48 protein-coding genes and 1 pseudogene (1 of these 49 cut by a window edge) are annotated in these 55,880 nt (G+C 57.0%); 35 read left to right on the top strand and 14 right to left on the bottom strand.

Translation table 11 applies throughout. The features are described from left to right. Positions 1-28: 28 nt before the first annotated feature. The 7 genes from F8N44_RS18755 (at position 29) to F8N44_RS18720 (ending at position 7,877) form a co-directional block, all read left to right on the top strand. Positions 29-922, top strand: a complete 894-nt coding sequence (locus F8N44_RS18755; RefSeq protein ID WP_150651346.1) for a carbohydrate ABC transporter permease — start codon at positions 29-31, stop codon at positions 920-922. An 8-nt stretch (positions 923-930) separates the two neighbouring features. Continuing rightward, entirely contained in the window at positions 931-1,761 is an 831-nt protein-coding gene (locus tag F8N44_RS18750; RefSeq protein WP_095120887.1) for a carbohydrate ABC transporter permease, read from the top strand. A 165-nt stretch (positions 1,762-1,926) separates the two neighbouring features. Beyond that, positions 1,927-3,030, top strand: a complete 1,104-nt coding sequence (locus F8N44_RS18740) for an ABC transporter ATP-binding protein (RefSeq protein ID WP_150651336.1) — start codon at positions 1,927-1,929, stop codon at positions 3,028-3,030. A gap of 15 nt (positions 3,031-3,045) precedes the next feature. Continuing rightward, positions 3,046-4,518: a mannitol dehydrogenase family protein gene (locus F8N44_RS18735; protein ID WP_150651335.1), complete on the top strand. Its 1,473-nt coding sequence runs from the start codon at positions 3,046-3,048 to the stop codon at positions 4,516-4,518. Positions 4,519-4,764: 246 nt separating this feature from the next. Then, positions 4,765-6,261, top strand: coding sequence for a xylulokinase (gene xylB / locus F8N44_RS18730; RefSeq protein ID WP_150651334.1), 1,497 nt, complete (start codon positions 4,765-4,767; stop codon positions 6,259-6,261). A gap of 13 nt (positions 6,262-6,274) precedes the next feature. Beyond that, a complete protein-coding gene (locus F8N44_RS18725) occupies positions 6,275-7,213 on the top strand; it encodes a carbohydrate kinase family protein (protein ID WP_150651333.1) in 939 nt (312 codons plus the stop codon). Positions 7,214-7,256: 43 nt separating this feature from the next. Continuing rightward, positions 7,257-7,877, top strand: a complete 621-nt coding sequence (locus tag F8N44_RS18720; RefSeq protein WP_007912129.1) for a hypothetical protein — start codon at positions 7,257-7,259, stop codon at positions 7,875-7,877. Positions 7,878-7,988: 111 nt separating this feature from the next. On the opposite strand, the gene F8N44_RS18710 is transcribed toward F8N44_RS18720, so the two are convergent. Next, on the bottom strand, positions 7,989-9,290 hold the full coding sequence (locus F8N44_RS18710) for an OprD family porin (RefSeq protein WP_150651332.1): 1,302 nt from the start codon (positions 9,288-9,290) through the stop codon (positions 7,989-7,991). Positions 9,291-9,664: 374 nt separating this feature from the next. On the opposite strand from F8N44_RS18710, the gene F8N44_RS18705 reads away from it, so the two are divergent. From F8N44_RS18705 to F8N44_RS18665, 9 genes are all read left to right on the top strand, one after another. Beyond that, positions 9,665-11,713 carry a type VI secretion system tip protein VgrG gene (locus F8N44_RS18705; protein WP_150651331.1) on the top strand — a complete coding sequence of 683 codons (2,049 nt, stop codon included), beginning with the start codon at positions 9,665-9,667 and terminating at the stop codon, positions 11,711-11,713. Then, positions 11,704-12,561, top strand: coding sequence for a DUF4123 domain-containing protein (locus F8N44_RS18700; protein WP_150651330.1), 858 nt, complete (start codon positions 11,704-11,706; stop codon positions 12,559-12,561). The genes F8N44_RS18705 and F8N44_RS18700 overlap by 10 nt, the downstream gene beginning before the upstream one ends. Before the next feature lie 28 nt (positions 12,562-12,589). Further along, positions 12,590-16,144 (top strand): LysM peptidoglycan-binding domain-containing protein, encoded by a 3,555-nt coding sequence (locus tag F8N44_RS18695; protein WP_150651329.1) that lies wholly within the window; start codon positions 12,590-12,592, stop codon positions 16,142-16,144. A 16-nt stretch (positions 16,145-16,160) separates the two neighbouring features. Continuing rightward, positions 16,161-17,141, top strand: a complete 981-nt coding sequence (locus F8N44_RS18690; RefSeq protein WP_150651328.1) for a tetratricopeptide repeat protein — start codon at positions 16,161-16,163, stop codon at positions 17,139-17,141. 2 nt (positions 17,142-17,143) lie between these two features. Further along, positions 17,144-18,115, top strand: coding sequence for a tetratricopeptide repeat protein (locus tag F8N44_RS18685; protein WP_224794633.1), 972 nt, complete (start codon positions 17,144-17,146; stop codon positions 18,113-18,115). 114 nt (positions 18,116-18,229) lie between these two features. Then, complete coding sequence (locus F8N44_RS18680; protein ID WP_224794791.1) at positions 18,230-19,201, top strand: tetratricopeptide repeat protein; 972 nt, start codon at positions 18,230-18,232, stop codon at positions 19,199-19,201. A 5-nt stretch (positions 19,202-19,206) separates the two neighbouring features. Continuing rightward, entirely contained in the window at positions 19,207-20,175 is a 969-nt protein-coding gene (locus F8N44_RS18675) for a tetratricopeptide repeat protein (RefSeq protein ID WP_150651327.1), read from the top strand. Between the two features lie 99 nt (positions 20,176-20,274). Next, the gene (locus F8N44_RS18670; protein ID WP_224794790.1) at positions 20,275-21,267 is read left to right on the top strand and encodes a tetratricopeptide repeat protein; all 993 of its coding nucleotides are present in this window, start codon (positions 20,275-20,277) and stop codon (positions 21,265-21,267) included. 5 nt (positions 21,268-21,272) lie between these two features. After that, positions 21,273-22,241, top strand: coding sequence for a tetratricopeptide repeat protein (locus tag F8N44_RS18665; protein ID WP_224794789.1), 969 nt, complete (start codon positions 21,273-21,275; stop codon positions 22,239-22,241). Positions 22,242-22,349: 108 nt separating this feature from the next. Here the strand turns inward: F8N44_RS18665 and F8N44_RS18660 are convergent, their stop codons facing one another. After that, positions 22,350-22,646, bottom strand: coding sequence for a hypothetical protein (locus F8N44_RS18660; RefSeq protein ID WP_007912147.1), 297 nt, complete (start codon positions 22,644-22,646; stop codon positions 22,350-22,352). A 496-nt stretch (positions 22,647-23,142) separates the two neighbouring features. Here F8N44_RS18660 and F8N44_RS18650 point away from each other — a divergent pair, with 496 nt between their 5' ends. Both F8N44_RS18650 and F8N44_RS18645 read left to right on the top strand, forming a co-directional pair. Continuing rightward, positions 23,143-23,412 (top strand): DUF2790 domain-containing protein, encoded by a 270-nt coding sequence (locus F8N44_RS18650; RefSeq protein ID WP_150651326.1) that lies wholly within the window; start codon positions 23,143-23,145, stop codon positions 23,410-23,412. 89 nt (positions 23,413-23,501) lie between these two features. Next, positions 23,502-23,900: a hypothetical protein gene (locus F8N44_RS18645; RefSeq protein ID WP_026000451.1), complete on the top strand. Its 399-nt coding sequence runs from the start codon at positions 23,502-23,504 to the stop codon at positions 23,898-23,900. Here F8N44_RS18645 and F8N44_RS18640 read toward each other — a convergent pair. Continuing rightward, the gene (locus tag F8N44_RS18640; RefSeq protein WP_007912157.1) at positions 23,897-24,166 is read right to left on the bottom strand and encodes a DUF1652 domain-containing protein; all 270 of its coding nucleotides are present in this window, start codon (positions 24,164-24,166) and stop codon (positions 23,897-23,899) included. The two genes, F8N44_RS18645 and F8N44_RS18640, sit on opposite strands and share 4 nt — an antisense overlap. 367 nt (positions 24,167-24,533) lie before the next feature. Between F8N44_RS18640 and eco the strand changes: the two genes are divergently transcribed. Further along, complete coding sequence (gene eco, locus F8N44_RS18635; protein ID WP_150651325.1) at positions 24,534-25,019, top strand: serine protease inhibitor ecotin; 486 nt, start codon at positions 24,534-24,536, stop codon at positions 25,017-25,019. 21 nt (positions 25,020-25,040) lie between these two features. Then, positions 25,041-25,346, top strand: a complete 306-nt coding sequence (locus F8N44_RS18630) for an NIPSNAP family protein (RefSeq protein ID WP_102901851.1) — start codon at positions 25,041-25,043, stop codon at positions 25,344-25,346. A gap of 30 nt (positions 25,347-25,376) precedes the next feature. Here the strand turns inward: F8N44_RS18630 and ilvA are convergent. After that, a pseudogene (ilvA, locus tag F8N44_RS18625) lies at positions 25,377-26,372 on the bottom strand (threonine ammonia-lyase, biosynthetic); the annotation flags it as partial. A 360-nt stretch (positions 26,373-26,732) separates the two neighbouring features. On the opposite strand from ilvA, the gene F8N44_RS18615 reads away from it, so the two are divergent. Then, positions 26,733-27,071, top strand: a complete 339-nt coding sequence (locus F8N44_RS18615; RefSeq protein ID WP_150651322.1) for a DUF2834 domain-containing protein — start codon at positions 26,733-26,735, stop codon at positions 27,069-27,071. 56 nt (positions 27,072-27,127) lie between these two features. On the opposite strand, the gene F8N44_RS18610 is transcribed toward F8N44_RS18615, so the two are convergent. Continuing rightward, positions 27,128-27,901 carry a class I SAM-dependent methyltransferase gene (locus F8N44_RS18610; RefSeq protein WP_150651321.1) on the bottom strand — a complete coding sequence of 258 codons (774 nt, stop codon included), beginning with the start codon at positions 27,899-27,901 and terminating at the stop codon, positions 27,128-27,130. Between the two features lie 159 nt (positions 27,902-28,060). On the opposite strand from F8N44_RS18610, the gene F8N44_RS18605 reads away from it, so the two are divergent. From F8N44_RS18605 to pncA, 4 genes are all read left to right on the top strand, one after another. Further along, complete coding sequence (locus tag F8N44_RS18605) at positions 28,061-28,591, top strand: tetratricopeptide repeat protein (protein ID WP_150651320.1); 531 nt, start codon at positions 28,061-28,063, stop codon at positions 28,589-28,591. Between the two features lie 63 nt (positions 28,592-28,654). Continuing rightward, the gene (locus tag F8N44_RS18600) at positions 28,655-29,140 is read left to right on the top strand and encodes a sigma-70 family RNA polymerase sigma factor (RefSeq protein WP_160042518.1); all 486 of its coding nucleotides are present in this window, start codon (positions 28,655-28,657) and stop codon (positions 29,138-29,140) included. Beyond that, the gene (locus tag F8N44_RS18595) at positions 29,137-29,898 is read left to right on the top strand and encodes a transcriptional regulator (protein ID WP_150651318.1); all 762 of its coding nucleotides are present in this window, start codon (positions 29,137-29,139) and stop codon (positions 29,896-29,898) included. Before F8N44_RS18600 ends, F8N44_RS18595 begins: the two co-directional genes overlap by 4 nt. Positions 29,899-29,944: 46 nt before the next feature. Further along, positions 29,945-30,571, top strand: coding sequence for a bifunctional nicotinamidase/pyrazinamidase (gene pncA / locus F8N44_RS18590; RefSeq protein ID WP_150651342.1), 627 nt, complete (start codon positions 29,945-29,947; stop codon positions 30,569-30,571). 120 nt (positions 30,572-30,691) lie between these two features. Here the strand turns inward: pncA and F8N44_RS18585 are convergent, their stop codons facing one another. Then, complete coding sequence (locus tag F8N44_RS18585; protein WP_150651317.1) at positions 30,692-31,993, bottom strand: ATP-binding protein; 1,302 nt, start codon at positions 31,991-31,993, stop codon at positions 30,692-30,694. A 4-nt stretch (positions 31,994-31,997) separates the two neighbouring features. Further along, complete coding sequence (locus F8N44_RS18580) at positions 31,998-32,699, bottom strand: response regulator transcription factor (protein WP_007912171.1); 702 nt, start codon at positions 32,697-32,699, stop codon at positions 31,998-32,000. A 266-nt stretch (positions 32,700-32,965) separates the two neighbouring features. Here F8N44_RS18580 and F8N44_RS18575 point away from each other — a divergent pair, with 266 nt between their 5' ends. From F8N44_RS18575 to F8N44_RS18560, 4 genes are all read left to right on the top strand, one after another. Next, positions 32,966-34,123 carry an efflux RND transporter periplasmic adaptor subunit gene (locus F8N44_RS18575; protein ID WP_150651316.1) on the top strand — a complete coding sequence of 386 codons (1,158 nt, stop codon included), beginning with the start codon at positions 32,966-32,968 and terminating at the stop codon, positions 34,121-34,123. A 15-nt stretch (positions 34,124-34,138) separates the two neighbouring features. Then, positions 34,139-37,237 carry an efflux RND transporter permease subunit gene (locus F8N44_RS18570; protein WP_150651315.1) on the top strand — a complete coding sequence of 1,033 codons (3,099 nt, stop codon included), beginning with the start codon at positions 34,139-34,141 and terminating at the stop codon, positions 37,235-37,237. Positions 37,238-37,418: 181 nt separating this feature from the next. Further along, entirely contained in the window at positions 37,419-38,060 is a 642-nt protein-coding gene (locus tag F8N44_RS18565; RefSeq protein ID WP_150651314.1) for a DUF1345 domain-containing protein, read from the top strand. Between the two features lie 262 nt (positions 38,061-38,322). Beyond that, positions 38,323-38,811 (top strand): hypothetical protein, encoded by a 489-nt coding sequence (locus F8N44_RS18560; RefSeq protein ID WP_150651313.1) that lies wholly within the window; start codon positions 38,323-38,325, stop codon positions 38,809-38,811. Between the two features lie 57 nt (positions 38,812-38,868). Here the strand turns inward: F8N44_RS18560 and F8N44_RS18555 are convergent, their stop codons facing one another. The 3 genes from F8N44_RS18555 to F8N44_RS18545 form a co-directional block, all read right to left on the bottom strand. Next, complete coding sequence (locus F8N44_RS18555) at positions 38,869-41,118, bottom strand: autotransporter outer membrane beta-barrel domain-containing protein (RefSeq protein WP_150651312.1); 2,250 nt, start codon at positions 41,116-41,118, stop codon at positions 38,869-38,871. A gap of 208 nt (positions 41,119-41,326) precedes the next feature. Next, positions 41,327-43,372, bottom strand: a complete 2,046-nt coding sequence (locus tag F8N44_RS18550; RefSeq protein WP_150651311.1) for a hypothetical protein — start codon at positions 43,370-43,372, stop codon at positions 41,327-41,329. 87 nt (positions 43,373-43,459) lie between these two features. After that, positions 43,460-44,263 carry a hypothetical protein gene (locus F8N44_RS18545; RefSeq protein WP_150651310.1) on the bottom strand — a complete coding sequence of 268 codons (804 nt, stop codon included), beginning with the start codon at positions 44,261-44,263 and terminating at the stop codon, positions 43,460-43,462. Between the two features lie 216 nt (positions 44,264-44,479). Between F8N44_RS18545 and F8N44_RS18540 the strand changes: the two genes are divergently transcribed. The 5 genes from F8N44_RS18540 (at position 44,480) to F8N44_RS18520 (ending at position 49,811) form a co-directional block, all read left to right on the top strand. Beyond that, positions 44,480-45,508, top strand: coding sequence for a LacI family DNA-binding transcriptional regulator (locus F8N44_RS18540; protein WP_150651309.1), 1,029 nt, complete (start codon positions 44,480-44,482; stop codon positions 45,506-45,508). A gap of 151 nt (positions 45,509-45,659) precedes the next feature. Beyond that, entirely contained in the window at positions 45,660-46,442 is a 783-nt protein-coding gene (locus F8N44_RS18535; RefSeq protein ID WP_150651308.1) for a sugar phosphate isomerase/epimerase family protein, read from the top strand. After that, positions 46,435-47,412, top strand: coding sequence for a sugar kinase (locus tag F8N44_RS18530; RefSeq protein ID WP_150651307.1), 978 nt, complete (start codon positions 46,435-46,437; stop codon positions 47,410-47,412). The genes F8N44_RS18535 and F8N44_RS18530 overlap by 8 nt, the downstream gene beginning before the upstream one ends. Positions 47,413-47,521: 109 nt before the next feature. Beyond that, on the top strand, positions 47,522-48,820 hold the full coding sequence (locus tag F8N44_RS18525; RefSeq protein WP_150651306.1) for an MFS transporter: 1,299 nt from the start codon (positions 47,522-47,524) through the stop codon (positions 48,818-48,820). Between the two features lie 13 nt (positions 48,821-48,833). Further along, positions 48,834-49,811 (top strand): 2-hydroxyacid dehydrogenase, encoded by a 978-nt coding sequence (locus F8N44_RS18520; RefSeq protein WP_150651305.1) that lies wholly within the window; start codon positions 48,834-48,836, stop codon positions 49,809-49,811. Positions 49,812-49,928: 117 nt separating this feature from the next. Here the strand turns inward: F8N44_RS18520 and F8N44_RS18515 are convergent, their stop codons facing one another. The 4 genes from F8N44_RS18515 to F8N44_RS18500 all read right to left on the bottom strand — a co-directional run bounded on the left by F8N44_RS18515 (position 49,929) and on the right by F8N44_RS18500 (position 55,460). Further along, a complete protein-coding gene (locus tag F8N44_RS18515; RefSeq protein ID WP_150651304.1) occupies positions 49,929-51,116 on the bottom strand; it encodes a pyridoxal phosphate-dependent aminotransferase in 1,188 nt (395 codons plus the stop codon). Positions 51,117-51,157: 41 nt separating this feature from the next. Then, positions 51,158-52,783 carry a methyl-accepting chemotaxis protein gene (locus tag F8N44_RS18510; protein WP_150651303.1) on the bottom strand — a complete coding sequence of 542 codons (1,626 nt, stop codon included), beginning with the start codon at positions 52,781-52,783 and terminating at the stop codon, positions 51,158-51,160. Between the two features lie 200 nt (positions 52,784-52,983). Further along, a complete protein-coding gene (locus tag F8N44_RS18505; RefSeq protein WP_150651302.1) occupies positions 52,984-54,126 on the bottom strand; it encodes a glycerate kinase in 1,143 nt (380 codons plus the stop codon). A 215-nt stretch (positions 54,127-54,341) separates the two neighbouring features. After that, positions 54,342-55,460: a sugar diacid recognition domain-containing protein gene (locus F8N44_RS18500; RefSeq protein ID WP_150651301.1), complete on the bottom strand. Its 1,119-nt coding sequence runs from the start codon at positions 55,458-55,460 to the stop codon at positions 54,342-54,344. A 171-nt stretch (positions 55,461-55,631) separates the two neighbouring features. Here F8N44_RS18500 and F8N44_RS18495 point away from each other — a divergent pair, with 171 nt between their 5' ends. Next, positions 55,632-55,880, top strand: partial view of an MFS transporter gene (locus tag F8N44_RS18495; protein WP_150651300.1) — the 5' end (the start) only. Its footprint extends 1,062 nt past the window's final position; 249 of the gene's 1,311 nt are visible here — the first part of the coding sequence; the start codon lies at positions 55,632-55,634; its stop codon lies off the right edge, out of view.

Raw genomic sequence — 55,880 nt, 5'->3', positions numbered from 1 at the left:
TACTTCAACTGCCAAAGCCCACCTCGACCTGTCGCCACCTGCGCGCAAGGTCCGCGTACGCAATCCCGGCTGGTTTCTGGTCAGCCCTTCGGTTGCCCTGTTGCTGCTGTGGATGATCGTGCCGCTGGGCATGACCATCTACTTCTCGATGATCCGCTACAACCTGCTCTACCCCGGTGAAAACGAATTCGTCGGGCTGGAGAACTTCACCTATTTCCTGACCGACTCGGGCTTTATGCCGGGCGCCACCAACACGCTGTTGCTGGTCGGTAGCGTGTTGCTGATCAGTGTGGTGTTGGGCGTGTTGATCAGCGCATTGCTGGAGGCCAGTGAATTCCTTGGTCGCGGCATTGTGCGAGTCATGCTGATTTCGCCGTTCTTCATCATGCCCACGGTCGGTGCGTTGATCTGGAAGAACCTGATTTTCCATCCGGTTTCGGGGATCCTCGCCTACATCTGGAAGCTGTTCGGCGCGCAACCGGTGGACTGGCTTGCCCACTACCCGTTGCTGTCGATCATCATCATTGTTTCGTGGCAGTGGCTGCCCTTCGCGATCCTGATTCTGATGACCGCGATGCAGTCCCTCGACCAGGAACAGAAAGAAGCCGCGCGCCTCGACGGTGCCGGGCCGATCGCGATTTTCTGGCACCTGACCCTGCCGCATCTGGCCCGGCCGATTGCCGTGGTGGTGATGATTGAAACGATCTTCCTGCTGTCGGTGTTCGCCGAGATCTTCACCACCACCAACGGCGGCCCCGGCTACGCCTCGACCAACCTCGCCTACCTGATCTACAACCAGGCGTTGGTGCAGTTCGACGTCGGCATGGCCTCGGCGGGCGGCTTGATTGCCGTGGTCATCGCCAACATCGCCGCGATCATTCTGGTGCGGATGATCGGCAAAAACCTGACTGACAAAGCCTGAGGCCTGCCATGACTCTCCAACAATCCCGCCGGCTGCAAAGCCTGCTGCTCGGCACCCTGGCCTGGGCCATCGCGATCGTGATTTTCTTCCCGATCTTGTGGATGGTGATGACCAGTTTCAAAACCGAAATCGATGCGTTCGCCACGCCGCCGCAGTTCATCTTCACGCCGACACTGGAGAACTACCTGCACATCAATGAGCGCAGCGATTACTTCAGTTTCGCCTGGAACTCGGTGGTGATTTCCTTCAGTGCCACGGCCCTGTGCCTGTTGATCGCGGTACCGGCGGCGTACTCGATGGCGTTCTACGAAACCCAGCGCACCAAAGGCACGCTGCTGTGGATGCTCTCGACGAAGATGCTGCCGCCAGTGGGCGTGCTGATGCCGATCTATCTGCTGGCGAAGAGTTTCGGCCTGCTCGATACGCGCATCGCACTGATCGTGATCTACACGCTGATCAACCTGCCGATCGTGGTCTGGATGGTTTACACCTACTTCAAGGACATCCCCAAAGACATCCTCGAAGCCGCCCGCCTCGACGGCGCCACGCTGTGGCAGGAAATGGTTCGCGTGCTGCTGCCGATCGCCAAGGGTGGCCTCGCTTCGACCGTGCTGCTGTCGCTGATCCTGTGCTGGAACGAGGCGTTCTGGTCGCTGAACCTGACCTCGTCGAAAGCCGCGCCACTGACGGCGTTGATCGCCTCGTATTCGAGTCCGGAAGGCTTGTTCTGGGCCAAGTTGTCGGCGGTCTCGACCCTGGCGTGTGCGCCGATTCTGATCTTCGGCTGGATCAGCCAGAAACAACTGGTACGCGGCCTCTCGTTTGGCGCCGTGAAATGAACATCCCGAATCCAACCCTATTCCCTGTGGGAGCGAGCCTGCTCGCGAAAGCGGAGTGTCATTCAACCCTGATGTCGACTGACACGGCCCCTTCGCGAGCAGGCTCGCTCCCACAGAAAAGCCGATCTGGTTTAACCCAATAATAAATTGCGGAGGCCCATCCTCATGGCCAACCTGAAAATCAAGAATCTGCAAAAAGGCTTCGAAGGTTTCTCCATCATCAAAGGCATCGATCTAGAAGTGAACGACAAGGAATTCGTGGTCTTCGTCGGCCCGTCGGGCTGCGGCAAATCCACCCTGTTGCGCCTGATCGCGGGCCTGGAAGAGGTCAGCGACGGCACCATCGAACTCGATGGCCGCGACATCACCGAAGTCAGCCCGGCCAAGCGCGATCTGGCGATGGTGTTCCAGACCTATGCGCTGTACCCACACATGACCGTGAAGAAAAACATGTCGTTTGCCCTCGATCTGGCCGGCGTACCGAAAGCCGAAGTCGAGAAGAAGGTCGGCGAAGCGGCGCGCATTCTCGAACTCGGGCCGATGCTTGAGCGCAAGCCGAAACAACTCTCCGGTGGCCAGCGCCAGCGGGTGGCGATCGGTCGCGCCATCGTGCGCAATCCGAAAATCTTCCTCTTCGACGAACCTCTCTCCAACCTCGACGCCGCGCTGCGCGTGCAGATGCGTCTGGAGCTGCTGCGCCTGCACAAAGACCTGCAAGCGACGATGATCTACGTGACCCACGATCAGGTCGAAGCGATGACCATGGCCGACAAAGTCGTGGTGCTCAATGGCGGCAAGATCGAACAGGTCGGTTCGCCACTGGACCTGTATCACAACCCCGCCAACCTCTTCGTCGCCGGGTTCCTCGGCACGCCGAAAATGGGCTTCCTCAAAGGCAAGATTGCCCGCGTCGACGGCCAGAGCTGTGAAGTCTCGCTGGACGCCGGCACACGCATCACCCTGCCCTTCAATGCTGCCAACCTCAGTGTCGGCAGCGCCGTAACCCTGGGGATTCGCCCGGAGCATCTGGAACTGGCGCAACCTGGTGATTGCAGCCTGCAAGTCACCGCCGACGTCAGCGAACGTCTGGGTAGCGACACTTTCTGCCACGTCACCACCAATGCCGGCGAAGCCCTGACCATGCGCGTTCGCGGTGATCTGGCCAGCCGTTACGGCGAGCAACTGAGCCTGCACCTCGATGCTGCTCACTGCCATTTATTCGATGCCGAAGGTATCGCGCTGACCCGTCCGCTGCGCGCTGCGGCCTGATTTCGAGAACTCCCGATGAAACTCAATCAACAAAATCTCAATCGTCTGGCCGCCGAAGTGCAACTACCGGCGTACAGCCTCAGCGACACGCGCCAAGGCATCGCCCACATCGGCGTCGGCGGCTTTCATCGCGCGCATCAGGCGTATTACACCGACGCCTTGATGAGCACCGGCGAAGCCCTTGACTGGGCGATTTGCGGGGTTGGCCTGCGCGCCGAAGACCGCCGTGCCCGCGACGATCTCAAGGAACAGGACTACCTGTTCACCCTGTTCGAACTGGGTGACAGCGACGACACCGAAGTGCGCGTGATCGGCGCGATTCGCGACATGCTGCTGGCCGAGGACGGCGCTCAGGCGTTGATCGATAAACTCGCCGATCCTCAGATCCGCATCGTCTCGCTGACCATCACCGAGGGCGGTTACTGCATCGACGACAGCAACGGCGAGTTCATGGCGCACCTGCCGCAGATTCAGCATGATCTGGCCCACCCAGATGCGCCGAAAACCGTGTTCGGTTTCTTGTGTGCGGCCCTGGAAAAACGTCGGGCGGCGGGCATTCCGGCGTTTACCGTGATGTCCTGCGATAACCTGCCGCATAACGGCGCCGTGACGCGCAAGGCGCTGCTGGCGTTTGCCACGCTGCGTAACAGCAATCTGTGCAGCTGGATCGACGCCAACGTCAGTTTCCCCAACGCCATGGTCGATCGCATCACGCCCATGACCAGCACCGCGCACCGTTTGCAACTGGCCGACAAACACGGCGTCGACGATGCCTGGCCGGTGGTCTGCGAACCGTTTGTGCAATGGGTGCTGGAGGACAAATTCGTCAACGGTCGCCCGGCTTGGGAGAAGGTCGGCGTGCAGTTCACCGACGATGTTTCGCCCTATGAAGAAATGAAGATCAAACTGCTCAACGGCAGCCATCTGGCGCTGACGTATCTGGGCTTTTTGAAGGGCTATCGCTTTGTGCACGAGACCATGAACGACCCGCTGTTCGTGCGTTACATGCGCGCCTACATGGATCTGGACGTGACCCCGCAACTGGCGCCGGTGCCGGGGATTGATCTGCGGGATTACAAGGACACGCTGGTTGCGCGCTTCTCCAATCAGGCAATTGCCGATCAGCTGGAGCGGGTGTGCTCGGACGGCTCGTCGAAGTTTCCCAAGTTCACCATCCCGACGATCAACCGGTTGATTGCCGATGGACAGGAGACCAAGCGTGCGGCGTTGGTGGTGGCGGCGTGGGCGTTGTATTTGAAGGGGGTGGATGAGAATGGTGATACCTATTCGATCCCGGATCCACGGGCGACGTTTTGTCAGGCGTTGGTGGCGGACGATGCTTTAATTACCCAGCGGTTGTTGGCGGTTGAGGAGATTTTTGGCACGGCGATACCGCGTTCGGCGGAGTTTGTGGCGGCGTTTGAGTGGTGCTGCAACAACTTGCGTGAAGAGGGTGTGACGCGGACTTTGCAGCGGATTCTGGATTGAAAAGCCCCTCACCCTAGCCCTCTCCCCGAGGGAGAGGGGACTGACCGAGTGGTTCTTTCGGAATACATCGACCTGACAGTCCGGAGTCGAACTCAGGATTTGAACAACCTCTGATTTAGAGAACCGGAGTCGAACTCAGGTTTTGAACAGCCCCCGATCGGCTCCCTTCCCCCTCGCCCCCTTGGGGGAGAGGGCTGGGGTGAGGGGGTAGCTCTTGATCTTCACCGCAACCCAACGGGTTCACACATGACAACACAACAACTGTTCCTCGGCATCGACTGCGGCACCCAAGGCACCAAAGCCATCATCCTCGACGCCATCAGCGGTCAAGTCCTCGGCCAAGGCGCCGCCGCCCACACGATGATCAGCGGCGCCAACGGCCGCCGCGAACAAGACACCCAACAATGGCTGGAAGCCTTCACCCTAGCCACCCGCCAGGCGTTGCTGGCGGCGAATGTCGATGGCCAGTCGATCCTCGGCATCGGCGTCTCCGGCCAGCAACACGGTCTGGTCCTGCTCGATGACCAGGGCGAAGTCCTGCGCCCGGCCAAGCTCTGGTGCGACACCGAAACCAGCGCCGAGAACGACCGTCTGCTGACTCATCTGGGCGGCGAAAAAGGCTCGCTGGAACGCTTGGGCGTGGTCATCGCGCCGGGCTACACGGTGTCGAAACTGCTCTGGACCAAAGAACAACACCCCGTGGTGTTCTCACGCATCGCGCGCATTCTGCTGCCCCACGACTATCTGAACTTCTGGCTCACCGGCCGCGCCTGCAGCGAATACGGCGACGCCTCCGGCACCGGGTATTTCAACGTGCGCACCCGCCAATGGGACTTGCAATTGCTGCGCGACATCGACGCCAGCGGACGCCTGCAAGCGGCACTGCCTGAGTTGATCGATGCGCATCAATCTGTCGGCACCCTCCTCCCGGCGATTGCCGAACACCTCGGCATCAATCCCAACGCGCTGGTCTCCAGCGGCGGCGGCGACAACATGATGGGCGCCATCGGCACCGGCAATATTCAACCCGGCGCGATCACCATGAGCCTCGGCTCCTCCGGCACGGTGTACGCCTATTCCGAGGTGCCGAAAGTCAGCCCGGACGCCTCGGTCGCGACGTTCTGCTCATCTAGCGGTGGATGGTTGCCGCTGATCTGCACCATGAACCTGACCAACGCCACCGGTGCGATTCGCGAGCTGTTCGACCTCGATCTGCAGCAGTTCAACGACCTCGTCGCCCAGGCTCCCATCGGCGCCGACGGCGTGAGCATGCTGCCATTCCTCAACGGTGAACGGGTGCCCGCCCTGCCCCATGCCACCGGCAGCCTGCACGGTTTGACGCTGGATAACCTGACCCAGGCCAACCTGTGCCGCGCTGCCGTCGAAGGCACCACATTCGGTTTGCGTTACGGGCTGGATTTGCTCCGCCACAATGGTTTACAAAGCCGCAGCATTTGCCTGATCGGCGGCGGTTCGAAAAGCGCGGTGTGGCGGCAGATCGTCGCCGACATCATGAACACCCCGGTGATCTGCACCGAACAAAGCGAAGCCGCCGCCCTCGGCGCAGCGATTCAAGCGGCGTGGTGCAAATCCTGGTCGAACGGCCACGAAGACAGCCTCGCCGACCTGTGCCAGCGCTGCGTGAAACTCGATTCCAGCAGTGAAACCCTGCCGATTGCCGCCAACGTCGCGGCGTTTCAGCAGGCCTATGAACGCTATCAACAGCATGTCGCAACCCTATAAAGAGCAAACAATTATGTATTTGGTGTGTGGCGAAGCCCTGTTTGATTTCTTCAGCGAAGACGACGCCAGCGGACTGGCCTCGAAAGTGAATTTCAAGGCGATTGCCGGCGGCTCGCCGTTCAACGTCGCCGTCGGTTTGCGCCGTTTGGGTGTGGACTCGGCCCTGTTTGGCGGACTGTCCACCGACTACCTTGGCCGCCGCTTGCAGCAAGTGCTGCAGGATGAAGGGGTGCGCCCGGACTATCTGGTGGACTTCGCCGCGCCGACCACGCTGGCCATGGTTGCCGTTGGTGCCAATGGCTCGCCGCATTACAGCTTTCGCGGTGAAGGCTGCGCGGACCGGCAGTTGAGTCTGGCGCATCTGCCGGCGCTGGGGCCGGATGTTCGCGGCTTGCATATCGGCTCGTTCTCGCTGGTGGTGCAGCCGATTGGCGATACCTTGCTGACGCTGGTGCAGCGCGAGAGCGGCAAGCGCCTGATCACCCTCGACCCGAACGTACGCCTCAATCCCGAGCCGAACATCGATCTGTGGCGCGAACGCATCGCGACGCTGGTGCCACTGGCCGATCTGATCAAGGTCAGTGACGAAGACTTGAGCCTGCTCTACCCCGAACAGGACCCGCAATGGGTGATCGAAGGCTGGCTCGAACATCGCTGCCAGGTCGTCTTCCTCACCCGAGGCGGCGATGGCGCTACAGTGTTCAGCCGCCAACACGGCACATGGTCAGTGCCGGCAGCTTCGGTGAAAATCGCCGACACCGTTGGCGCCGGTGACACCTTCCAGGCCGCACTGATCACCTGGTTGACCGAACAGGGTCTGGATTCGGTCGAAGGCGTGCAGCAACTCGCGCGCGAGCAGATCGACGCCATGCTCAGGTTCGCCGTGCAAGCCGCCGCGCTGACCTGCAGCAAGACCGGCCCGGATCTGCCCTATCGTCATCAATTGAGCTGAGCGTAGACTGTCGGCCTTTTTGCGCACGACGGGATAACGGCTTTTGAATTACAGGCAGACGCTTGGACTACTGACACTGGCAACGCTACTGAGCGGGTGCGGCACCTCGCCGCCCCGTTCGCCGGAAGACATCTGCGAAATCTTCCGCGAGAAAAGCGACTGGTACGACGCTGCGCAAGTCACGCAAAAACGCTGGGGCGTGCCGATTCAGGTGCCCTTCGCGATCATGTATCAGGAATCCGGCTACCGCTACGACGCCAAGACCCCGCGCAAATACCTGCTGTGGGTGATCCCGTGGGGCCGCGTATCAACCGCCTCGGGTTACGCGCAAGCCAAGGATGAAGTCTGGGCCGACTACCAGAAAAGCACCGGCCGCAGCGGAGCCGACCGCGAAGACTTCGACGACGCCATCGACTTTGTCGGCTGGTACATGGACAAGACCTATTCGATCAACGGCGTGTACAAGTACGACGCCTATAACCAGTACCTCAACTACCACGAAGGCTGGGGCGGCTTCCGCAACAAGACCTACGCGAGCAAAGCCTGGCTGATGCCGACGGCGCGCAAAGTGCAGAACCGCTCGGACGTGTATGCGCGGCAATATGCCGGGTGCAAGGAGGATTTGAATCGGGGGTTCTGGAGCCGGTTCTGGCATTGGTTGTAACAGTTTCGGGATCCCGTGTAGGAGCTGCCGAAGGCTGCGATCTTTTGATCTTGTTTTTAACAATCAACGTCAAAAGATCGCAGCCTGCGGCAGCTCCTACAATGGAGGTCTTTACAGGACGGAGAAGCTATAACTCACAATCAACCGTGTCTCATCCACATCCCGCGCAAACTTCTCGTAGTTGGTGCGATACGTAGCATTCCTCAAACGCAGACTCACATCCTTGAACGTGCCCGTCTGAATCACATACTTCAACTCGCTGTCACGTTCCCACTCCTTGCCTTCCTGATCACTGCCCAACACCTTGATGTGATCACCGTTCACATAACGAGTCAGGAAGCTCAAGCCATTAATGCCAATCGCCTTGAAGTCATAGTCATAACGCAACTGCCACGAGCGCTCCTGCGCAGCGGCGAAGTCATTGACCTGCACATAGTTGACCAGATACGGATTGCTGCCATCGAGGTACGGCATCGAGTTGTCGCCGTTCATGCGCTGCCAACCGGCACTGAACGTGTGGCCGCTGTGCGCATAGGACAACATACCGCTCAACGCCCGGTTATCAATGGAACCGGCCTTGGCATCACCGCTGTCGGCACTTTTCAGCACGCGCAGATCCGCTTTAAGTACACCCCCAGCTAACGGCTGATTTCCCAACAGCCCGACGAAGTGCTGACGATAGATGTCTTCCAGTTCGGCGTAGTGATACTGCGCGGTCAGGCGATCGTTGATCTTGTAGTCGAAGCCGTACATGTCGAAATGGTCGGCGGTGGTGTTGCACGCGTAGCGCTTGTTCTTGCAGTGCACGCGGATGTCTTGCGAATCGGTGGAATCGCGCGCGGTGTACTTGTCCAGGCGCGCGACCATGAAGGTCAGGTCTTTCACCTCTTTAGAGGTGAGCATGGCGCCATTGAACATGGTCGGCAGCAAACGTCCGTCGTTGTATTTCAGCAACGGCAGATCCGGCAGCAGCGCGCCGTACTTCAGCACCGTGTCCGAGACCTTGACCTTAGCGGTCAGGCCCATTTTCGCGTACTGGCCTTTCGAGCCGCGCGGGTCGTTGCCGCTGGAGGGCAGCAAGCCGCTGTTGCTGCGGTCCGGACTGGAATCGAGTTGAAAGCCGAGCATGCCCAGCGCATCGAGACCAAACCCCACCGTGCCCTCGGTGTAGCCAGATTGCAGGTTGAGAATAAAGCCCTGTGCCGACTCTTCACGCTTGGACGCGCCCTGATCGTTCGAGGTGCTCCCATCACGGAAATCGCGGTTGAAGTACACCGTGCGCGATTCGATTTTCGCCGTGGTGTCTTCAAAGAATCCGCTGGCCTGAACCTGTGCGGTAAAACCTGCGCACAGCACAAAGGCTCCGAAGCCAAACGACTGGCGCGGGGTGATGAGGGGAAATGGGGGACGCATGAAAAACTCCAACAATGCAGCGTTTGCGCAAGTGCGCAACAAGCCAGAAAAATAGCTCCCGTCCCGGGTCAGATTGAACCAGGAGAAAGTGAACACGCAGGGGTGAGCGGCAATGATGGCAGATGGCTTTGATGGGCTACAGGCGACTTTAGTCTGAATCTGACTGAGGATTCTTCAACGCAGGGTCGTGGGAAAAGTTGCCAGCAGTGAGTGCCAATTCGCAGAAAACGCCCGGTTTCATTGGGCCAAACACCTCATCTAAGGGTTTTCCCTATACCGCAAACCTGCCAGACCTACGGCTTTTGTGCCTTGAACGAGGCCGCTGAATCCTCCATCATCCGTCACCTGCTTTTTCAACGGACGGAATTCAAGGCATGCTGGACGCCAACGCAACCCACATCACCCTCACGCTTGAAGGCGCCAACGCCGACCTGCAAGTCCTCAGCTTCACCGGTCGCGAAGCCCTCAACCAACCGTTCCGTTTCGACCTCGAACTCGTCAGCGCCCGCCCGGACCTCAAGCTCGAAGAGCTGTTGCACAAGCCCGGCGTCCTGACTTTCGGCCCAACCGGCGAAGGCAAGATCCACGGTCTGGTCTATCGCATCGAGCAAGGCGACTCCGGCAAGACCCTGACCCGTTACAGCCTCAGCCTGGTGCCACAACTGGCCTACCTGCGGCACAACCACGATCAGCAGATTTTCCAGCAACTGACCGTGCCGAAGATCATCGCCCAGGTGCTGGAGGATCGCGGCATTCTTGCCGACGCCTACAGCTTCCAGCTCAACGCTGAATACCCGGAACGCGACTACTGCGTGCAGTACGACGAATCCGACCTGCATTTCATCCAGCGCCTGTGCGAAGAAGAAGGCATTCACTTCCACTTCCAGCACAGCAGCAGCGGCCACAAACTGGTGTTCGGCGACGACCAGACCGTGTTCCGCAAGCTGAAACCGGTGAGCTACCAGCAAGACTCCGGCATGGCCGCCGACAAACCGGTGATCAAACGCTTCAACCTGCGCCTGGAAACCCGCACCACCCGCGTCAGCCGCCGCGACTACGACTTCGAAAAACCGCAGATCCTCCCCGAAGGCACGGCGAAAAGCACCTTTGCTCCGGACCTCGAAGACTACGACTACCCCGGCCGCTTCACCACCCGCGAGCGCGGCAAGTTCCTTTCCACCCGCGCCCTCGAACGCCATCGCAGCGACTACAAACTCGCCGAAGGCAAAGGTGACGAACCGACCCTCACCAGCGGCCATTTCCTCACGCTCGCTGAACACCCGCGCGCCGAGTGGAATGAACTGTGGCTGCTGCTGGAAGTTTTCCACGAAGGCAAACAACCGCAAGTCCTCGGCGAAAACGTCACCAGCGACGTCACCGACCACAAAAGCGATTTCCACCAGGGCTACCGCAACAGCTTCCTCGCCACCCCGTGGGACGCGCACTACCGCCCTGCCCTTGAACACCCGAAACCAAAAGTCCTCGGCAGCCAGACCGCCGTCGTCACCGGCCCCGCAGGCGAAGAAATCCACTGCGACCAGTACGGCCGCATCAAGGTGCAATTCCACTGGGACCGCGACGGTCAGTCCAATGACAAAACCACCTGCTGGATGCGCGTCGCCAGCGGCTGGGCCGGCGCCGCGTACGGCGGCATCGCCATCCCGCGCATCGGCATGGAAGTCCTCGTCACCTTCCTCGAAGGCGATCCCGACCAGCCGCTGGTCACCGGTTGCCTGTACCACAAGGAAAACGTCGTCCCCTACGACCTGCCGGCCAACAAGACCCGCAGCACCTTCAAGACCCTGAGTTCACCGGGCGGCAAGGGCTACAACGAATTCCGCATCGAAGACAAGAAAGGCGCCGAGCAGATCTACATCCACGCCCAGCGCGATTGGGACGAGAACATCGAGCACGACCAGAAAATCCGCGTCGGCAATGAACGGCATGACACCGTTGAAGCCAATACGCTGAGCGAGTTCAAGGTTGAAGAGCACCGGATTACGCATCTGGATCGGATTAGCGAGATGCGTGCGGATGATCACCTGACGGTGGGTGTGACGCAGCATCTGAAGGTGGGGACTGCGCAGTTCGTCGAGGCTGGGTCAGAAATCCATTACTACGCCGGCCAGAAGGTTGTGGTCGAAGGCGCAATGGAGCTCACGGCCAAGGCTGGCGGGAGTTTCGTCAAGGTCGATGCGGGTGGCGTGACCATCAGCGGTGCGGAGGTGAAGATCAATACCGGCGGCTCGCCTGGGGTTGGGACGCCTGCGGCACCATTGCTGCCGGGACCGATGAAGGTAGCGGATGCGGATAAGGCTGGTAAAGCACCACTCCCCGCCCGCCTGAATGAATCAGGCATCACACCGTTGTGCGGAAAACAGAGTAACGGCGCTTGCAGCCGTAAGGATTGCACATGCATGTAAAAGCGCTGAGCGCTCTGCTGGCAGAGCCTCGCTACAACTTCTCGGACCTGCCGACTGCGAGCGAATCGCTTTGCTTCATCATTGACCAGGGACTCCAGCCAGAAGCCTTGAGTCAACTCTACCGAGTAGGCGGACCGGTGGTTTCCCAAGGGCTGTTTTTCGGCACTGACTTCGCAGAGATTCCTGATGGCCCCCTGTGGCTAGTGGCCCCCAAGGGCAGCAAAGTGGCAAACGTAGCGGCAAAACTTTGTGAGGAACGCTTTTCGGGAATTGCGATCTCAACACCTGATCCTGAACAAGCATTGGCTCATGCGCGCTGGTTGCTCCGAGCCAATGACGGTTCCGGCGGGCAGAGCTTGTTGAGCTTTCACAAACCGAGTCTGTGGGCAGCGCTGACTTATACAGCTGGGAAAACCTTCGACCAGTTGCTGGGTTGCTGGAGCGCCGTCTACTGCCCTGCGCCGATACATTTCGGTCAGCAGCGCGGTCCATGGTTGGCCTGGAAAGCCAACGAGGAATCGACTTGGCTTGGTGACAAAGCGGCGTTCAACCTTCCCGAGGCAGCCGCGCAAGTTCAAGCGCGCCTGGGATGGGTTTATTGGATTGATGAGGAATACGCAGCGTTTGAAGAACCAGACGATGAACGCCTGAACGATATCGCTGACAACCTCGACCTGCTGCTCAAAAGCAATATTTATGATGGTGATCACCTGCTCAAGCTTGGCCACGCCGTGAACGGTCCGCTATTTGAGACACAGCCTGAGATCATGGCGATCCTGCAATCTAAGGACGAGTCGTTTATCAAAGTAGATCGGCTCCTGGAATCAGCCGCCGTCGCCCAACGTTAGGGCGACGCGACAACAGAACGGAATCACCATGGAAATCACGAATCACGCCGTTATGCCCGGCGAAACCCTGGGCCAGATCGCTTCGCGCTACAACAGCACCGTGGCGCAACTTCGCCAGCTCAATCCCTTCATCACCAATGCGGATAACGTCAAAGTCGGCTGGAATCTGAGCGTGCCAAAAAGCGCTCAAGCGACCGCCGCGCCTGCCGCTCAATCGCCCGCAGCGCCTCAAGCGCCTGCGCAGGCAACCACGGAAGCGCCCACTCAGTGTTCCGCTGAGGATCTGGTTGAACTGGATCCGGTCAAGGACGCTCCTGATCAGAGTTCAAAGACCTTCAAACCCCACGCACCTCCGTGTTCTAAAAAGTTTGCCAGCGCGATTTATGCCACTGAGGAGCAAGAGTTCTGGCTGCTCCCTGAGCGGGCAAAGTCTGCCATCAAAGAATCGATGTTCGCGCTGGATAAAATGATTGCCCCCAGCAAACCACGTGATGCACGCCTGAACGGGCTGCAGGAATCAGGTTTGCTGGAATACTTCCTTGAGCCCAAGTTGAGCAACTTCCTCACGGGCGAGAAGCGTACGCGAATGGAAGAGTTTGAAGCGATGGGGGATGAGATCGAAATCGATCCCGCCACCGCCAAAAAGAGGCAAAACGAAGCTAACGGAAACAAACCGGCAGCGGCTCCTGCACAGTCTCCTCAAGAGGACACCGCGCAATCGCGCATTGACCGTCTAACGGCAGACCTGGCTACTGACCAGGACGTCCACCAAGCCTATGCCGATTTTTACAAGCGGAGGGCTGAGTGGCATGCGCTGAAAAAAGAAGCGGTAGCGGCTGCGAAGCTGGAAGGCTACACCTACGAAAGCGGCTCGCTCTACTCCAAAGAGGCGATTGAAGCGCGCGCACGTGTGCAGGCTTATCTGGAGGCTCGTAAAAAACTCCTCGGCAACAAAGACTTCAAGCAGGTCCCGCTGGAAGACGTTGCGAAAGCCCTGGCGGAAAAGAAAAAAAGCTACGAAAACATCTGCAGCGGCATGAATGACTGCACCGCCGATCTGGTCGGGTATGTCTTGACGCTCTACAAAAACGCCGATGCGCTTGATTATCATGCTTACACTGAATCCATTATCAAAGCGTCTGAGTACGGCATCGCACTTCCAGAATTCGCTTTGATCAGTGACGGCCTTCCTTCCGGCATCGAGCAGTTCAAACTGTATCTGGATACCGAGAAAGAGCAGGCGGAAGTTACAGCGCAGCTTCAAGAGAAATACAAACGCTGGATCGAGGCAACAGGCCAGAATGCGCAAGCACCAGCGGGCCTGGTTGATGTGGAACGGACCAAATGGGATAGCCTGCAAAAGACCAAAGACGACCTTCAAGCAAAAGCCCAAAGCAATGTCAGCAACAGCAAGCCTGCGCGTTATCTGATTTGGGACCCGGAAGAGTTCCAGCCAAAACCGGTCGACCGCATGGTGAAACCGGGCTTTCCGCTGCGTGAAGTCAGTCTTTCGGATGCCAAAGGCACGCCTTTGGGCTGGTTCAGCATGGCGAACCTGAAAGACGCAAAAAAGATCATGAAAGAGGATTTCGAAAAAGCAGCCGGCGCGATAAAAAAGGTAGGTAAAAGTTTGCCTGCGGACGCTACCGAAGGCTCCGATAAAAACAGTGAAATCAACTCGTTCCGCCAATGGCTTCTAGATCAGGGCGCCATCAAGTTCAGCGATCAGGTCGGCGACTGTTTCGATGAAAAAGGCTGGTTCAAAGCCAAAGACTTTTATGCTTACTTGAAAAAGCAAGGCTATGAGGTCACTGAACTGGAAGACGACGCGACCCTGACCAACTGGGGCGAACACCTTCAGCAACTGGTGTTCAAGAAAAGTGTGCGCGGCAAAGTAAGACTTTTTGATGCCAGCCCTCAGGCGCAATTGGTCCGTTGCCTGACACCTCCACAGCCAAACATTCACGGTGAAGTAAAGCTCGAAGGCCCGAAAATGTCCGCCGCCGAGGGTTTCCAGATATCTGGCGAGATGGGCTTAAGCCTGGACCTGGCCCGTGGCGAAGTTCAGTTGATGAAAGTCGACATGCCTGCCAAAGCCAGCGCTCAAGAAATCACGCTTGATTACTTCCTGGACGGCAGCCCGCAAAAAATGAATTTCGGCCGCTTCTCCTTCCACTTTGGTGTGAAGGCATGGGGTTACGCCGGCGCATCGTTGCTGTTAGCCGGCAGCGTCGAGCTGAGCCCGATCTTCGGCAACGTCAAGTACGGAGCGTCACTGAGCCCGGTAAAACGCGCACAGCGTGAAGATGCTTCGGCAAAAGAAGAACGCTCCGATCACGCCGCCGCCAAGCAAGCCAAGGCCGACAGCGGTGACGACAGCCCTACTCCCGATCTTGAACACAAATCGAAATCCGGCACCTACGCCGATTCCAAGAGCACAGACCAACTGCGAGGCGGCCGCTTCGCCAAAGTGCAAGTCGAAAACGGCGCAAAAGCCAGCTTCAATGTGTTTGGAGGCTTGCAAGCCGCCATCGAACTCACCGGAGCGCTGAACTGGGCACCGCCAAAGGAACTCGTCGCCCTGCGCACCGCGCCAACGATGGGCGTTGGCAGCGCTAAAGACGCGAAAAGCGCAAATCCATGGCTGACGTTGGCCAAGCTAAGCGGCTCCGTTGGCGTGGCCTTAGGTGCGGGCTTTCAGGGAACAGCGCAGGTGTCTCTGGATAAGGGGCGGTTTATTCTGAACCTGAAGGCTGCGGTAGTGCTGGGTCCGGGTGCTAACGGTAGCTTTAAATTCGAAGTTGGCTATGAGGCAGTCGTTGACCTCATCAACCTGTATCGCAAAGAGTTGCATAAGGCGCAAGGCAGAAAAATCGAATGGATGGAGCAGGACGCAAGTGAGTATGCCGCGGCGCTCAATACACTTGGCGCTGCTGGTCTGAACGTGTCCATGGCATACATGATGCGTTTAGACGTAGTAATGAGTTTGTATGAAGCATTAACTAGTGGGGGCAAGGGAGGTCCGATTGCGGATGCGATTATCGAATACGCAGATCAGAGAGAGTTAGAAGAGTGGTGCGTAAATGCTATTCCAGAGGCACTTGGCCCCTTACTACTGACCCTTACAAGCTCGCCACAATCATTTACAGTCGCTCTAAACAACGGCGATAACGAAACACTAAAAAGCAAAAAACGCGAATACAATGACTCGGAGTCACATCTGATACAACAGCGAGCAATAGAGCGATTACTTAACTGGATTACAAAAAATGCTCAGCAGCAAAACACCGTTAGTCAAGCGCAAAAGCAGTTTGAACGAGCCTGCATCCGCATGAACGGTTTCGGAGTAGAAATTAAAGACTCCAATCAAAATTACTGCAGTAATCGATTAATTTTAGATAGATTCATGAGCACCCCCGTACTTAGCTTAATGAGCCCAGCAAACGACAGGATGCGTGAAAATTACAAAAAACACGTGAAGCTACTTGGTGCAAATCTAGATGGAACTTGCCAGCGTAGTAATTTTCAAGGCAGAACCTATACCTCTTCGCCCCGAGCCACATACGTCGAGCCGTCTCGCTAATACAGGCTAATAACAAATGAGCTTATTGAGAAGTTTTTTCTTTACATTTATCGCTTTAGTGCCAGCAATTGCAATAGCGAGCGACAATCAAGTGCAACCTTCTCCAGCAGAAAAGGGAGTGGTTCTTTACAACCAACTTAAAATTTCATCAGCGATTCCTTATCTAAAATCCGCATCTGAAGCCGGAAATGATGAAGCACAATACTATTTAGCAGAAGCTTTACGAAAGAGAAATCGCTACATGACCTCTGAAGCGCAAAAATGGTATGAAGCTGCTGCAAAGCAAGGGAACTACTACGCAATGATTCAGTTAGGGCGTAGTGGTGATGATCTATGTAAAAGTATGAACAATTGCCCAAACTCTATTAAAGCTCCAGTCGATTGGCTTCGTAATGCACGTGATCTAGCGCAGCCTAGGGCTGAACACGGTGACGCTGAGGCGATGTATGTTATGTATGAAATAACGTTAGATCGTAGCTGGTTGGAAAAATCAGCGCTTGCTGGAAATGCAACAGCGCAATATTGGATGGCTATTGGCGATAGACAAGGCGAAGGTTTCTTCCTTCCGGGCAGGCGCAACGCATCCGTAGGTAATTGGTTGAAAGCATCGGCCGAAGGTGGAAATCCCCGCGCGATGATGGAGTATGCGGCTTATCTACATGAAAATAGTGGTGATCTTGAAACCGCTCGCCATTGGATTAGAACCGCCGCCGAACGCGGATATGAGAGCGGCGTCACCAGTTACGGCGCGTACTTAGCACATGCTCCTGAAAGGTTCGGATTCGAATTTGATGTGGTAAAAGGATATGCGATAACCTCACTTCTGAAGGAACTAGATGAAGGTGGAGGGATGCAATCTTATGTAGATGAAGTACTTCCAGAGATTGCAGAGAAAATGACTCCAGCACAACTTGTGAGCGCCGAGAAATTCGCTTCAGAATGGAAAGCGGCACATCCTCCACTCTCCTTTTTCCCGGAAAAACTAGGCAGGCAATAGTAGTGTCTAAATTTTCTATGCGGCCTTTATTAATTGTTATATTTTTTTGGGTAGATCTAAGCCTAGCGACAGACAGCGAACCCGAAAAAATTTCAGGGCTGGTCTTATACAATCAACTTAGAATAAACGCAGCGACTCAACAACTGCAAATTGAAAGCAACGATGGGAATTCCGATTCTCAATATTACTTAGCAGAAATCATTCGAAAAAAAAGTCGCTACATGGCACCCGAAGCGCAACATTGGTATGAAAAGGCAGCAGAAAAAGACAATATATACGCAATGATTCAACTGGGCCGACACAAAAATGACTTTTGTCAGAAGATTGGCAACTGCCCTCCATTCAAGAAAACCCAAGCAGAATGGTTTGCACAAGCTAAAGGATTAGCGCTACCAAAGGCGCAGGAAGGCGATCCCGAATCCTTGTATCTAATGTATGAAATCACTCTGAATCGTGATTGGTTAGAGAAATCCGCAACCGCAGGATACCCGCTTGCGCAGTACTGGATGGCGATCAGCGAACGACAGGGCGAAGGCTTCTTCTTGATTCCAGGAAAACGCGATGCGTCTGTAAAAAAATGGCTTTTGCTTTCGTCGGAAGGCGGATATCCAAAAGCCATGATGGATTACCTGGAAATTTTACATAGAGAAGGCGACACCGAGAATATTCACCATTGGCTTGAATTAGCCGTTGACACCGGTTACCAAGCAGCAGTAAGCAGTTATGGCGCTTATATTTCGCATACACCAGATAAGCTGGGTTATCCCCTGGATCTAGTTAAAGGTTATGCGCTTTTCTCGCTGCTGAAAGATCTTGATGGAGGCGGAGGAATAAAAAGATTCGTCGAAAAAAAATCAGACAGCATTGCTGAAAAAATGACAACGGAACAAATTGAACAATCAAAAGTTGTCGCGCAGGAGTGGCAAGCCACTCACCCGCCGCTTTCGTTCTTCCCCGACAAACTGAGTAACTGATTCGATTTTCTCGTATTTTCAGGGTGGCGCACTCCGGATTTCATGGTGGTGGGCTACCACCCTTTAACATCCCGGACGAAGCAACCAGCTTCCATAGACTCGGCAGAAACACCAATGAAACTGATGGCCACTGCGATCATGTTGTTAGCCCTAGCGTCAACTCAGTCATTCGCGCTTACGCATGAACAATCTCAGGCAAAAATAAAGGGCATCGAGCTATACAATCAATACAAAGCCATTTCTGCGATTGAGTTTTTGAAGATCGCTGCTGATGGTGGCGATGATGAGGCACTCTATTACCTAGGTGAATCAATAAGAAAAAACAACAGATACTTGACTCAGGAAGCACAAAAAGCTTACGAGGAGTCAGCAAAAAAAGGCAATATTTATTCTATGATCCGGCTCGGAGGAGCGGAACAAGACTTGTGCGTAACCATGAAGAATTGTTCCCCCTCTGAGCAATCGCCTGAAGGCTGGATGAATGAAGCTAAGAAGCTTGCAACTGATCAGGCATCTCATGGAAATGCTGAGTCTATGTACTTGTTATGGGAAATAACAGGGAACGATGAATGGTTAGAAAAATCTGCAGAAAAAGGTTTCGCATTGGCGCAATTTCGTTTAGCGACTAAATATCAAGAAGGTGGCGGAGTATTCCTACTGCCCTCCAGAAGATCAGATGAAATCGAAAAGTGGATGAAAGCGTCTGCAGAGAATGGCTATCCTCCAGCTATGATGGGATTTGCCGCTGCCAGGCTCGAAAAAGCCGACTTTTCATCGTTTAGAACTTGGAATGAAAAAGCTGCAGATTCAGGCTACGTATCAGCGGTTTTTGGTTATGCTTCTTATATAGGCGAAGTTGAACCAAAATACGGATTCACCTCAGACCCAGTGACGTCATATGCGCTACTATCAAATTTACTAGAGCTTGATGGTGGTGGAAACGTAATAAACAATGTTAACGATGTTTTGCCAGAAGTGGAAAAAAACCTGTCAAAAGAGCAGATAGGGAAAGCAAAAGATCTCGCAAAAACGTGGAAGGCCAACCATCCGCCTCTCTCGTTCTTCCCTGACAAGCTAGGATATTAACGCCAGTGAGGCTATTCAGGTATTTCTTTGTCGCAACATTTTTAATCAGTACCACGCCTGCTTTTGCGTCAAAATCAGCGAGCGAAGTTTCTGCAGGCATTGCGTTATATAATCAGTTAAAATTTGACGCAGCCTTTCCCTCATTAGAAAAAGAAGCGCAATCTGGAAATGTGGAGTCGCAATACTACTTAGGCGAAGCGCTAAGAAAGCGCAACCGATATATGACGCCAGAAGCACAGCACTGGTATGAAACGGCGGCGTTGAATGGCTCCATATACGCTATGATTCAGTTGGGCAGAGCAAAAAACGATCTTTTCGCAATAATGGAAAACTGCCCACCGTCTAAAAAAACTCAAGCCGAGTGGTTCGTGGAAGCCAAGAAAATCACTTTACCGAAGGCAAATGATGGCGATCCAGAATCTCTGTATTTAATGTATGAAATCACCTTGGATCATAAATGGTTAGAGAAATCTGCAAACGCAGGATATCCACTCGCGCAATATTGGATGGCTGTAAGTGAAAGACCAGGTGAAGGTTACTTCTTCATTCCTGGAGGACGTGATGCGTCAGTAAGAAGATGGCTACTACTCTCTTCCGAGGGTGGCAACCCAAAAGCAATGATGGAATATCTAGAAACACTGTATGTAAAAGGAGAAATGGAGAGCACTCGGCACTGGCTTGAAGTGGCCGCAGCAACCGGCGAGCAAGCAGCTCTTAGCAAATATGGAGCGTACATTTCACATACTCCCGACAAAGTTGGCTACCCACTCGACCTAGTTAAAGGCCACGCTATTTTTTCTTTGTTAAAGGAACTCGGCGACAGCGGTGGAGTGCAAGATTATGTTGACCGTAAAATTGAAAAGATTGCTGAAAAAATGACACCAGAACAAATTGAACAGTCAAAAATCGTTGCGCAAGAGTGGAAAGCCACCCATCCACCGATTTCTTTTTTCCCCGAAAAACTTAGCGACTGACTCCGATTTTTTGGTATTTCTTTAGGGAGGCGCGGACCGCCGAATTTTAATCGAAGACTAACCGCCCCCCTTACTTCCGCAGAGAAGAAACAACCACCCATGAGTTCAGCAAAGATACCAATAAAACTAATGACTGCGGCGTTAACGTTGTTAACTATAATAGCAACCGAATCATCTGCTCTTACGCACGAGCAGTTTCAGGCAAAAATCCAGGGCATTGAACTCTTCAATCAATACAAAACCATGTCTGCGATCGATTTTTTGAAAACCGCCGCTGACGGCGGAGATGATGAGGCGCTCTACTATCTGGGCGAAGCGTTAAGAAAAAATAACCGCTTCATGACTCCGGAAGCTAAAAAAGCATACGAAAGCTCCGCAAAAAAGGGGAACATCTACTCTATGATTCGCCTTGGGAGAATTGAAGACGACTTGTGTTCAACCATGAAAAACTGTCCACCAGGTGAAGACTCTCCTAGCAGCTGGGTAATTAAAGCTAAAAGCCTTGCAATTCAACGCGCAACGCAGGGAGATAGCGAATCAATGTACCTGTTATATGAAATGACAGGCAACGATGACTGGTTAGAGAAATCAGCAGAGAACGGATTCGCATTAGCGCAGTTCCGTCTGGCGACGAAGTACCAAGAAGGGAGTGGTTCATTTTTACTACCCTCGAGACGCAACCAAGCTATCGAACGATGGATGAAGGCGTCCGCTGAAAATGGTTATCCACTTGCAATGATGGGGTTAGCCGCAATCATGATCGAAAAAAATGATTTAGCCTCGTTCAGAAGCTGGAACGAAAAAGCAGCTGACTCGAGCTACGTAGAAGGTGTATTTGGATATGCATCCTACATAGGCGAAGAAAACTCAAAATACGGTTTCGCATTCGACCCAATAAAATCATATGCTTTACTTTCAAACCTGCTGGAACTTAATGGTGGAGGCAATGTAGTACGAGACGTCAATGACACACTACCCAGCATAGAAAAAAACATGTCAAAAGAGCAGATAGGGAAAGCAAAAGAACTCGCAAAAACGTGGAAGGCCAACCACCCGCCTCTCTCGTTTTTCCCTGACAAGTTAGGATATTAACGCCAGTGAGGCTATTTAGATACTTTATTATCGCGACACTATTAACAAGTGCCACACCTACTTTTGCGTCGCAGCCAGCGCACAAAGTATCTGCAGGCATTACTTTATATAATCAGCTAAAGCTTGATGCAGCCTTTCCTGTATTAGAAAAAGAAGCGCAAGCTGGAAACGTGGAATCGCAATACTACCTAGGCGAAGCGCTAAGAAAGCGAAACCGATACATGACGCCCGAAGCACAGCACTGGTATGAAACGGCTGCGATGAATGGTTCCATATACGCGATGATTCAGCTAGGCCGTAAAAATTCGGATTTGTGCAAGATAATGGATAACTGCCCTGCCAGTTCCAAAAGTCCTGCTCAGTGGTTTGCGTATGCTAAAGAACTAGCGTTGGCAAAAGCGAACAGCGGTGACGCTGAGTCTCTATTCTTGATGTATGAAATAACTTTGAATGACGAATGGCTTGAAAAGTCAGCAAACGCTGGTTACCCACTTGCGCAGTATTGGATGGCGGTGAGTGAGCGGCAGGGGAAGGGATTCTTTTTTATCCCTGGGAAACGCGACGAATCGGTCCGAAATTGGTTAAGGCTTTCGTCAGAGGGTGGATACCCTAAAGCGATGAATAACTATTTGGAAATTCTTTACAGGGACGGCGACATGCAGGCTGTCCATCATTGGCTAAAAATTGCAGCTGAAACTGGCGAGCAAGATGCCATGAGCAACTATGGTGCTTACATTTCGCATACGCCAGATAAAATTGGCTACCCACTGAATCTAGTCGAAGGCTATGCGATGTTCTATCTAATGAAAGACTTGAATGATGCCGGAGGCATTCAAGATTATGTTGATCGGAAGATAGAAAAAATCGCTGAGAAGATGACACCCGAGCAAATCGAGCAATCAAAAGTTTTCGCAAAACAGTGGAAAGACACTCACCCACCCGTCTCATTTTTTCCTGACAAACTAGGAGATTGACCGCAGCCCCAGCGGTTAGTCGCACAACACACCGCCTTCATTTACCGGCAGCAAGTGAATCAGCCCGCGTAAATTCAGCTGTTCACCCCTGCCGTTTTCACTAGCCCATCAAACCGGCGCCTTCCAACTCAACATCTGCTGCTGCGCCACCTGCAGCAAGTCATTGCCATCCTGCGTCAGCAGGTAAAGCGCATGGGTAATGTGTGGGATGTCCTGCACGTCGGCGTGCTTGAAGCACAAGCAATGCAAGGTTTCGAGCAGGTCGGCGGCGGCGCGGATGCGCTGGACGGCGGCTTCGAGGATGTCTTTCGGGTTGGCTTGGGTGTCGATGAGCAGTGTCGGGGTTTCGGTGACGTTGCTGCTGAGGGGGAGATAGCGGTTTTGTAGCAGTTTAATTATTGGCATTTTGATTACTCAACTGTATTAGAAGGTAACCGCCATAGCCGTGACCAAACGGTGGGAGGCGGCCGTGTACAGGCTTGGTCAACCGAGAACAGTTCAAAACTCAGCTCGCCCGAAGGCGTCCTGCACGCAGCCGCCATAGCAATGCACTCCACGGATCAAGAAATCCGAGCGGTGCAAATGATGGCACATATGCAATGAACTTTTCTCAGGTGACCAAACCCGAACCACTGATTTTGCAGCGGCAACCGACAATAACCGCCCCGCTCCAGCCGCCGAAAGCAGACAAGGCACCAGCCTTTGTAGGAATTCGCCAAACCTTCCAAAGAAAACCGCCGCACTCCCTGACAGCCGGCGTTCAGCTCGGTTAACCATCCCTTAACGCCGTGGTCAAAAACTCTACTGAACCGCACGCCCTCAGCCATTCTGGCTGTTGCCCAGTGCGGCAGGTTCGGGTGCATCACGCCGAACTATAGAACCGCCACTCGGGAGTCCTTTCATGAATATTCGTCCTTTATTGCTCACTGCTGCCCTCGCCTGCACCGCGTTTACCGGGCTGGCCCAGGCCAATGACACTTCCGGCACTTCCAAAGCCGTGCCGTATGAGTACGGCATGCCGCTGCAGGTGGCCAAAGTAGTGTCGTTGACCGAGCCACCAACGCAACTGTGCAAAGTGGTCACGGCCGATATGAAGTACATCGACAATGCCGGTAAGCCTGAGGAAATCAGCTATCGGAAATTGTCTGACGCGTGCAATTTCCAGAACTGACAGAAACGTCTGATTTGCGGGTTTGCGGTAGGCGTGGGGAGTTTCGGCGGTTATGCTCGGAGCCCTCCTCACTGCCGCAAGGATTCGCCATGCAGTTGTCGTTTCGCACGTTGTCGGGCTTCACGTGTTCGTTGTGTTTTTTGTTGGCGTTGGCCTGGGGCGTTTTCCCGGAGAGGCTGCTGGCGATCTGGAGCATCGAGTATTCCGACGCTGCCGGGTTTGTCGCGCGGCGTAGTGCGGTGCTGTTTGCGGCGTTGGGGGTGATGTTTTATCTGGTGCGCAATGCACCGCCGTCGCTGGGGCGCAATGCGCTGAGCAACGGGTTTATCGTCGGTTGTTTTGGTTTGGCGGTGCTGGGTTTTGCGGAATGGCTGAACGGTCATGCCGGCCCCGGGATTTTGCTCGCGGTGCTGGTCGAGTTCGCGCTGGGCCTTGGCTTTGTGCAGGCCCGGCGCGTGACGGTCGAACTGGGTGAAACGGTGCGTTAAACGACTCTGGAGCGTGGGCTGTAGTGATGTTGCACAGTTTGCTGGTTCAGATCCGAGCGCAGCCCGGCGATCAGTTCGTTGATTTCACGACAGCCATTGAGGTGGCTGGCGTCGATGCCACTGACCAGCAGATCGACCTGATCGGTCTGGTGATCGCCGAAGACCTTGACGGTCATCGACAAGTCCGGCGACAACGTGCACTGGCAGCGTTTCGGCAGAAAACTGCTTTCAATGATATTGCGTAGTTCCAAGGCAGACAGAAACATGGCGAAACCCTCTCCTTACTGTGAGATGCCAATCAAGTATTCACGCTGACCGTTGCTGCCCCTGCACGGGTGTGTCCCCGCTGTTTCCCTGGTGCGACAAGCGGTGGTACTGCGAAATGCCCATTGGAGTGTAGGCGCCCAAGGCCGGTGCGCCGCACTGAAAAGACGCATAAAGCGTGCCTTTCATCGGTTCATTTTCACCCTCATGAAATCAAGCACTTGGCGGCGGTGCCAGTATTTGGCTACTTGCAAATTGCAAGAATGGCCTCGGCGGGTACTGCAATTTGCAACTCGACGCTGGTTTGCAATCACGGCCCATGACGGTAAGAATGCCCGTCATCCACCCTACACCCGCACGGAGGCTTCCATGGGTTCTTTCCGCGTTTACGCGACCACCGGGCTGTTCATCGCCAACCTGTCCACCCTCGCCCACGCCGCCAAGCTTGAAGACGTCGCGCCGTATCCAAAGGCTGAAGCCGGGTTTACCCGCCAGGTCATTCACTTGCCCAAGCAAGAACAGGAAGAGAACTTCCAGGTGGAAATCCTCGCCGGCAAAACCCTGGAAGTGGACTGCAATCGTCAGCGTTTGGGCGGTGTTCTCGATGAGAAGAATCTTGAAGGTTGGGGTTATCCGTTCTATCGCCTGGAAAAGATCATTGGGCCGATGAGCACGATGATGGCCTGCCCGCCCGGCAGCCAGAAGAAGCGCGCTTTCGTGCCGGTCGTTGGTGACGGTTTCATGCTGCGTTACAACAGCAAGTTGCCGGTCGTGGTGTATGCACCTTCCGATGTTGAAGTGCGTTATCGCATCTGGTCGGCGTCGGAGAAAGTCGGTACAGCCCTGCAGGAATAACCCGAACAAGGAGTGCGTCGCTTGATTACCTGCCACGTCCGATATGTCATTGATCCGTACCAATTGCCCGAGTTCGAGGCCTACGCCAAGGCCTGGCTCGGCATCGTCGAGCGCTTGGGCGGCACCCATCATGGCTACTTCCTGCCTTCCGAGGGCGCGAACAATATCGCTTATTGCCTGTTCAGTTTTCCGTCGCTGGCGGATTACGAAAGCTATCGGCACATCGCGCTGACCGATCCGGAAAGCACCGCACTGGTTGCCAGCCTGGTCGAGAAGAAGTTCATCGTCAGCTATGAGCGCAGCTTCCTGCGCCCGTTGCTGCCGTAGACCTCTTCACGCCGAGACGCCGCACACGGCGGCGCGCTCGGCGACATGGCGCAGGCTGTCGAAGTTGATATTGGCGCCCGAGTCGATCGCCACGAATGTCTGCTCGCGCACCCCGGTTCGCGCTACGTATTGCTTGATTCCCGCCACGGCCAGTGCGCCGGAAGGTTCGGTGATCGAGCGGGTATCGTCGTAGATATTCTTGATCGCTGCGCAGAGGTCGTCGTTGCTGACGGTGATCACTTCGTCGACGCAAAAGCGGCAGACCTCAAATCCGAACGCGCCGATCTGCGCTACTGCCACGCCATCGGCAAAGGTGCCGACGCTTGGCAGCACCACGCGCTGATCGGCTTCCAGCGCAGCCTTCAGGCACGCTGAGTGTTCGGATTCGACGCCGATGATCCGCACTTCCGGGCGCAGGTATTTGACGTACGCGGCGATGCCGGCGATCAGACCGCCACCGCCCACCGGGATAAAAATCGCATCCAGCGAACCTTGATGCTGGCGGAGGATTTCCATTGCCACGGTGCCTTGCCCGGCGATCACCTCTGGGTCATCGAATGGAGACACGAAGGTGCGTCCAGTCTGTTCCGACAGTTGCAGCGCGTGGGCCAGCGCGAACGGGAAACTCTCGCCGTGCAGCAACGCTTCAGCGCCGCGACTGCGCACTCCCAGCACTTTCAGTTCCGGCGTTGTCGCCGGCATGACGATGGTCGCCGCAATCCCCAGCTCGCGTGCTGCCAGCGCCACGCCTTGCGCGTGATTGCCGGCCGATGCGGTGATCACCCCGCAAGCCTTCTGTTCGTCGCTCAATTGCACCAGTTTGTTGTAGGCGCCACGGATCTTGAAAGAGAACGTCGGTTGCAGGTCTTCACGCTTGAGCAGAATCCGGTTGCCCAGCGCCTCCGACAGCGCTGGCGCCGCTTGCAACGGCGTGCGCACCGCGAGGTCGTACACCGGCGCGGCGAGGATCTTTTTCACGTAGTGCTCAAGCAGGGTTTGCTGATCGTATGTGTAACTCATGAACATCTCCTTGGCAGAATTTCACACGGTCTCTGTAGGAGTTGCCGTAGGCTGCGATCTTTTGACTTTGGTTTTTCTAAATCAAAACAAGATCAAAAGATCGCAGCCTTCGGCAGCTCCTACATGAGCCACATTTCAAAAACCCCGGAGACAGAAAGTAAAAACCCGCCTCTAGGGCGGGTTGGGTGCTGCAGTCGTGAGCTAGCCCGCCAAATGAGGAATGGCGGTAATAATCATTGGCTGGCAACGCGATACAGTCGAAGTCATGGGCTGGAAATTAGCCTGCGCGCGAGTGGCAAGTCAATGGCCAATTTTGCGCGGCGGCGTTAGTCTGGCGACTCTCTCATCACACCAAGGAAGGATTGCATGATGGCTATCGCCCTGCCCCTCACGGCTTTGCTCGCGTTCAGCGGTTATACCGTTTCGGTGATGCTCCAGGCTGAACAGTCGCTGATCGACTTCGGCATCAGCCTGATGTCGCAGCCCGATACCGCGCAGGTGGTGATTGATCTGTATCTGCTGGCGACACTGGCCGGTGTGTGGATGGTCAAGGATGCGCGGTCGCGTGGGCAGTCGGTTTGGTCGGTGCTGCCTTATTTGTTGCTGACGGCGGTTTTCGTGTCGATCGGGCCGTTGTTGTATCTGGTGGTGCGTGGGGTTCGCGAGCGCAACAAGAAGGCGGTGGATCTGGCTCGGGTGGGTTGATCCGGGTTATCGGATGCCGGGTAGATTGCCTTCGCGAGCAGGCTCGCTCCCACATGTCAGATTTTTTTCACAGCGACGAACGCGGCGGTTTCATACGGCACCGTCACCGCATCCCTGCCACGCAGCGCCGGCTCTGCGGCAATCAATGCACGTATCTGCTCATCGACCTGCACCCGCTGCGCATCCGGCAGCGCGGCGATGAAACTGGTGGAGCGTACGCGGTTGAAGATGACGTCTTCGGGCGATCCGGTATGGCCATGGTGAAAACGTTCGACCTGCAGAGGCGCGAACGCCTGGTGCGGAAACGCTGTGCGCCAGGCGCCGGTGTAATAGCGCGGCGTGTCACCTTCCAGCGCGTTGACGATGGCGTCCAGTTTCGGCACCCAGCTGGCATGGGTGTCACGAAGGTTCCAGATCAGCCCCAACTTGCCACCGGGCTTGAGCACCCGGGCGATTTCCGTCAGCGCCTCAGTACTGGCGAACCAGTGAAACGCTTGCGCGCAAATCACCACATCCACTGAAGCATCCGGCAACGGCAGGTCGGTGGCGGTGCCGCTCACGGCTAGCACATCGGGCCATGCATCAGAGAGTTTCTCCAACATCTGCGCCACCGGCTCAACCGCGATCACTTGCGCGCCGGTCGCCACCAGGCGCCCGGTGAATTTGCCAGTACCGGCACCCAGATCAATTACCGTTTTATACCCATCCAGGCCCAGTGTCGTGGTCAACCATTCGCTGACCTGTGGCGGATAATCCGGCCGCCCTTTGACGTAGGTGTCGGCAGCGCTTTTGTAGCCGCTAGCGGCTGAGTGATGGACGTGATTGGGCATGGCAACTCTCCTCACGACAAAACATCGGATCGACGGCAGACGCTCCCGAGCATAGCGCTTGAATTAACGCTGAACTTGAACAGTCACTGATAAAGCAATGAATAAAAATTCACGCTGTGGTGTTCAAAGTCAAACATAACCCCCTGTGGAGCCTTGCCCATGACGATCCGTTCCGTTATGTTCGCCGCCCCTTTGCTGCTGGTCGCAGCGATGGCCAGCCATTTGGCCTTGGCCAACGGTGATGAAGAAGAGGTGCAGAAGCCCGAATGCCCGAAAGGCCAGGTGTGGGACAGCAAAACGCAGAAGTGCGTGCTGCAAACCAGCAGCCTGTTGCCGGACGCTGACCGTACCGACTACGCCTATCGCCTCGCCAAGGCCGGTCGCTACGAAGAAGCCCTGGCACTGCTCGACACGCTCAAGCAACCGAACACCGCCAAGGCCCTCAATTATCGCGGTTACGCCACGCGCAAACTGGGGCGTACCGACGAGGGCATCGGTTATTACCTGCAATCGGTGCAGCTCGATCCGCAGTACGCGCAAGTACGCGAATACCTCGGCGAGGCCTATGTGATCAAAGGTCGCGTCGATCTGGCGCAGGAACAGTTGCAGCAGATCAAATCGATTTGCGGTATGTCCTGCGAGGAATACCAGGATCTGGCCGCAGCCATCAACGATTCATCGAAAACCTGAGCACTTATAAGGGCCGCCATCATCTTCAACGATCAGGCATTCAGAGCAGAACTCGGACAGCATCTGGCGCGACTGTGGCGCTACGGTTTGCTGCTGTCGCGCAACCGGCACGTGGCCGAGGATCTGGTGCAGGCTACCTGTGTGCGGGCGCTGGAACGTTCCGCTCAATATGTGGCCGGCACGCGCATGGATCGCTGGTTGCTGAGCATTCTGCATTCGATCTGGCTCAACGAAGTGCGCGCTCGGCGCGTGCGTCAGGGCGCGGGCCAAGTGGATGCCGATGGCCAACTGGCGTTCGATGGTGAATACGCCGCGCAGACCCACGTGATGGCCGCGCAAGTGATCCGCCGCGTCGATGCGCTGCCGGAAACCCAGCGCGAAACCGTGTATCTGGCCTATGTCGAGGGTTTGTCCTACCGCGAAGTCGCCGAGATCCTGCAAGTACCGATCGGCACGGTGATGAGCCGTCTGGCCACCGCCCGCCTCAAACTCGCCGAATACCCGCCGTTGCAGGCGGTGCCGAAACCCACCGAAGGAGACCGCTCATGAACACACCTTCGGATGAGCAACTGGTCGCCTACCTCGACGGAGAACTCGAGCAGGAATATCGCCATCAACTCGACAGCGCCATTGCCGAGGACTCGTTGCTCAGTCTGCGCGTGCAATGGCTCGGCCGCAGCAATCTACCGTACAAGAAGGCTTATGACGAACTGGCGCAACAGGCGCCGCTGGATCGCCTGCAAGCGCGGCTGGATGCCATTCCATCGCCGCAGCGTCCGGGCTTCAACCGACGCTGGTTTATCGGTGGCGCCGCCGCTGCGCTGTTAGCGGGTGGCGTGTTGGCCGACCGCTTATTCCTCGGCTGGCACGCCGCGCAATCGAACAACTGGCGCGCATTGGTGGGCGATTACATGGCCCTGTACGTGCCGCAGACGCTCGATCATCTGCCCACCGACGAAGCCGCGCAGCGCGCGCAACTACGCACGATTGATGCACGCCTTGGCCTGAACCTTTCGCCAGCGACTTTGAAGCTGCCGGGTGCCGAATTCAAACGGGCACAAATGCTTGAGTACGACGGCGTGCCCATTGCGCAGATCGTTTATCTGGATGCGAAGCGTGGACCATTGGCGCTGTGTGTGACCCGCTCGAACAGCGGCAGTCAGCCGTTGGCCCATGAGCGTCGGCGTGAGATGAATGTGGTCTATTGGACCGAGCGTGAACATGCGTGGATGCTGATCGGACACGACGCCGCGCTAGCACTGGAAGACAAGGCGAAACTGTTGAAAAGCCGCTTAATCACCGGCTAGATCCTGCACTATGCTGAGCCAGTATTCTTCCAAGGACGACTCCAATATGCCTGATTCATCCCGATCTGCCTTACTGGTTATCGACGTTCAAAACGACTTCACCCCCGGCGGCCAATTGGCAGTACCGGAAGGTGACCTGATTGTGCCGCTGATCAACCAGCTCGCCCGCCAGTTCACGCAGGTGGTCATTGCCCAGGACTGGCACCCGACCGGTCACGCATCCTTTGCTTCGAGTCATCCCGGTCACCAGCCCTACGATGTCATTCAGTTGCCTTACGGCGAGCAGACACTCTGGCCCGACCACTGTGTGCAATCGACAGAAGGGGCCGAGTTTCACCGGGGACTCGACTTGCCTCATGCCCAGTTGATCATTCGCAAGGGCTGCAATCCTGATATCGACAGCTATTCGGCCTTTCTGGAAGCCGATCGTCGCACCACCACGGGGCTGTCCGGCTACCTGAAAGAGCGCGGGATCGATACGGTCTACATGGTGGGGCTGGCGCTGGATTTCTGCGTGATGTTTTCGGCGCTGGATGCACGGGCGGCGGGATTCAAGGCTTATGTGGTGCTGGATGCGTGCCGGGCGATCGATATGAATGGATCACTGGCGGCAGCGATTGAGCGGATGCAAAGTGCCGGGGTTGGGTTGATTCAATCCACAGAACTGGTCTGAACAATCCCGGCCACCTGTGGGAGCGAGCCTGCTCGCGAAGGCGGTATGTCAGCCAAGTATGCATTGACTGACTCGACGCTTTCGCGAGCAGGCTCACTACTACATGGAGTTCTTCGCAGGCTAGACAGTGGTGGGCAACCACAACCGGAACCGTGCCCCGCCCAGCGGCGAAGACTCTACAGTCAACGTACCACCCTGCGCTTCCAGTGCCCGACGGCTGATCGCCAGACCAAGACCAAACCCACCCGTAGCCCGATCCCGACTGCGATCGAGCCGATAGAACGGCTCGAAAATCCGCTCGCGCTCATCATCGGGAATACCGATGCCGTCATCATCGACCCAGATCTCACAGCCCTCGCCATTGACCTGCACGCCAATCTGAATGCGCTTTTCGCAATAGCGCATGGCGTTGCGCAGCAGATTCTGGATCGCCCGTGCGGTCAGGCGTGGATCAAGCGAGAAGCGCTCGAGCTGACCGTGCAGCAATACGTCGATGACGATTTCCGGTGATTCCAGTTCTTCATCGACACTGCCCAGAATGCTGTCGATAAACTCATCCAGCGACACCTCGACCTGCTCCGGCAGTTGCGCCGGATTCTGCAAACGGCTGTAAGAGAGCAACTCCAGCACCAACTCATCCAGCTCGCGAATGTGCGCGACCAGGCCCAGCAAACGCTCGCGGCTGGCGGTCGGCAAGTCATCGGACAGAGCCAGCGCCAGGCCAAAGTCCAGACGCGTCAACGGCGTGCGCAGTTCATGGGACACGGCGTTGAGCAAATCGCGTTGTTGGTTGAGCAGGTTTTCGATATCGCCGGCCATGGTGTCGAAGACATTGGCGAGACTGCCGATGTTGGAACTCTGGGCAATCTTCGTGCGTTCGCTCAAATGGCCTTTACCGAAACGTTCGGCGGTGCCTTTGAGGCGCTCCAGATCGCGCCAGTGCGGGCGCAGCCACATCAACAGGCAGGCCAGCAACGTCGCGCCGATCAGCACGTTGATGCTCCAGTACAACAGATTGACGTCCATCGGGTCCGGCGGCACGACCATTTGCACCGCGGTGGTGTCATCCAGCGGCGTCACCGCCAGGGTACGCCAGCCCCAATCGCCAATGCGCACAACGTTTTCCCCACGGCGCAGGCGCTCCTGCTCGATCGCGGTGAACTCGGCATTGTCGATCCGCGCCAGGACGATGTGCAGTGGCTGGAAATCCTTGTCCATCGACGCCGCCAGCGCCGGCCACTGCTCATGGGGCACCGCATGAAACTGGCGGGTGATCAGCGATTGCAAACCGCGCGAATAGTCGAGGTTATAGGTGACGAAGCGATCCCTGAACGCCATGACCACCAGATCCGGCACCAGATAGATCGCCGCGCTGTAGGAGATGATCGTCACCAGATACAGGCGAAACAGGATGCGAAACATCAGCTCAGCATTCCCACTCGGAACGGCTGAACAGATAGCCCTTGCCCCACACGGTCTTGATCTTTCGCGCCTCGCCGGCGTGGTCGTCGAACTTGCGACGCAGCTTGGAAATCGCCACGTCCACCGAGCGGTCGGTGCCGTTGAATTCGATACCACGCAGGCGTTGCAGGATCTGGTCGCGGCTCAATACTTCGCCGGCATGGCGAGCCAGCACCACGAGCAGGTTGTATTCGCCGCTGGACAGCTCGACCGGTTGATCGCGCCAGGTGACGGTGCGCTCGGACAGGTCGATGCACAGATTGCCCATGAGGATGCGGTCATTGGCGGTCAGCGGTTCACCGAGGCTGCTGCGGCGCAACAGCGTGCGTACCCGCGCCAGCAAGACCCGAGGCTCGCACGGTTTGGTGACGTAATCGTCAGCGCCCATTTCCAGGCCCAGTACTTGATCGTGGCTGTCATCGCGGGCCGTCAGCATCAGGATCGGCAACGTCGCCGAATCGGCGCGCAGCAAACGACAGACTTGCAGCCCGTCGAGGCCCGGCAGCATCAGGTCGAGAATCACCAGATCCGGCGGATTGACCCGTGCCCGCTCGCGCACGTGGTCGCCACGGCCGATCACGCTGACGGAATAACCGTTGCGCTCCAGGTAGCTGGAAATCAGTTCGGCGAGGGCGGTGTCGTCTTCGACCAGGAGGATGTTGGGCATGGGGTGATCCAGAAAGTGCTGTGGCGACCGATAAGGCCCATTCGCGAGCAGGCTCGCTCCCACACTTGGAATGCGATCCCCTGTGGGAGCGAGCCTGCTCGCGAAAGCTATCTATCTGTCGCAATAAATTTCAAGACCTGAAGGATATACGCCCTCGCCCATCCCTGAGCAAAACCCTTACACAATTTCACACAGCGCCTACAAAGCTTCACCGCTAATCTCGGCGTCTGCCCGTAGGATGCGGGCATCAATATTGGGGGTTGTACATGTCGAACAAACTGCTGGCCGGGCTCGGCCTGATCGCGATGGCGCTGACGCTGAGCGCCTGTGATTCGTCCTCGAAGGCAGAGGATCAGACGCCACCGGCCACGGTGCGCATCGAGACGATCGAAGCGCATCCCCTGACGATCAGCAGCGAACTCAGCGGCCGCATCGCCGCGCCACGGATTGCCGAAGTACGGGCACGGGTGGCCGGTGTGGTCTTGCAGCGCACCTTCCGCGAAGGCAGCGACGTGAAAAAGGGCGACGTGCTGTTTCGCATCGACCCGGCACCGTTCAAGGCTGACCTCGACAGCGCCGAAGCCGCGCTGCGCAAGGCCGAAGCCAATGCCTTCCAGGCGAAACTGCAGGAGCAGCGTTACGCCCAGTTGATCGGCGACAAGGCCATCAGCGCTCAGGACTACGACAACGCCCGCGCCAATGCCCGACAGACCGCCGCTGACGTTGCAGCCAACAAGGCGGCCGTCGAACGGGCGAAACTGAATCTGGGTTATGCCACCGTCACCGCGCCGATTTCCGGCCGTGTCGGTCGTGCACTGGTCACCGAAGGCGCACTGGTCGGGCAAAACGAAACCACGCCGCTGGCACTGATTCAACAGCTAAATCCAATTCACGCCGACCTCACTCAGTCGACCCGTGAACTCAATGAATTGCGCCGCGCGTTCCGCTCCGGGCAGTTGCAGGAAGTCGGCCAGGATCAGGTCAAAGCCACACTGATTCAGGATGACGGCAGCCTGTATCCGCTGCCGGGCAAATTGCTCTTCAGCGACATCACTGTCGACCCGGGCACTGGCCAGATCATCCTGCGCAGCGAATTCCCCAACCCGGATCTCGACTTGCTGCCCGGCAGTTTCATCCGCGTGCGTCTGGAGCAGGCCACCATCCAGAACGGCATTACCGTGCCGCAACGCGCCGTGCAGCGTGACAGCGCCGGTATTGCTCAGGTGCTGACCGTCGACGAACAAATGCGCGTCGCCGAGCAACCGGTACAACTCGGCGCAGTGCAGAACAATCGCTGGATCGTCACCGGCGGCCTCAAGCCCGGCGACCGCATCGTCATCGAAGGGCTGCAACATGCCCGTCCCGGCGAAACCGTGCAGATCGACGACACCCCTCTTCCACTTGCCCAGACCTCTGGTCAGTAAGCAGGACGCTTTTCTATGCCGCAGTTCTTTATCGACCGCCCGGTGTTTGCCTGGGTCGTCGCGTTGTTCATCCTGTTGGCCGGTGCGCTGGCCATCCCGCAGTTGCCGGTGGCGCAATACCCCGACGTCGCCCCGCCGCAGATCGAAATCTACGCTGTGTACCCGGGCGCTTCGGCGCAGACCGTCGATGAAAGCGTAGTCAGCCTGATCGAGGAAGAGCTTAACGGCGCCGATCACTTGCTGTATTTCGAATCGCAAAGCAGCCTCGGCAGCGCGACGATCAAAGCCACGTTTCAACCGGGCACCAACCCGGAACTGGCGCAGGTTGACGTGCAAAACCGCCTCAAGGTGGTCGAGTCGCGTCTGCCGCAGGCAGTCAATCAGCAAGGTTTGCAGGTCGAAAAAGTCTCGTCCGGTTTTCTCTTGCTAATCACCCTGACCTCCAGTGACGGCAAGCTCGATGACGTGGCGCTCAGTGATTATCTGGCGCGCAACGTGATGAACGAGATCAAGCGTCTGGAGGGCGTCGGCAAGGCGCAGTTGTATGGCGCCGAACGGGCCATGCGCATCTGGATCGATCCGCAGAAGCTGATCGCGTTCAACCTGACTCCGGCTGACGTCAATCAAGCCATCGTGGCGCAGAACGCTCAGGTCTCCGCCGGCAGCATCGGCGATCTGCCCAATCCGTCCAGCCAGGAAATCACCGCGACCATTCTGGTGAAGGGTCAGTTGTCGACGCCGCAAGAGTTCGCCGACATTGTCCTCAAGGCCAATCGCGACGGCTCGACCGTGCGTATCGGCGATGTCGCTCGCGTGGAAATCGGCAGTCAGGAATACCAGTTCGGCACGCGCCTCAATGGCAAGCCGTCCACTGCCGTCGGCGTGCAGCTGTCACCGGGGGCCAACGCGCTGAACACCGCGACGCTGGTGCGGGCGAAGATGGATGAGCTGGCGCGCTACTTCCCGGCGGGCGTGGAATACAAGATTCCGTACGACACCTCGCCGTTCGTCAAAGTCTCGATTACCAAAGTGGTTTACACCTTGGGCGAAGCGATGCTGCTGGTGTTTGCGGTGATGTTCCTGTTCCTGCAGAACGTGCGCTACACGCTGATCCCGACGCTGGTGGTGCCGGTGGCACTGATGGGCACGTTCGCGACCATGCTCGCGCTGGGTTTCTCGATCAACGTGCTGACCATGTTCGGCATGGTATTGGCCATCGGTATTCTGGTCGACGACGCCATCGTGGTGGTGGAGAACGTCGAACGGATCATGGCCACCGAGGGCCTGTCGCCCAAGGAAGCCACGCGCAAAGCGATGACGCAAATCACCGGCGCAATCATCGGCATCACCCTGGTGCTGGTCGCGGTGTTTATTCCGATGGCGTTCATGCAAGGCTCGGTCGGGGTGATTTATCAACAGTTCTCGCTGTCGATGGCGACGTCGATTCTGTTCTCGGCATTCCTCGCCCTGACCCTCACACCGGCATTGTGCGCGACGCTGCTCAAACCGATTGCCAAGGGCGAGCATCACGAGAAGTCCGGGTTCTTCGGCTGGTTCAACCGCCGCTTCGAGCGCCTGACCGATCGTTATCAGGGCTGGGTTGGCTATGCGTTGAAACGCAGCGGCCGTTATCTGCTGATCTACGTCGTGTTGCTGGTCGGGCTGGGGCTGTGCTTCGCGCGCCTGCCCTCCTCGTTTCTGCCCGTGGAAGATCAGGGTTACACCATCACCGACATTCAATTGCCGCCCGGTGCCACCAAGAATCGTACGGTGGCCGTGGCTGAACAGCTGGAGGCGCATAACGCCGGCGAACCGGGCATCAGTGACAGTGTAGTGATTCTCGGTTTCAGCTTCTCCGGTAGCGGCCAGAACGCAGCATTGGCGTTCTCGACGCTGAAGGACTGGTCGCAGCGTGGCAGCGATGATGCCGCCAGCTCGATTGCCGATCGCGCCAACATTGCGCTGAGCGAGATCAAGGACGCCATGGCGTTCTCGGTGCTGCCACCGCCCGTGGATGGCCTCGGCACATCGAGCGGTTTCGAGTTCCGTTTGCAAGATCGCGGTGGTCTTGGCCACGCGACGTTGATGCAGGCGCGCAGCGAACTGCTCGCAGCAGCCGAAAAAAGCCCGGTGCTGATGAACGTGCGCGAAAGCGCGCTGGCCGAAGCGCCGCAAGTGCAATTGATCGTTGACCGCAAACAGGCGAATGCCTTGGGTGTTTCGTTTGCCGATATTGGCAACGTGCTGTCCACTGCGGTGGGTTCCAGCTACATCAACGACTTCCCCAATCAGGGGCGCATGCAGCGCGTTGTCGTGCAAGCCGAAGGTGATCAACGCAGTCAGGTCGCCGATCTGCTGAAAATGCATGTACGCAACAACACCGGGCACATGGTGCCGCTCTCGGCGTTCGTGCAGGCCAACTGGATTCAGGGCCCGGCGCAATTGACCCGTTACAACGGCTATCCGGCGATTGCGATTTCCGGCGAACCGTCGCCGGGGCACAGTACCGGTGAGGCCATGGCGGAAATCGAACGTCTGGTGGCGCAGGGGCCGAAAGGTCTTGGCCAGGAATGGACCGGCCTGTCGTTGCAGGAACGCTTGTCCGGCAACCAGGCGCCAATCCTCCTCGGTTTGTCGCTATTGGTGGTGTTCCTGTGTCTGGCGGCGTTGTACGAGAGCTGGTCGATTCCGACTTCGGTGTTGCTGGTGGTGCCGCTGGGCGTACTTGGGGCAGTGTTGGCGGTGACGTTACGCGGTATGCCCAACGATGTGTTCTTCAAGGTTGGTCTGATTACCATCATCGGTCTGTCGGCGAAGAATGCGATCCTGATCATCGAGTTCGCCAAGAGCTTGTATGACGAAGGCCATGACCTGATCGATGCAACGCTGCAGGCTGCACGTTTGCGCTTGCGGCCGATCGTGATGACATCGCTGGCATTCATTCTCGGCGTGGTGCCACTGGCCATTGCCACTGGCGCCAGTTCCGCAAGCCAACAAGCCATCGGCACCGGGGTGATTGGCGGGATGATCACTGCGACGCTGGCAGTCATCTTCGTCCCCGTCTTCTTCGTCGTCGTCATGAAGCTCGTACAACGATTTACCAAACCCCACTGATCCAAACTGTGGGAGCGAGCCTGCTCGCGAAGGCGTCCGGTCAGTCAACATCAATGGTGAATGTACGGACGCATTCGCGAGCAGGCTCGCTCCCACAGGGATCTTCGTAAACTCGAGCCTGTGGTCATATCCTCCATCGCTGGGCTAAGGTGTCTGAACCACCCTGGCCCATCGAGTCCTCATGCGCTTCCTCGCCCGCACCCACCCTCGCCTTTCCGCCGCCGCCCTCCTCGGCCTCGCTACCGGTCTATTGGCCCCCGCCGATTCCATCGTCAGCAAAATCCTCATCGGCTGGAACGCCGGTGTCTGGACCTACCTGATCCTGATGTTCTGGCTGACCGTGCGTGCCAAGGCCCCGGACGTCAAACGCATCGCTGAAGTCGAAGACGAAAATGCCGGGCTGGTACTGTTCGTGGTGTGCATCGCCGCACTGGCCAGTCTGGCGACCATCACTTTCGAACTGGCCGGCAGCAAGGATCTGGAAACCACGCGCAAACTCATGCATTACGGTTTCACCGCGCTGACGGTAATCGGTTCGTGGCTGCTGATCGGGGTAATTTTCTGCGTGCACTACGCGAGGTTGTATTACACCTGGGATGGCAAGGAACCGGCGCTGCGCTTCGCCGAAGGGTTGACCACGCCTAACTATTGGGACTTTTTGTACTTCTCGTTCACCATTGGTGTCGCGGTGCAAACAGCGGATGTGGGCGTGGCCACTCGGGACATTCGTAAAATCGTTTTGGCGCAATCACTGATCGGGTTTGTGTTCAACACGGCTATTTTGGGATTTTCAATCAATATCGCGGCGGGACTGTTTGGCTGATTATTTTACTGTCCACCAAGACCGTCCTTCCAAGCGGGCGGCGCAGATCCGCTAACCTGATGATCGGGAGCCTGAACCGTTTGAATCACTTTCCCCATGAAGAACTAACCTTCGCCAATAACCCAATTCGGAAATCACACTTCCTGCCAACTGTAAACTGTCAAGTCTGACAGTTTACAGTCCGCCTCATTAGCGTTCTGATAGCTCATCCCGAAAGTTTCCTGATAACGGGATATCTCGTCATGACATGGAGACCGCAAAAATGATCAATAAAATTCTCAAACGTAGAAATGCGATCGGCACAGGTGAGTGTGTAGGGACAATCAACGCCGTAGAACCGTTTAAAGCAAGCCTGGTTGAGCTCTCCGAGCAAACCTTCCCGCTGCCGCATGGTGAGGCCTACGTAATGTTTGCCCGTCAACGTAAAGCGGACTTCACGACCAAAGAAATCACCCTGTCATTCTCCAAAAAACTGCCGAATGACAGCTACGAACTCACACCAACATCCCATGAGGTTCGCCTGACATTTGTCGACAACAGCGATCCAGCCAAGCCTGTGACTTATACTCAGCGTTCGGGGGCAGCTATTATCGCTTATGATCCTGACTCCGCTACTCTTTCCGGGAACCTGAACAACGTCGTGGTGGAGAATCGAGACGACGATGTGGAGAAAGAACTAACCTTGGAAGTTAGATTTTCAGCAAAGGGAGACATCGTGAAATTACGTGGATTTCGGTCGATCGCTGCATAACCATAGTGCCGGCAAACAAAAAAAAGGAAGCTTTTGCTTCCTTTTTTATTGCCTCGTTCACCAAATATAGCGAATCCCGATGTTGGCACCCAAGGGCTGCTCAAAGTAGCGCCCGTTGCTGTACTCGAAATCGGCATGCACGCTGAAACTTCTGGCTATCGCTACAGCGACGCCAGCACCCAGTTCCCCACGAGAGCCGGACAGGTCATTATTGAACACATTGTTATTCACCTGGACTTCATTGTTCTTTGCAAACTCATGTGCCCAGGCAAGTCGAATATAAGGCTGTACAGTCCGCCCCTGATCCAGTTCGATATTTCGACCGGCAGTGACACCCACTTTACCGATGAATGAACGAGTTCGATCACCCTCTGCCTGCAAGTCATTACTCAAGGAATAATCCTTGCCCTCAATGACCACTGCAGACCATTGCGTGTAGGGCTCCAGGAAGTTTCCGTCAGCAAGACTGATGTGTTTACCGATTTCCACCGAACCACCGACCCCGGAATTGTGGTAATCACCCTTGGCCCGCGTTCCATCACTCAGCCCTACCTTGGCATCATTATTGAAGCGGTTCGCCTTCAATACTCCGTCAAAGTAATAACCGGTTTGCGCATCCAGCCAGGTCACATAGCCACCCACATAGTAGCTGTCCACGCTCCCGGAGGTGCCTGCGTCAAGATCGAGGTCGGATTGACTCTGACCCGCCATCACCCCGACCAACCACTGCCCGTCACCCACAGGCAAAGGCGCATCCGCCCCTAAAGTAAACCCGCTCTGGCGTTGCTGATACCCGACACCCGAGCCATCGGCGATGTTGTACTTGTTGGTGTAAGTACGCCCCCACGCGCCGGATTGACCACCATTGAAGCGCAATTCGCCCATACGCGTGCGCAATGAAGTCAATTCGCCCAGCCACACCGTTGAGGCCGTGTTGAACAGAGCGAGCACAGAGCGAGCCCCAGGACTGATGGTCCGCGTACTGGGATCAAGTATCCAGTCGTTGCCAATTTTCGCCAGACCATAGGAATACGTCCCCAGATCGACATCACGGCTCATGAAGAACCGAGCGTCGCCGCCTGCGGTTTGCACCACGCGGACAGGTTGTCCGCTAGCAGGGTCAAGACCACTGCTGGCAATCAGCAGTTCGTGTGTCCCTTGGGCGGTGCCCGTGATATTCAACACATCCGTTTCACCCGTGGTGAAGTTGGTGCCCATCACAAACCGGCCATTGCCGGACAAAGACGTTACGTTGAGTTGATAAAAGGCGTCAGTAGCCCCGAAGACCACCGAGCCACCGTTGTTCAGGCTCAACTGGTCTATACTGCTATTACCCGTCAGGACCCACTGAGAACTGTCATTGATCGTGGCACTGGCCACATTTTGCAGTTGACCCGTCAGCTTCGAGTTGTTTTGCAGAGTCAACTTTGTGGTGCTGCCCTGCTCCGTGACGATGTCACCATTGAGCGTACTGTCGTTGACCACCAGCGAGGCATCCGCCCCGCCTCGGACATCCAGTAAGGTGCCGTTGCCAGCGAGCAGGCGCGAGTTGGTCAACGTGATGGCCGCCGTCGAATCTGTGGTGTTGGCAAAGTCGACCAGAATGGCAGCGCCGGTTTTGCCTTGCACTGTAGTGTTCTCAAGATTCAACGTCGCCGGTTGAACCTGATTGAGATCGGAATCGATGACGACGCCTTCTCGACCACCAATGATAGAGCTGTTTTGGGCTGTCGCTTGACCGCTATTCAGCCGAAGTCCGTAGCTGCTGGCTCCGGTGCCGAGAAGGTCGGAATCGCTGAGGTTCAGGACGCTGAAGGCACTGACCAACGCTCCCCCGGTTACACCTGTGATCTTCGTGCCATTGGTGACAGAAACACTGGAGCCGTCCTGTGTATTGGCATCGCGAACCACCTGGAGTCCTACACGATTTCCGGTAATCGAACTGCTGTCGATCGTCGCTTGAGAGCTACTTAAAAAGACCGCCGCCAAGCCCCCGGTAGCCGAAACGGTCGCATTGCTCAGATTGACCGTTGACCCTTCGCGAGCCGATATCTGCTGCGTTGTGCTACCAGGATTCACGATCAACGTGGAATTTTCAGAGTTGATGGCTAGCGTTTGCGCGCCGTTGACCGTCAGCGTGGCGTTCTGGGAAAGGTCCCATCGTTCCGGCGTGCCACCGTTTACTGTTTCCTCGCGGCCCACGACCGGAGCCGCGCTGGCGCAGGCACTCAAAATTGCCAACAACGAAGGGCTGAAAACTATGTAACGCCGCAAACGGCCTGGACCCGACAATGACTTACCCCGCATAGTGAATACCTGCTGTCTGACTGGTGAAATGGCAGTCGTAGCCATTCCTGGAGGGGCGCAAGGCTATAGAGAAGACTCATAAATTTATGTAGGACTTATCCTCAGTTAGTTGGCGAAAACTCTTTTGGGCTAGAAGATTGAATACCAGATGTCAGTAACCGGGGGAGGCGGTCACAAACTTTGCGATCGCCCCCCCCACAATTACCCATCATGGACTTGGAACGGGAATAAATTCCTCACAAAAACGACCTTGACTGTCATCCAGATCCAGTGTGTTCACAGCAGGCAGCGAGTCCGGTGTCGGAGTACCGGCACCGCGGGAAATGGAATAAGTCACTCTGGCAACTTGCATATGAGCCGGCTTGAAATCTTCATCGTAATCACCAATATTGATAATCACACCATCGGGTGGAAATGTCCCCGAGATTGGGTAAGTCGACGTTGCATCAGTACCGGGAATAGGTTGCGGCGGGTCCGCCTGTTCAAATGCCTGATACTTCAAAGTAATGGTTTCACCATCGACCGTATACGTATTGGGCATTACACGAACGAGCAGATTTCGTCTCGCGGTGCCATCATTTGGGATAGTCTCCGTAGGGAAGTTCAAGGTGGAGCATCCAATCCTTCTTACCGCCCCCGCCAGCCCCATTATTATCGGCGCAGCCATTTCAATCGGGAATGGATCGACCCGGATATCCCTCGGTCTCGACGGAGTTGGGTTGTTCGCGCCCGGAGTGTAGAGGGTATACCGTAGAACCTTGTTGGGCCCACTTTCCTGCTTTTGAATAACAGACCACGGAATGACACGAGTTATGTCCGTGCCCTCTTGACCTGTTGTTAACGCAATGGGATCGCCAATCTGGATGTCGTCATAAAACAGATCGATCAGCCAACCTTCTTCTGTCGGTGGGGCAGCAAAAAGTTTGATAGTCGCAGTAATGGCTTCATCTCCGTAATCACCCTCCTCGATTGCGTTGTCAGTACCCGCCGTTGTTTCCAGCGTTGGCGCGTCCAGACCAATGGTTATTGGATCCGGACCGATATATGAAATATCAACATCGATTTCAACGTTTGAGTCAGCCAACTGACGGGCACCACGAAACATATTGAAACTGACATTGGTTTTAACGATGCCATCGGTATCGCCGTATGCCTGCTTGACCAGATCATAGGGGGCGTAAAACGTCAGTTCGGTATTGGTACCCACGCGCTGTTCGGCGCCTGCCTCTTGCCCCGCCCAGAAGCCGGCAATTGTATCCGCTGGAGCATTGGGAGTAGGAACTTTGACCTTGAACTCTACACCTTGAGGATCAAACTGAGTGTCTGCGAGATCGATCAAGTTGTCGCCATTGGTACCGTTTGCCAGCGTGACAATCGGTGGCACCACCGTACCGGGATCGGGATCCTTGGCATGTTGAACGGTACGCTGACTGAAGTTTGATCGGCGCCCTTCATTTCCCGGCAGATCTTTGGACACATAAATAAGCTGATTAGGTCCTTCAGCGGCATCGACAAACACTTTGACTGGAATTGCAGCTTCCTGAGCCGTCGACAGTACATCATTAAACACGGGAGTATCGCGGCCGGGATCCGGTGCAGTCCCGAAGAAAAATCTGTAAACGTCAGTTACATCGTAGTTTGCGGGAATCACGGGCTTGACGATGATATGGGTTTTGCCTTCGAGGTAGGCTTCATCAATGGGAACACTCGGCCCTAAATCGGCAGGCCATGTAGGCGCTCCGGGGGTTCGGTCGGAGGGCGGGTTTTTTACTTTGTAGGGCGGTGTAAGATCGATGGCGAAGGTAGCGGTACCGGATGCAACATCATTAATACCGCCAGAAAAGAAAACATATCGGAACTCCCATTGGGTAGGCGTTTCAGGCGTGAGCTCCTCTCTAAACAAGCTGCGTCGAATCTTGTAAGGCACCGTCCAGTCTCGACCAGAGATCGCACCGGGAATAATAAACGGATGGTCTGGATCAGCTAAATCAACAACGTCCAGCCACGGCGTCGTACCTGCTCTTCGAATCTGTGGTTGAAACGCATCATCGTCGTCCTCACTTGCCGGCTTTGGTACCACATAATCCAAATCACCGTTAAGAGAAGCAATCGGGATGCGCAGATCAGGAAGTAGTGTTTGCGCAGGAAATTTAACAGCCTCTGGCGGGTCTGCATCAACAGCATTATGCACGGTGGACCTTGCTTTCAGCGCCGCCAGCCTGGACAGGTGTGCCCTTTTAACTATAGCGTTCATGATTCTCTCCATACGTTTGCATATCAGGAAAATCTTCTAGTCACTTGGTTATCACGCGTTTATTACTGACCACTGTCACTCCATACTTTACGGCCCGCATGGAAGTTCCTCACCAACAACTATTCGATCGATTTTAACCACTGTGACTTTGGAGACCCCAACAAGTCTCCGGCCACGAAAAATTCGATATTGAACGACCGCTGAGGCATTCTTCACCATGGGCTTTATATGAACGTCGTAAGGCTCGATCACCAGCGAATATCCGTCTTTTATATCATTCTCGCTTAGTGGAAAACGGATACTTTTCTTACGAGCCCTCACGTACTCCAAATCACTTCCGTTCAAACTTGGATAACCTCGCCAAAGCACCTCAACTCGATCTCCAACCTTGAATCCCGGCAAGGGCGGAACAGATACTCTAACGCCCTCCCATAAAGGCGGATCTGTGTCGCAGTTCAGATATCCATGGAAATCTTTATCGGGGCAATCCGGCTCATCGAGATCACGTGGAATGGGGATGTGATCAATTGTAAGATTGCGAGGATCTGACCTTGAGAGTTGATCCGCAGTATCCAAAACCTCGTAGCGCAACTGACCAACGCCGTTAACCTGCAGATAGCTCGCATTGATACGAATAATAAATTCTGGCTGGATGTCCGCTGCTGTGTAAGTATTTTCGATCTTGACCAGCGGCTGACCTGGCTGATCAAAGTAAACCGTTAAAATATCCCTATCATCAGGCAGCGTTGCGTAACTGGGCCACAGGGGAATGACCACGTCGATTCCTGCCAGTAACAAATCCAGCGGGATATATCCGTCCGGGTCAATATCGGCATCTTCTACACCGATGACTCTCGGGGGATCGAAATTCAGCGGCCCTTGGTTAGACATACGTCAAAGCCCCTTGATGTCTTTGGGAATTAATGAAAAGCCTCGGTCCGATTAAACGTCGTGTCAGACTTCTTGCCTACTGTCATATCTGACAGGTATTTCGACCGCCTGTCGGAATGCGGTCCTATCAGCAAATAAAATCGCTTGACGACTTTCCTGCAAATCGGATCTCCTGAAACCGGTTTCAGCGCATTCCTATAACAACAAGGTTCATTAATGAACGACTTCTCATCCGCCCAGCGCAGCCGCGTGACCATGCTCGACGTCGCCGAGCGCGCCGGCGTGTCCAAGGCCAGCGTTTCGCGCTTCATCGGCGATGACCGTGCCCTGCTCTCCGATGCCATTGCCCTGCGCATCGAACAGGCCATCAGCGAACTCGGCTACCGCCCCAACCAGATGGCTCGCGGTCTGAAGCGCGGACGTACGCGCCTGATCGGCATGCTGGTGGCCGATATCCGTAACCCTTATTCGATTGCCGTGATGCACGGGGTGGAAACCGCCTGCCGTGCGCATGGCTACAGCTTGGTGGTGTGCAACACCGATCGCGATGACGAGCAGGAACGCCAGCATCTGGCGCTGTTGCGCTCGTACAACATCGAAGGGTTGATCGTGAATACCCTGGGCCATCACCGCGACGAATTGCATGAACTGCGCCGCGAGATGCCGTTAGTGCTGGTGGATCGCAAGGTCGACGGGCTCGACAGCGACATGGTCGGGCTGAACAACCCGCAAGCGGTGGAGATGGCGCTGGCGCATCTCGAACAACGCGGCTATCGGGATCTGGTGCTGGTGACTGAACCGTATGACGGCACCAGTTCGCGGATCGAGCGGGTCAGCAGTTTTCAGGCGCAGATCGCCCAGCGCTCGGCGCTGACTGGGGCGGTGCTGGAAACCGGCGATGATCTGAACGCACAACTTCAGACCTTTTTAAACACACCCGGCGATGGCCCGAAAGCGCTGTTTTGCGCCAATGGCGTGGCGGCGTTGGCCACGACGACTGCGTTGCGCCAGATGGGTTGCCGGTTGTTCGAGGATGTCGGGCTGATTGCTCTGGATGATCTGGATTGGTATCCGTTGGTGGGCAGCGGAATTACTGCGCTGGCTCAGCCTACGGCAGAGATTGGTGCGCGGGCGTTTGAGTGTCTGCTCAAGCGCTTGCGTGGTGATGATGAGGTGGCGCGGGTGATGGATTTTGCGCCGGTGCTGGTTGAGCGTGGGTCGACCCGTGAGGTTGGCGGTGTCTGATCTGACGCCTTCGCGAGCAAGCTCGCTCCCACAAGTGACCGCGTTCCGAATGTGGGAGCGAGCTTGCTCGCGAAGGGGCCAGCAAAAACAACACATCACTCACTGATATTTTTTTGCACAAAAATGAAACCGGTTTCAGAGGTCAATAACAATGAACAAACCCGCCGTTTCCATCAGTCTGTCCAGCTACGGCGCCGAGCTTGTCCGCCTGCGCGGGCAGGATGCTTTCATCGATGTTCTGGCTGCGGCCGGGGCCAACCGCATCGAATGGCGCGAAGAATTGCTGACCCGTGAAGACCCTGCGCAACTGGCCGAGGCCACTCAGGCGCAGGGCCTGCAAAGCATCTATTCCTCACCGACCGAATTGTGGCTGGCCGGGCAGGCGCAGCCTAATCCCGAGCTGATCACCGCGCTGCAACAGGCCGAAGCGTTCGGTTCGAAATGGCTGAAGGTTTCTCTCGGCTACTTCACCGACAACAACGATTTGCAAGCCCTGGCCGAGCGTTTGAAACACAGCCCGGTGCAATTGCTGGTGGAAAACGACCAGACCTTGCATGGCGGGCGTATCGAACCGTTTCAGCGCTTCTTCGCCGCGGTCGAGCAGCACAACCTGCCAATCAAGATGACTTTCGATATCGGCAACTGGCAGTGGCAAGACCAGTCCGCCACCAGCGCTGCCCGCCTGCTCGGCCGGCATGTCGGCTATGTGCACTGCAAAGCCGTGGCCCGTCGCGCAGACGGCAAACTGGTCGCAGTGCCGCCGGCCGTCAGTGACCTGCATCTGTGGGAACAACTGCTGCGGCACATGGCCCAAGGCGTTATGCGCGCGGCCGAATACCCGTTGCAGGGCGATGATCTGGTGCAACTGACCACCGAGCATGTCGCCGCCCTCGCCCGCCTCGGCCAATCCCGCCTGGAGCCTGCCCATGTCTGAGATCGATATTCTCTCGTTCGGTGAAACTATGGCGATGCTGGTCGCCGAGCAAACCGGAGATCTGGCGGCGGTCGAGCACTTCCACAAGCGCATCGCCGGGGCTGACAGCAATGTCGCGATCGGGCTTTCGCGTCTGGGTTTCAATGTCGCGTGGCTGAGCCGGGTCGGCAATGATTCGCTCGGACGCTTTGTGGTCGAGACCTTGATCAAGGAAGGTCTGGATTGCAGTAACGTCGATGTCGACAAACAGCACCCGACCGGTTTCCAGTTCAAATCGCGCAATGACGATGGCAGCGACCCGCAGGTCGAGTATTTCCGTCGTGGTTCGGCGGCCAGTCATCTGTCACCACAGTCGATCTCGACAAGCCTGCTGAGCGCCCGCCATCTGCATGCCACCGGCATTCCTCCGGCGCTCTCGGCTTCGGCGCGGGAGATGTCCTTCGAACTGATGACGCGCATGCGCAATGCCGGGCGCAGCGTGTCGTTCGACCCCAATCTGCGCCCGAGCCTGTGGGCCACCGAGCGCGAAATGATCACTGAGATCAATCGCCTCGCCGCCCTCGCCCATTGGGTGTTGCCGGGGTTGAGTGAAGGCCGCTTGTTGACCGGCTTCGACGACCCTGCGGACATTGCTGCGTTTTATCTCGATCAGGGTGCAGAAGCCGTGGCGATCAAACTCGGGCCAGAAGGCGCTTATTACCGAACGCATCTGGCGTCGGGATTTGTCGCTGGTGTGCCGGTGGCCAATGTCGTCGACACGGTCGGTGCCGGTGATGGCTTTGCGGTGGGGATGATCAGCGCCCTGCTCGAGCATCAGGGTTTTGCCGAGGCGGTGCAGCGGGCGAACTGGATTGGCAGTCGCGCGGTGCAGAGTCGCGGGGATATGGAGGGGTTGCCTACCCGCCAGGAGTTATCGGTTGAGTTTCAGGCCGCCTTCGCGAGCAGGCTCGCTCCCACAGGGGTTATGTGAGCTCAGAAAATCCACTGTGGGAGCGAGCCTGCTCGCGAAGAGGCCAGCCTAGTCACTGCAAATAATTGAACCTGCTGCGACAAAAACAACAAGCTCAGGAGCAACACCCATGAAAACCGCAACCCTCGCCACCCGCCGCTGGTGGTACATCATGCCGATTGTGTTCATCACCTACAGCCTTGCGTATCTCGATCGCGCCAATTATGGCTTCGCCGCCGCCTCCGGGATGGCCGCCGACCTGATGATCACCCCGGGCCTGTCGTCGCTGCTCGGCGCGCTGTTCTTCCTCGGTTACTTTTTCTTCCAGGTGCCCGGTGCGATCTACGCGCAAAAACACAGCGTGAAGAAGCTGATTTTTGTCAGCTTGATTCTCTGGGGCGGTCTCGCCACGCTGACCGGTGTGGTCTCCAACGCCTATTGGCTGATCGTCATTCGCTTCATGCTCGGCGTGGTCGAAGCCGCTGTAATGCCGGCGATGCTGGTGTATCTGTGCCACTGGTTCACCCGTGCCGAACGCTCGCGAGCCAACACTTTTCTGATCCTCGGCAACCCGGTGACGATGTTGTGGATGTCGGTGGTTTCCGGGTATCTGGTGCAGCATTTCAGCTGGCGCTGGATGTTCATCATCGAAGGTCTGCCGGCAGTGCTCTGGGCATTTATCTGGTGGCGTCTGGCCGATGATCGTCCGGCGCAGGCCAAATGGCTCAGTGATCAGGAAAAACAGGATCTGGAAAGCGCACTCGCCGCCGAACAGGTCGGCATCAAAGCGGTGAAAAACTACGCCGAGGCGTTCCGTTCGCCGAAGGTGATCATTCTGGCGCTGCAGTTTTTCTGCTGGAGCATCGGCGTCTACGGGTTCGTGTTATGGCTGCCGTCGATCCTCAAGGCCGGCGCACAAATGGACATGATCGAAGCCGGTTGGTTGTCGGCGCTGCCGTATCTGGCGGCGGTGATCGGCATGCTCGTGGTGTCGTGGGGTTCGGACAAGTTGCAGAAGCGCAAACGTTTTGTCTGGCCACCGCTGCTGATCGCTTCCATCGCGTTTTACGGTTCCTACGCCCTGGGCGCTGAACATTTCTGGTGGTCGTACACGCTGCTGGTGATTGCCGGCGCCTGTATGTACGCGCCTTACGGGCCGTTTTTTGCCATCGTCCCGGAGATTCTCCCGGCCAACGTCGCCGGTGGCGCGATGGCGCTGATCAACAGTATGGGCGCGCTCGGTTCGTTCGGCGGCTCGTATCTGGTCGGTTATCTGAACAGCTCCACCGGTTCGCCCGGCGCTTCGTATCTGCTGATGAGCGGCGCGCTGCTGCTGTCGGTGGTGCTGACGATTTTTCTCAAGCCCGGCGCCAGTGATCGCGTCGTCGCCAAAGCCGTTGCCACGCGTGCCGTGCCAGCGCATTCCTGAAGAGACTTTTGCCATGAAAAAACAGGTTGTGTTGTACAAGAAACTTTCGCCCGCGCTGATGACGCGTTTGCAGGAACAGTGCGAAGTCACGCTGATCAACAGCCTCGACGCCGACGGTCTGATGCAACTGCGCGACGCCCTGCCCCGCGCTCACGGTTTGCTCGGCGCCAGCCTGAAACTTGATGCGGCGTTGCTTGATCTCGCGCCGCAACTGGAGGCGATTGCCAGCGTTTCGGTGGGGGTCGACAACTACGACATCGATTACCTGAGCCAGCGCCAGATCCTGCTGACCAACACTCCGGACGTGCTCACCGAAACCACCGCCGACACCGGTTTCGCGCTGATCCTCGCCGCCGCGCGGCGTGTGGTTGAACTGGCGAACATGGTGCGCAGCGGCCAATGGAGCCGCAATATCGGCCCGGCGCATTTCGGCACCGATGTGCATGGCAAGACGCTGGGCATTATCGGCATGGGCCGCATCGGCGAGGCATTGGCGCAGCGTGGGCATTTTGGTTTTGGCATGCCGGTGCTCTATCACAGTCAGTCGCGCAAACCGGCGGTCGAGGCGCGATTCGATGCGCAATATCGCAGCCTTGAAGATCTGCTCCAGCAAGCCGATTTCATTTGCCTGACCTTGCCGTTGACGGCGCAGACCGAAGGCTTGATCGGCGCCGAGCAGTTCGCGCTGATGCGCCCGGAAAGCATCTTCATCAATATCTCGCGGGGCAAGGTGGTCGATGAGACGGCGATGATCGACGCGCTGCGTCACCAGCGGATTCGTGCGGCGGGGCTGGATGTGTTTGAGCGTGAGCCGTTGAATCACGATTCGCCGTTGTTGCAGCTGAATAATGTGGTGGCGACGCCGCACATGGGTTCGGCGACGCATGAGACGCGGGAGGCGATGGCGCGCTGTGCGGTGGAGAATCTGTTGGCGGCGTTGATTGGGGAGAAACCGGCGAATCTGGTGAATCCATCGGCATGGCAGGGCTGAATTAATCGGTGGCTGTAATGCCGCCTTCGCGAGCAAGCTCGCTCCCACAGGGGAATGCATTTCCAATGTGGGAGCGAGCTTGCTCGCGAAGAGGCCGGTACAGGCAATACAAGACCATCAAGCACTGCGCATCTGTAGAAGCTGCGCCGCACAAAGCGCAATTCGTGCACAGGCATCCGCCAGTTTCACCCGGTCCAGCACCAGACCAATCCGAATGTGCCCCGCCGCACTCGGCCCGAACGCTTCACCGGCAAGGACCGAAACCCCATAGCCTTCCAGCAACTGCTCGGCAAACGCCTGAGCGCCCAGCCCGGTCTGACGCACATCGACCATCACGAACATGCCGCCATCCGGACGGATCGGATACAGCCCCGGGCAACCGCTCAAACGCTCGCACACCAGATCCCGGCGCAGGCGATATTCCTCGCGCATTTGCGTCACTTCCGGCAAATCGGTTTCCAACGCAATCTCCGCGGCCTTCTGCACAAAATCCGGCAACCCGAACAACATGCTCAGCGACAGATTGACCAAATGCTCGGCCAGCGATTTCGGCCCGATCATCCAGCCGATGCGCCAGCCGGTCATGGCGTGGGATTTCGACAGGCTGTTGATGGTCGCCGTGCGCTCAGCCATGCCCGGCAGGCTCGCCGGGCTGACGTGCTGACCTTCATAAAGCAGTTCGCTGTAGACCTCGTCGCTGATCAGCCACAAGTCATGGCGGATACACAGCGCCGCCAGTTCCTGCCAGATCAGCAGTGGCAGGCTCGCGCCAGACGGATTGTTCGGACTGTTCAACAGCATGGCGCGTGATTTCGGCGTGATGCGCGCAGCGACGTCGACCGGGTCGACACGAAAGCCGTTTTCCGGGCGCACCGGCACCGGCACCACCGTCGCGCCGCACGCGCCAAACACGCCTTCGTAGGTGACATACATCGGTTCGGCGACGATCACTTCATCGCCCGGATCCAGCAGACATTGCGCCACCGAATACACCGCGCATTGCGCGCCAGGCATGACGATCACGTGCTCAGCATCGACTGCTTGTCCGCTGCGCCGACGATGCCGTTCGGCAATCAGCTTACGCAGCGCCAAACGACCTCGCACTTCGGAATAATGGGTATCGCCAGCGAGCAAGCTGTCGATCGCGCCGTGGACAATCGGCAGCGGTGTATCGAAATCCGGGCCACCCACGCTCAGCAGCAGGATATCGACACCCTCGGCGCGCAACTCCAGCGCTCGGTCGTGAATCTGCCAGGCGGCGGCTCCCTCTCCGGCGATTCGTTGGGTCAAGGCTGAATAGCGCATGTACGTCTCCTGATTGCGCGGTCTCCAGCCTTCACCGTATCTCAAATCACAAAACGCGCCACCATCGCATTCAAATCTACCGCCAGACGCGACAGTTCATGGGTCGCAGCGCTGGTCTGATTGGCCCCGGCGGCCGATTGCGTGGCCAGATCGCGGATATTGACCAGGTTGCGGTCGACCTCGCGCGAGACCTGCGCTTGCTCTTCCGAGGCGCTGGCGATGACCAGGTTGCGCTCGTTGATCTGATGGATCGACTGAGTGATCTGCTCCAGCGCCACACCGGCGGCGCGGGCCATTTCCAGAGTCGACTGGGTGCGCTGGTTGCTTTGCTGCATCGACGAAACCGCTTCGCCGGTGCCGTTCTGGATGCCGGCGACCATTTTTTCGATTTCCTGAGTCGACTGCGCGGTGCGATGGGCCAATGCCCGAACTTCGTCCGCCACGACCGCAAAACCACGCCCGGCCTCACCGGCGCGCGCTGCTTCGATCGCGGCGTTGAGTGCCAGCAGGTTGGTCTGTTCGGCGATGGCACGGATCACGTCGAGGACTTTGCCGATATCGCGCCCCTGTGTGGCGAGGCCTTCAATCATTTGCGCAGTGTTCTGCACGTCATGGGTCATGGTCTGGATCGCGTCGACGGTTTTCACCACTTGGTCGCGACCTTCGCGGGCGGCGTGGGTCGACTGGTTCGAGGCTTCCGAGGTCGACACGGCGTTGCGCGCGACTTCTTCGACGGCGGCGGTCATTTCGTTGACAGCAGTGGCGGCTTGCTCGATTTCGTTGTTCTGCTGCTGCAGGCCACGGGAGGCTTCTTCGGTCACCGCGCTGAGTTCTTCGGCAGCAGCGCCCAGTTGCGTGGCCGAGCCGGCGATCTGTTCGATGGTTTTGCGCAGATTGTTCTGCATCGCCGCGAGCGCTTCGAGCAGGCGGGCCGGTTCGTCTTTGCCGTCGACTTCAATGGCTTTGGTCAGGTTACCGCTGGCGATGGTTTGTGCGGCCTGCACGGCGCGGTTCAGCGGCGTGACGATGCTGCGGGTCAGCAGCCAGGCCAGTAACACGGTGGCCAACGCCGCAACAACGGCAACGATGATAATGCCGGTGATGGCGCTGTCGTAATGCTCACCGGCCTGAATCGACGCGGCTTTGGCATCGGCGGCATTGATCGCGATCAGTTTGTTGAGCTGCTCGCCCATCTGGTCGGTGCCGTCCTTGATCCGCGTGTTGATCAGGCTGCGCATCTCGTCGAGTTTGTCCTGACGCGACAGCTCCATCATCTGGTTCTGCGCTTGCAGGTAGTTGTCCAGCGTGGTCGCAAAGGTCTGGTACAACGCCCGTTCTTCCGGGCCGGCCGGCAGTGCGGCGTAACTGGCCTGCGCGGCGCGAACCTTGTCGACCAGAACGCCGATGCGGGTCTGCGCCTCCTGCAAACCAGCCGCTTCGCGATTGACCAGCACACGGAACGACAGAATCCGCAGACGCAGGACGTTTTCTGTCACCACGCTGAGCTGGGTCACGCTGGGAAGTTGCGTCGAATCCATCTCGACGGACGCCTGCCGGATGATCGACATACGGTTGACGGCGAATACGCCGAGCACGATCACCAGCAAGGCGATAAAGGCAAAACCGAGGAAGGCACGGGGCGCGATATTCAGGTTACGCAGGGACATAGTTGAGCTCTCGAAAGATAGAAACTACGAGCGTCCATGCGTCATCACTGGCCCGGGGGGGCGGGCTCAGTCCGGCGTCACTGTTTTAGGTAGTTATGTGCGCGCCTGTTAGCTGTATCGGCCAGGCTTTAGGAAGATTGCGGGTCAAGGGCAACTATTTTTCCGGGTGTTTCAAGATTGAAACACCCTGTGAGCCTGTTTCACACGTTGTGTTTGGCCATTTGCCAGACGCGGGCAATATCGGTAGCGCGTTCACGCAGCAGTCGCGGTGCTTCGGCGCAGGCCTGCTCCAACGTCATCGGGCCGCTGGTCACGGCGAAAGCCGCATCGATGCCGTGATCGTAAAGCTCTTGATAACCCTCACCTAACGTTCCGGCGATGACGATCACCGGCACGTCGTGTTGCCTGGCAATCCGCGCAACACCGAACGGCGTCTTGCCGCGCAAGGTCTGCGCATCGAAGCGCCCTTCCCCGGTGATCACCAGATCAGCGCCTTCGACCGCTTCGGCGAGGCCGACGAGTTCGGCAACCACTTCCACCCCGGCTTGAAATTGCGCGCCGAGAAAAGCCTTGGCCGCAAACCCCAGACCACCTGCCGCGCCACTGCCCGGCTCGTCACGAACGTCTTTGCCCAAGGCCTGCGCGCACAGCTCGGCGAAGTGCCCCAACGCCTGATCGAGTTGCTGCACCTGCGTCGGTGATGCGCCTTTCTGCGGGCCGAAAATCGCCGAAGCACCGTGCGGGCCGCACAGCGGGTTGTTGACGTCAGCGGCAATATCGAAACGCACCTGCGCCAGACGTGGATCGAGTTCGCTCAGGTCCAGTTGTGCCAGTTGCGCCAATGCCAGACCGCCGGGCACCAGCGACTGATGTTGCGCATCGAGCAACTTCACGCCCAACGCCTGCATTGCCCCGGCGCCGCCATCGTTGGTCGCGCTGCCGCCAATCGCCAGAATCACTCGTTGCGCGCCGGCATCCAGCGCCGCGCGAATCAATTCGCCGGTGCCGAAGGTGCTGCTGATGCAGGCATCGCGTTGCCCCGGTGGCACCAGTTGCAGGCCGCTGGCCTCGGCCATTTCGATGATTGCGGTGTGGTTGTATGGCAACCAGCCCCACGCCGCATCGACTGCCGAACCCAACGGGCCACGCACGCGGGTGCGGCGCATTTCGCCTTCGCAGGCAGCGAGGATCGACTCGACCGTGCCTTCGCCACCATCGGCCATTGGGCATTTGACCAGCGTTGCCTGCGGCCAGACCTGCGCCAGGCCAAGAGCAATGGCTTCGGCGACGCCTTGAGCACTCAGGCTGTCCTTGAACGAGTCGGGGGCGATGACGATCTTCATGGGAATTCTCCGGTTGCAATGTCCCTCATGCTGCCAGTCCGCCTGCGTGTTGACGCCTGTCCGCTGCACAAGTGGCGGGGACGTTTATTGTTCATTTTCACAAAAGATCTGTTTTGAATGTTCCGCCGCCTTCGCGAGCAGGCTCGCCCCCACAGGTGATCGCATTTCATTGTGGGAGCGAGCTTGCTCGCGAAGGCGTCTTTGAAGATGCCCAATTAACCCGGATCTGTCTGTGGCAGCAGCTGTACCCCGAGATACAGCGCCAGCATCCCGTCCAGCCTGAGCGGATCAACCCCACTCAACTCGGCAATCCGCTCCATCCGATAACGCAAACTGTTGCGATGAATCCCCAGCGCATCGGCACACGCCTGACTCTGGCCATCGTGCTCACACCAACTGCGCAGGGTCGCCAGCAACTGGCCGTTGCCGTCCTTGGCGATCACTTTGCGCAGCGGCTTGAGCAATTCGTCCAGTGCGTCGTCATTGCGGTGCCGCCACAACATCACCGGCAAGCGATAGCGGTTCAACGTCAGCAATCGCGAGTGCGGCAACACTTCGCGACCATAGGCGAGCAAGTCGCCTACGCGCCGATAACAACGGCGCAGCCCGGCGAGTCCGTCAGCCTGCCCGCCCACGGCAATGCGCAGCACCTTCCAGCCGAGGCCATCGAGCTTCTCCAGCAAGCGATCATGCTCGACGTTTTGACTCGCCGGCCGGCACCACAACAGGGAAGACTTCGCGGAACTCACGCACCAGCTATCGGGATAACGCGACGTCAGCCAGGCACTCAACGCCTCAACGGTTTGCCCCGGTCCATGTTCAAGGCCCAGCTCGAACAGATACGGCACCCGGGTCAATTGCGGTTTGAGCCCAAGCTGCTGCGCTTCATCGACCAAACGCGGCGAGTCCCCGGCCTCGCTCAACAGCAACGCCAGCAGATCATCGCAACGCTGGCGCCGCCATTGCTGCTCGGCCTGCTGATTGCGCTGGCCGACGAGCATTTCGGCGGTCATGCGCACCAGTTCGGCATACGTGCGCAGTTGCTCCGGTTCGCCGGTAATGCCGAGCACACCGATCAAGCGCTGATCGAGCAACAGCGGCAGGTTGATTCCCGGTTGTACGCCCTTCAGATGCACGGCCGTCTGCGCATCGATCTCGACCACGCGACCGTTGGCCAGCACCAGTTGCGCGCCTTCGTGACGGGTGTTGATGCGCTCCGGTTCACCGCTGCCGAGGATCAGCCCCTGGCTGTCCATGACGTTGACGTTGTAGGGCAAAATGGCCATGGCCCGGTCGACGATGTCCTGGGCGAGGTCGTGATCGAGTTCGAACATAGCGGCGGCAATCCTTGATTTATGGCACTGGCAGTTGTTCACCCGCACAGGGTCTGGCGGCAAACCCTGTGCTCAGGCACAAAGACAATCCGGCCAAAGGTGACCGAGACTCTCGGGGCGATCAACGTTACCCTTTGCATCGCAAAAAATCATAATAAAGAGAGAGCCGCTATGTCGCAGAGCGCCGCAGCTACCCAGACCATCGTTGACGATAAAAATGCCGTCTACAAACGCATCACCCTGCGTTTGATCCCCTTCATCTTCATCTGCTACTTGTTCAACTACCTCGACCGGGTCAATGTTGGATTTGCCAAACTGCAGATGCTCGACGCGCTGAAATTCAGCGAAACCGTGTACGGCCTCGGTGCCGGTATTTTCTTCATCGGCTACGTGCTGTGCGGCGTGCCGAGCAACCTGGCG

It is taken from the genome of Pseudomonas fluorescens, from assembly GCF_902497745.1.
In the GTDB taxonomy this organism is placed as follows: domain Bacteria; phylum Pseudomonadota; class Gammaproteobacteria; order Pseudomonadales; family Pseudomonadaceae; genus Aquipseudomonas; species Aquipseudomonas fluorescens_BM.
The sequence above is the reverse complement of the archived record's forward strand: the minus strand, read 5'-3'. Positions and strand labels throughout refer to the sequence as shown.

Bases quoted from the DNA above. Each gene is read 5' to 3' on its own strand.
- F8N44_RS18565 (WP_150651314.1), top strand. From the start codon at position 37,419: ATGCGCTTCCTCGCCCGCACCCACCCTCGCCTTTCCGCCGCCGCCCTC.
- pncA (WP_150651342.1), top strand. From the start codon at position 29,945: ATGCCTGATTCATCCCGATCTGCCTTACTGGTTATCGACGTTCAAAAC.
- F8N44_RS18560 (WP_150651313.1), top strand. From the start codon at position 38,323: ATGATCAATAAAATTCTCAAACGTAGAAATGCGATCGGCACAGGTGAG.
- F8N44_RS18580 (WP_007912171.1), bottom strand. From the start codon at position 32,699: ATGCCCAACATCCTCCTGGTCGAAGACGACACCGCCCTCGCCGAACTG.
- F8N44_RS18525 (WP_150651306.1), top strand. From the start codon at position 47,522: ATGAAAACCGCAACCCTCGCCACCCGCCGCTGGTGGTACATCATGCCG.
- F8N44_RS18550 (WP_150651311.1), bottom strand. From the start codon at position 43,372: ATGAACGCTATAGTTAAAAGGGCACACCTGTCCAGGCTGGCGGCGCTG.
- F8N44_RS18530 (WP_150651307.1), top strand. From the start codon at position 46,435: ATGTCTGAGATCGATATTCTCTCGTTCGGTGAAACTATGGCGATGCTG.
- F8N44_RS18545 (WP_150651310.1), bottom strand. From the start codon at position 44,263: ATGTCTAACCAAGGGCCGCTGAATTTCGATCCCCCGAGAGTCATCGGT.
- F8N44_RS18735 (WP_150651335.1), top strand. From the start codon at position 3,046: ATGAAACTCAATCAACAAAATCTCAATCGTCTGGCCGCCGAAGTGCAA.
- F8N44_RS18750 (WP_095120887.1), top strand. From the start codon at position 931: ATGACTCTCCAACAATCCCGCCGGCTGCAAAGCCTGCTGCTCGGCACC.
- F8N44_RS18535 (WP_150651308.1), top strand. From the start codon at position 45,660: ATGAACAAACCCGCCGTTTCCATCAGTCTGTCCAGCTACGGCGCCGAG.
- F8N44_RS18595 (WP_150651318.1), top strand. From the start codon at position 29,137: ATGAACACACCTTCGGATGAGCAACTGGTCGCCTACCTCGACGGAGAA.
- F8N44_RS18645 (WP_026000451.1), top strand. From the start codon at position 23,502: ATGCAGTTGTCGTTTCGCACGTTGTCGGGCTTCACGTGTTCGTTGTGT.
- F8N44_RS18520 (WP_150651305.1), top strand. From the start codon at position 48,834: ATGAAAAAACAGGTTGTGTTGTACAAGAAACTTTCGCCCGCGCTGATG.
- F8N44_RS18690 (WP_150651328.1), top strand. From the start codon at position 16,161: ATGAGCTTATTGAGAAGTTTTTTCTTTACATTTATCGCTTTAGTGCCA.
- F8N44_RS18585 (WP_150651317.1), bottom strand. From the start codon at position 31,993: ATGTTTCGCATCCTGTTTCGCCTGTATCTGGTGACGATCATCTCCTAC.
- F8N44_RS18570 (WP_150651315.1), top strand. From the start codon at position 34,139: ATGCCGCAGTTCTTTATCGACCGCCCGGTGTTTGCCTGGGTCGTCGCG.
- F8N44_RS18510 (WP_150651303.1), bottom strand. From the start codon at position 52,783: ATGTCCCTGCGTAACCTGAATATCGCGCCCCGTGCCTTCCTCGGTTTT.
- F8N44_RS18615 (WP_150651322.1), top strand. From the start codon at position 26,733: ATGATGGCTATCGCCCTGCCCCTCACGGCTTTGCTCGCGTTCAGCGGT.
- F8N44_RS18505 (WP_150651302.1), bottom strand. From the start codon at position 54,126: ATGAAGATCGTCATCGCCCCCGACTCGTTCAAGGACAGCCTGAGTGCT.
- F8N44_RS18660 (WP_007912147.1), bottom strand. From the start codon at position 22,646: ATGCCAATAATTAAACTGCTACAAAACCGCTATCTCCCCCTCAGCAGC.
- F8N44_RS18700 (WP_150651330.1), top strand. From the start codon at position 11,704: ATGCATGTAAAAGCGCTGAGCGCTCTGCTGGCAGAGCCTCGCTACAAC.
- F8N44_RS18680 (WP_224794791.1), top strand. From the start codon at position 18,230: ATGAAACTGATGGCCACTGCGATCATGTTGTTAGCCCTAGCGTCAACT.
- F8N44_RS18710 (WP_150651332.1), bottom strand. From the start codon at position 9,290: ATGCGTCCCCCATTTCCCCTCATCACCCCGCGCCAGTCGTTTGGCTTC.
- F8N44_RS18610 (WP_150651321.1), bottom strand. From the start codon at position 27,901: ATGCCCAATCACGTCCATCACTCAGCCGCTAGCGGCTACAAAAGCGCT.
- F8N44_RS18605 (WP_150651320.1), top strand. From the start codon at position 28,061: ATGACGATCCGTTCCGTTATGTTCGCCGCCCCTTTGCTGCTGGTCGCA.
- F8N44_RS18555 (WP_150651312.1), bottom strand. From the start codon at position 41,118: ATGCGGGGTAAGTCATTGTCGGGTCCAGGCCGTTTGCGGCGTTACATA.
- F8N44_RS18515 (WP_150651304.1), bottom strand. From the start codon at position 51,116: ATGCGCTATTCAGCCTTGACCCAACGAATCGCCGGAGAGGGAGCCGCC.
- xylB (WP_150651334.1), top strand. From the start codon at position 4,765: ATGACAACACAACAACTGTTCCTCGGCATCGACTGCGGCACCCAAGGC.
- F8N44_RS18640 (WP_007912157.1), bottom strand. From the start codon at position 24,166: ATGTTTCTGTCTGCCTTGGAACTACGCAATATCATTGAAAGCAGTTTT.
- F8N44_RS18695 (WP_150651329.1), top strand. From the start codon at position 12,590: ATGGAAATCACGAATCACGCCGTTATGCCCGGCGAAACCCTGGGCCAG.
- F8N44_RS18725 (WP_150651333.1), top strand. From the start codon at position 6,275: ATGTATTTGGTGTGTGGCGAAGCCCTGTTTGATTTCTTCAGCGAAGAC.
- F8N44_RS18575 (WP_150651316.1), top strand. From the start codon at position 32,966: ATGTCGAACAAACTGCTGGCCGGGCTCGGCCTGATCGCGATGGCGCTG.
- F8N44_RS18500 (WP_150651301.1), bottom strand. From the start codon at position 55,460: ATGTTCGAACTCGATCACGACCTCGCCCAGGACATCGTCGACCGGGCC.
- F8N44_RS18650 (WP_150651326.1), top strand. From the start codon at position 23,143: ATGAATATTCGTCCTTTATTGCTCACTGCTGCCCTCGCCTGCACCGCG.
- F8N44_RS18540 (WP_150651309.1), top strand. From the start codon at position 44,480: ATGAACGACTTCTCATCCGCCCAGCGCAGCCGCGTGACCATGCTCGAC.
- eco (WP_150651325.1), top strand. From the start codon at position 24,534: ATGGGTTCTTTCCGCGTTTACGCGACCACCGGGCTGTTCATCGCCAAC.
- F8N44_RS18705 (WP_150651331.1), top strand. From the start codon at position 9,665: ATGCTGGACGCCAACGCAACCCACATCACCCTCACGCTTGAAGGCGCC.
- F8N44_RS18740 (WP_150651336.1), top strand. From the start codon at position 1,927: ATGGCCAACCTGAAAATCAAGAATCTGCAAAAAGGCTTCGAAGGTTTC.
- F8N44_RS18670 (WP_224794790.1), top strand. From the start codon at position 20,275: ATGAGTTCAGCAAAGATACCAATAAAACTAATGACTGCGGCGTTAACG.